Here is a 57,671-nt window from a genome sequence, read left to right on the forward strand (position 1 = left end):
AGAACCAGAAATGTCACATGCACTTAAAACAGCCTTTCAGAAAGGAATCCCTCATTCTTACGTTAGCGCGGCACAACTGCCAACAGTCTATGACGCTATTTATCGTGCTGTTCTTAGCCATAATCTACCCAATACACTCGCGCAGCATCTTGTCCGTTTACTTGCAACAAATATTGACATGAAGAGTAGTATTACACCAACAGATCAACTCGAAATATTTTATGCAACACCAGAACAAGATAATACAAAAAACGATGGTGCTCTCTCTGATTCTGCCCATGCTGACAAGAAAATCCCTGAGATCCGTTATGTAAGTGCTACTTTCGGTAACGTAACATATAAGTACTACCGTTACCAATCAGCAGATGGTAGTATTGATTATTATGATTCAGAGGGAAAGAGCTCAAAACCTTTTTTACTTCGAAAACCTGTTCCAAACGGCGTTTTGGGATCTCCTTTTGGATCGCGAAAACACCCCATATTGGGCTATGTGCGTATGCATACTGGGGTAGATTGGGTTGCCCCTGCAGGATCACCTATCATTGCTGTCGGGGATGGTGTTGTGACAAAAATAGGAACAGCCGGTGGATATGGAAACCATATAGTTATCCAACATGCAAATGGGTATGTTAGTAGTTATGCACACCAGCAAGGTTATGCGGCAAATATTAAGCTAGGAACAAAGGTTCGACAAGGACAGATCATTGGATATGTAGGATCAACAGGGCTTGCAACTGGACCACATTGTCATTTCGAAATCGTTGTAAATTCAGTAAAAGTTGATCCTATGCGCATTCGATTACCTGATAGTAAAACATTAACAAACAAGGATTTACAAACATTCCTGCATGAAAAGAATAACATTGATTCTTTGATCGCAAGCCCTACGACATAACAAAAAAATTCCCTTTGGTTCCATCCTTAAAGTGTGAAGCTAAAGTGGGGAAAAATTCTAAATGTATATTTCACCATAGTTCACGCCACAGCCAGGTACTTGCTACCTCTAGAACTGTCGCATAATACACATCTTATAGACTTTCCTGAATGGCTATATCCATTATCGATGAGATAGTGAAATATCTGATGCCCAGAAAATTTTTAATCCATACTCAAAATAGACTGTAGTATCTTACAAAAAAACGACTTATCCCCTAATAAAATTAGATACGTACTCTATGTAAATAAACAGTCTTAACATCACGGGAATAACGTAAATGCCCATTTATAAACTGAAATAGCACTGTTAAAAATAACAGATCTTTCGTATGCGAACCAATTTCATCCAAAAATCTAGCTATCTTAAAGAGATGAAAGTTTGCTTGATAGATGTTTTATCTAAAAACACGACCACCCGATGCGCAATACTATCCAGATTGAAGTGTTACGCGCTCCAATATTTGATATATTTTGCGTACCTCATAAATTTAAAACACGATTACGTGGTGTATTCAAACGCATTATTACGGTGATTTCATGTACGTAATACACAAAATATGCACATGAAATGAAAGACGTAATTAATTATCTGAATCACCACATTCATAACACTTTCTTTTTGTTGCGGATCAGATGTAAGTGACAAAATTTCAAAAAAATTTAACGTTGCTATACTTTTTATTTTTTGTTTTTATGTTATCCATACTGATGAAATTGTTTGTTTTTGTGAAGTTAGCGACATGCAGAATAGTGATTTCATAATATAATCTTCCTCTCCTCTCTTGAAAAATTATTTCGTATAACCATCTTCATAAGGACTGAGCGCATCGTCTGTGTTACATACTAGATCCTCGAATTCTGTTGAGGAAAGATAATGGTGTAAGGAGTCGTGAATTAACCATATTGTAATAAAAATATCGTTTTTTATGCAACAGTTGTTATCATTTTGATAATATGACTGATTATTATCGTTCAAAGTTGCACTCCAACAAAGTTGTCTAGCCTTATTGAAAGTATCGTTTAGAGCTTTTATAATTTGGATAGATATTAGGTTGTGGATCTAGAAAATGTAAAACAGAGCCTTAAGGGCAAGGGGATGTAGTATATAAACGCAAATTCTTTTTAGAGGGATAAAATGACACATATCGTATATAGGAATGCTAATTTTATTATTGCCGTGCTGTTTTTCACAATGCTTATTGTGGTGAGTCCTGCTTATGCTGCCAATGGTTTAGGTAATGTTGATTCTGTTTTGGAAGCCATTGTTAAGATGATGACGGGTAACACAGCAAAACTTATCGCAACCGTGTGTATCGCTGTCGTGGGTATTGGCTGGATGTCTGGTTTTATTGATTTGCGTAAAGCAGCTTACTGTATTTTGGGTATTGGTATTGCTTTTGGCGCACCTAGTCTTGTTAACAGTCTGGTAGGAGGATCATCATGAATGAAGATATTCTTTTTCTTGCATGTACACGGCCTGCTATGTTTTGTGGCGTTACAATGGAGGCAATGGCCCTTAATGTCATGGCAACGTCGACTCTTTTTGTTTTAACGGGCGGCTTTACGATAATTGGCTTTGGAGTTGGCTTGCATTTCGTTTTGCGGGAAGTAACAAAGCATGACCATAATCAGTTTCGCGTGCTATTTGCCTGGCTTAACACTCGGGGTAAACAAAAAAATCTCGCACGATGGGGAGGAGGATCTACGTCTCCACTAAGGCTCATTCGCACCTATAAGGAAATGCAATGATATGATAAATTCGATCATAAGACGAGAATCTTTACCTGAGGAGTATATTCCTTATGTGCGTTACGTTAACAAACACGTTATTGCACTAAATTCGCGTTGTTTAATGATCGTGATGGCTGTTGATGGTATCAATTTTGATACTGCTGATACTGATCAGTTGAATTCTTTACATGATCAGTTAAACACCTTATTGAAAAATGTCGCAGATGAGCGTGTTGCTGTGTATTCCCACATTATTCGTCGACGCGATATGCTTTACCCGGAGAGTCATTTTTGCTCGTCTTTTGCGGCAACACTGGATGCAAAGTATAAAACAAAAATTCTTTCTCAAGAGCTTTATCGAAATGATCTTTACATCTCACTTCTATGGAACCCTGAAGCGGATACAGCTGAACAACTTAATTCGTTTTTTCAACGTCTAACAAAAGCAAAAAAAACGCAATCAGAACCAGATGCTGAGGCTGTTCGGAAACTTGAAGAACTTGGTCAAGATCTAATACAAGGTTTAGGGTCCTACGGAGCACGTCTTTTATCTATCTATGAGCATAATGGTATCTTATTTGCAGAGCAGAGCGAATTTCTTCATCAGTTAGTAGGAGGAAGATGCGAACGCATTCCTCTAACATTTGGTACTATTGCATCAACAATTTACTCAGATCGCGTCATCTTCGGCAAAGAGATTATTGAAATTCGTCATGAAAGTAATGAGCGTTTTGTTGGTATGTTTGGATGGAAAGAATATCCATCTAAGACGCGCCCTGGTATGACTAACGGCCTACTTACGGTACCCTTTGAATTCATTTTAACACAATCTTTTGTTTTCAAAAGTAAAGCTGCTGCCAGTGTTATTATGAGTCGTAAACAGAATCAGCTGATTAACGCAGCAGATCGCGCTAGTTCGCAAATTGATGCACTAGACGCTGCGCTGGATGATTTGGAATCGAATCGTTTTGTTTTAGGAGAGCATCATCTTTCTTTAGCGGTTTTTGCTGATAATCCTCGGCATTTAGCAGAATTTCTTTCAAAGTCACGCGCATACCTAACTAATGGTGGTGCCGTTATTGCTAGAGAAGATCTTGGTTTAGAAAGTGCGTGGTGGGCGCAATTACCTGGGAATTTTCAATATCGAGCGCGTTCTGGAGCTATTACTAGTAGAAATTTTGCAGCTCTATCACCATTTCATTCATTCCCTACTGGAAAACTCCACAATAATGCCTGGGGAACGGCTGTTGCATTACTGAAAACACAAGCTTGCTCACCATATTATTTTAATTTTCACTATGGTGATCTTGGCAATACTTTTGTTTGTGGTCCATCTGGATCCGGTAAGACTGTGATTGTTAATTTTCTCCTTGCTCAATTACAAAAACATAATCCAACAATGGTCTTTTTTGATAAGGATCAGGGTGCAGAAATTTTTGTACGTGCTGGAGGAGGAAAATATAAATCTTTAAAGAATGGTATTCCTACTGGTGTTGCTCCTCTGAAAGGGATGAAATACACTGAAAAAAACAAAGTTTTCCTCCGTAATTGGATTTTAAAATTGGTAACATCTGAGGGTCAGACAGTTACAGAACAAGAGCGGCAAGATATAGCCAAAGCAGTTGATGCTTTAGAGAGTCTTCCATATGAACAACGCTCTCTTGGAGCTCTTCAGCTCTTTTTTGACAGTACATCGAAAGAAGGGATTGCCATGCGTTTACAACGCTGGATTAGAGGCAATGCTTTGGGTTGGGTTTTTGATAACGATCATGATGACCTCAGCCTGGAGGCGCAGTTCATCGGTTATGACATGACTGACTTCTTGGATAACGAGGAAATTCGACGTCCTTTGATGATGTACTTATTCAATCGTATTCTTGATCTTATCGATGGTAGACGTATTATCATTGTTGTTGATGAATTTTGGAAAGCACTTGAAGATGATTCTTTTAAGGCTTTTGCGCAGGATCGTCTTAAAACAATCCGTAAGCAAAATGGCATGATGCTTTTCGCAACACAAAGTCCAAAAGATGCTTTAAATTCAACAATCGCACATACAATCGTTGAACAATGCCCAACTCAAATATTCTTTCCAAATCAAAAAGCAAATTATAAAGATTACGTCGAAGATTTTAAGCTAACTGAGCGTGAATTTGAATTAATTCAATCAGAATTAAGCAGAGCATCTCGTCGCTTCCTTATCAAGCAAGGAAAAAATTCTATCGTTGCAGAACTTAATTTGCGCGGAATGGATGACGAGATAGCTGTGTTAAGCGGGACTACAAAAAACGTCGAAATTATGAATCAGGTCCTCAATGAATATGGAACAGACCCTGATATATGGCTCCCCATATTTTACCAAAGAAGGGAAATCTCAAATGAAACAATATAGTTTAGTAACACTGTTTATTCTATTTTTTGCCTTTGATGCAGTATCGCAAGCTACACAAGGTGCTGCACAAAATGTAGACGATTATTACGAAGCAACAGTGAATAGTCGTGCACAAACACCAAAAGGAGAAGCGCAAAACTCAGCTAGTCCTGTTGATATTTCTACCGCTGAGTTAGAAGAAAAAATTGGAGCTCTAAGAAGTAAAATAGAGACTGCTACTAAAGAAGAGCTGCCGCAACTTCAGGCTCAATTGTCTCTTCTTCAAACGCAACTTCAGATAAATACCTTGAAACTTCAATCTATTGCCATAAAAAAGAGTGAGAATAAAACGAAAGAAGAGATCGTTGAAGAAGAAGCAAGTAAACAATCTCAGGATCTCGTAGAAAAGCTAAAAGAAAGACTTAAGAAAACTAATGTCAAACTTTGATTTTACTCCATTTGAAAGTATTTCTGGATATATTATAAAGCCTCTCAGTAATGCGATGGATGCGATGGTTCATGGTTTATCTACAGCCATCGCAATGCCTTTGAATCTTGCCTCGATCATTTTCGTATTCCTGTATGGTTATACTGTTATGACTGGTCGTGTCACTCTTTCGATGCATAGTCTTCTCAATAACGTCTTAAAGATCGTCATTGTGACGACGATGGCAACGAATGCGGATACATTTAATGCCTATGTCAAAGATATTTTCTTTCGTGATTTAGCTGGGGCTATTGGGAATGCAATCAATAGTAATCCTACAGACGCTAGTGTTCTTGATTATATTTTGTTAACGGTCATTTTGCGTTATCAAGAAATTTTAGCCGCTGCTTGGTTCTTTGAAAAGATCATTGTTGGCTTCATTGGTGTCGTTATGATCGTTGCTGTCATTTTTTTCTGTATTGCAGGCTTTATTGTCCAAATGTTTGCACAAGTTGCGCTCGTTATGGTTATAGCTCTTGGCCCTCTATTCATTAGTTTATATCTATTTAATGTTACAAAAAAATTCACGGACGCATGGATTGCAACGCTGGCCAATTTCACAATATTGCAGGTTTTAGTGATTATGCTGGGAACAATTATGAGCAAAATTATCTTGAATGTTCTTAATGAACCATATACTTCAATTTACCTCCTTTTCCCGCCTGTTGTTGTGATTTCAATTGTAGGAGCCGTTCTTTTTCGTGCACTTCCTGGTCTTTCCACTGCACTTGCAAATGGTGGAGCATATTTCCATACCGCATCTGCAGGAGGACAAATCTTTAACTTAGTTACTGGTGGTCTTAAAGCTGGTGGAAATTTAACGAAAGGTATGTTTGGTGGGAAAAACGTAGCTAGTACTGCTGCTACTGCTGCCAACGCTATAACAAGAGGAACATCTGGTGGTCGTTCTTTGCCCTTTTAATGGAAAATCTTTTTTTAAAAAGACGGTCTTGTTGTTTGTGAGAACATATATTGATCGATGCATTCATCATGTGCGCGTTGCATAGGATATTGGAGTTTTAATACATCATGGAATTAAATTGTTTTGTCTCAGCACGTGCATTTTCGAAACCGTATAATACAAAAGAAGCAGTGTGCAATTTCCGAAAATATTTGTGAGTTCAGAAGTATGAAACTAAAAATAACTATTATTGTAGCTCTCATTTTGTCCCTTGCTGGTTGTGCCTCTGTGCATAAACTTAAAAAACCACCTCGGTGTGACGGTAAACGTACGCGTCCCCTCAATATAGGTAAGTGGAACTTAAATAACCAAGATATTATCTTCCAAGAAGGTGCAACGAAACCCGTTGTGGCACCTGTTATTCTCAACATGCTAGAAAGCGAAAAAAAGCAGAATAATGTAACTTGGAGTACAACCCCATCAAAAGTAGAAAACTTTGAACAACTTTATCACAAAAATGCAGAGGTAGCACGTGAATAGTGATGCATTTGACAAATATGTAAAAGAAGCACGATCTTTCGATATTGACCGTATGCACGGCATACGCGTGCGGATGAGAATTGCCATGGCGATGACTGTTCTTTTTGGACTGATGGCAATAGCCATGGCCTTCGCTGTAATAGCGTTAACACCTTTAAAAACAGTAGAACCTTTTGTTATCCGTGTTGATAATTCAACGGGAATTGTTGATACCGTCAGTGCTTTAAAAGATACACCTGCAAACTATGATGAAGCAATAACACGCTATTTTGCTAATAAGTATGTTCATGCACGTGAAGGTTTTCAATTATCAGAAGCTGAAAATAATTTTCGCATTGTTTCTCTTTTGTCATCATTGTCAGAGCAGAACCGTTTTGCAAAATGGTATTCAGGAAATAATCCAGAAAGTCCGCAAAACATTTACCATAATGCAGTTGTCAACATAACAATTAAATCAATTTCTTTTCTGAGCAAAAATCTCATTCAGGTACGTTATTATAAAACTGTACGTGAATTGAATAATGCTGAAACTGTTTCCCATTGGGTTTCTATTATCAATTTTTCTTATGTTAATGCACTTATTTCAACAGAAGATAGGTTGGTTAATCCGCTCGGTTTTCAGGTGTCAGAATATAGATCTGATCCAGAGGTGATAAAATGATTCGACTTTCAGCAAAAATCTCCGTGATGTTTCTTACACTTTCTTTTATTGCAACGGGTTTTTGTATAACAAAATCGTCCTTTGCAGAAACGGCACCTATCAGCGCTCCCAAAGATAACCGCATAAGATTTATCAATTATGATCCCTATAATGTAGTTAAAATCGTTGGATCTATTCGTTCTTCAGTTCAAGTTGAATTTTCTGACGATGAAAATATAATCTATGTAGGTATTGGGAATTCTGTTGCTTGGCAAGTCGCACCAGCTGGTCATTTTGTCTTTTTGAAACCACGTGAGGTTCAACCTACTACTAATTTGCAAATTGTAACAAGTCGCCAAGATGGAACACAGCGATCATATCAGTTTGAACTGCAAGTGCGTGAAGGAGATATTTCTGTCGGAAACGATACGTATTTTCTCGTAAAATTTCGTTACCCAGAGGATGAAGCATTACGCAAAAAATTAATTGCAGAAGCAAAAGCGAGGCAACGTGAAGAAAAGTTTGTTGACGATGTCTTAAATACCCATGAAGACTTTGGGCCGCGTAATTGGGCATATGAAGTTCAAGGCTCATCATCACTTGAACCAAGTTCTGTCTATGATAACGGAAAAACAACAACATTTACATTTTTAGGAAACATTGAGATTCCTGCTATCTACATTCTATCTCCTGATGGGCAAGAATCTCTAATTCCAAAATCAATAAAAGGAAATCGAGTTATTGTTCATGCGATATCTTCTCGATTCACTTTGCGCCGTGGAAATGAAATATTATGCGTCTTTAATAGAAGATTTTTCCCTGCAGGAATTAATCCTGAAACTGGCACAACTTCACCGTCTGTACAACGTAAAGTGAGTATAGGAAATAGTTATGAATGAGATGAACGATATAGATATTAATGATCGCGACACAATAAAGGATGGTCAAGGAAAAAAAGCTAATCAAAATATCAATAAAGCTGTTGCCTTCAGCATTCTTTGCATTATTTGTGGATATTTGATTTATTCAACGCTTTCGGCTGAAGAAAAGCAACCTGTCGAATCTTCAAAAGAAAAAGTTATTAAGCAGACAGAACTTTTTCAACCTCCAAAACCGGTACCAGAAAAGATTGAGCTAAAAGAAATGAACCTGAAATCTGGGCTGCCAACACCCAATGCAGACCGTAAAACTTTCGATCCTTCGTTACTAGAAGCAGCGCAGCGCGCTCCTGTGCTGGCTTACTCTGCAACACATAATACACAAGAGAATTCAAAAAAAGATCCTGTTTCTCTTGATGCAACCGGCAATGAAGTCGACGATGCATCGCAAAAATTCAATCATCTCCTGAAACCTACAACTCTTGACGGTATTAGTGCTTCAACCCTTGGCAATAGAAACTATGTTATTGCGATGGGAACTTCCATTCCATGTATTTTAGAAACAGCGATCAATAGTGACCAGCCGGGATTCGTTAGTTGCATCATCTCCAGAGATATTTTATCGGATAATGGCCGTGTTGTTTTACTTGATAGGGGAACCCAAATCGTTGGTGAGTATCGTTCTGGATTAAAAAGGGGGCAAGATCGTCTTTTTGTGTTATGGAACAGAGCTAAAACACCAAACGGCGTCATTATAGCACTGGCTTCACCGGCAACGGATTCTTTGGGGCGTGCTGGTGTTGATGGTGATGTTGATACTCATTGGTTGGAGAGAGTTGGATCTGCTCTTCTTGTATCAATCATACGAGATGCAACCGCTTATGCCACGAAACGTTTAGCAAAAAAAGAAGACAAAGATGAAGAAGGAAACACCGTCACCAACTCTCAGGCGGTGGCTTCGACTCCCTACCTTGCTGGCATGCTTTTAGACGGTTTCGCAAATATCGCTCCAACCTTGACAAAAGATCCAGGAGAACTAGTTAATGTTTTTGTCGCGCGTGACTTAGATTTTTCTAGTGTTTATAAATTGAAAGTAATCGATGATAAGAAGCAGATTGTTCGTCGAGCTATTTCAAGAGATTTTTATAAAAACTCGGTAGCGAATCCAAGATGACCGCAGGTGTACACAATATGACCGATGAAACTGTTGCTATCGTCTTGACGAAACTTGCACCTATCCGCAAATTTTTGGAAGATGAAAGCCTTTTTGAGATTGTGATTAATCGTCCCTATGAGATGATGGTTGAGGGTACTGAAGGATGGAAGACAATAGCAGCACCAGACTTATCATTTGATACATTAATGGGCATTGCCAAGGTTGTTGCTTCATATTCCAAACAAAATATCTCAGAAAAAAAACCGATATTGTCTGCCACTTTACCTGGTAATGAACGCATTCAGATTGTCATTCCCCCTGCTATAAAGCAAGGCACTGTCAGCATGACAATTCGTAAACCATCGTCACAAAACTTTTCGCTTGAAGATCTTGCTGATAAAGGTCTTTTTTCAATATGCGAACAAGTTTCTTTTACAGCATTGAGTAGTTACCGCGCTCGTTTAAATGAAATTAAAACAATTGAGCATTCTTTGGTTTCTACCTATTGCAACAAAGATTTTATTTCTTTTTTGAATCAAGCTGTAAAATTGCAAAAGAATATTCTTATTTCTGGCAAAACCGGTTCTGGTAAAACAACTTTATCAAAAGCATTAATCGCTAAAATTCCCAATGATGAACGTATCATCACTATTGAAGATACTCCAGAATTGGTCATACCACAACCTAATCATGTTTTTATGACCTACTCAAAAGATGGTCAAGGCCTAGCTTCTATTGGACCAAAAGAATTGCTTGAAGCCGCCTTGCGAATGCGTCCTGATCGCATTCTTTTGCAAGAATTGCGGGACGGCACAGCATTTTATTACGTTCGCAATGTCAATTCTGGGCATCCTGGTTCAATTACTACAATTCACGCATCAACAGCTCTTGCCGCATTTGAACAAATGACTCTTTTGGTTAAAGAAAGTGATGGTGGAGGAGACTTGGAGCGCAATGACATTCGCGGCCTATTGATTTCTATGATTGATATCATCATTCAGTGTAAACGAGTTGATGGAAAATTTAAAGTGACAGAAATTTATTACGATCCATTTAAACAGCGCAACATTTTTGGAGGTAATTAAACAGAAAAACTGTATCGTTTTAAAAATGTTTTTTGAAACAGAAACTAAAAATTAAGGGGGTATGGTTGAGGGGATTTTTTGTTGATTAACTAGCAGGTTGCCTACTATTTGTTATATCAAAAGGAAGTTCTCTCATGAAAAAAAATCAAAAAAACACATCAGAAATGGCTGTAAAAGAAATGCCTTCTAGTTCTCCTACTGCCTATAATTATTACTACCCCAATACTCTTACACTTATAAACGAGCATGGCATCAAAGATCGTGTACATCTTGAAAAACTGTGCGCTCACACTTCAGCACAAGCGCTCATCAATTTACGCCAGGAACCTCTCCCAGAGAAATTAGATTCTTCCTACTTAAGACATGTGCATCATCAGTTATTTAAAGATGTATTCGCATGGGCTGGACAAACGCGTGATATACCCTTCATATTTCCAGATGGTCGGGCTGCTCACATACCTACAATGCAAAAATCAGATCCTCCTGTTATCTTCGCAACCGGTTCAGAAATTCAAGAGGTTTTGAAAAGGCTAGATCAAGAACTTGAAAAAAGAAATTATCTTCAAGGCTTATCGCGTGAAGAATTTGCTCAAAGTGCTGCAACGTTATTTAGTCTTGTCAATTATGCACATCCCTTTAGAGAAGGTAATGGGCGTACGCAGCGAGCATTTTTTGAAAAAATTGCTGAAGGTGCAGGTTACGAGCTAGATTTTTCTCTTGTAACAAAAGAGCGCATGGCTACAGCCAGTATTGCAGCACTGACTGAAAATGACTTCAAACCTCTGCAACATATGTTTGAGGATATCTCTAATCCAGAAAAACAGAGTATTTTAAGAGAATTCATGGACCACATGAAAAATCTCAAGGATGACACTTTCCACAATCAAAATGTTGTTGTTGCAGAAGAAGGAAAAACTTACCAGGGAATTTGCAAAGGAGACAGCGATAATAGTTTTTTTGTTGCTACTAATGATAAAACCATCGTTGTTGAAAAAAAAGAAAATGTTACACTAGAATTTGTGAAGGGGTTAACACGTGATGCTTCTGTTTCCTTTGTTTCTTCTTCCCAACAGGCAGATTTAATACCAGCAGAAAAAATAAAGCCTCTTTCTGAAGACTCCATGACTAGGATTCTTTTAAAAAATCCTCAATTTAGAGAGAGTCTCCATCGAATCGAAGAGTTATCAAAAATTGTTTATGGTGACCCGGCAGCCGTACACAGAAAAGTGGATCTTATCCGGAGCGATCCAGATAAAATAGAAGAAATGTCCGCACAAGTTTATATGTCTCCAAAATCTGTTGCTCGTCTTTCCGGTCGGAAAATTATTTTTTTTAGCACTCCTGCACGTAAACACTCTAAAAATAAGGTTCATCTTCTTTCTTTTTCTCTTGAAAGTCATGGACGTTCTCTGAAAAATCTTCGAGAAAGCATTATTAAAAACTACACTGAAGAGAAAGAGCGTAAAAGCCAATCTGTTGCAGCACCAAGTGAAAAATTACAGTCTATCCTTAAAGAATCGATAGAAACGCAGAAAGAACTTTTAAGTAGTTCTCCTGAATTACAACAAGAAGTTGATAAATTCATGCAAGCTGTTGTATCGCGTCTTTCAAAAGACGAACTTGAAGCCGTGGAGCAGTGCCAATATGGACAACTTGCTAAAAGCCTGGGTACATCGCTGCATAGAGCACAAGAAATTACTCAAATTATTAACACTCTTAAGGAAGGATACGCACTTGCTACACCACTCAGAAGGGATATATTACGAGAGGAAATACCTTCTCAAAATGGCGATAATAAAGTAGTAAAACTACAGCATGCATCTGTTTCCAGGTCCAGGCAAGAAGATTCTTTTGTTGCTGAAGTAGTAGATTCAACTCTCGAAGAAATGCAAGATGATTTTGCGTTACAACAGTCACAAGAAATTTCTGCCAGAAGAAAAACATCTCCATTGACTGATGAGATAGAAGATGTTATTGCTCGCATGAGAGAGGTGGCAAGCATTGTTTATGGTGACCCTGATGCATTAAATGGTGTACGGGAGCAGGTTGTTCGAAATCCAAGCTTGGGTGATGAGGTCGCTCGGGTAATCGAACGTTCTCCTCAAATTGTTAAAAAGCTTGCAGGTAAGAAAAATGTTTTCGGAAAAGATTCTGCACGCAAAATTGCTGAAGATCACGTCTGTCTCCTCAGTTCTATGGTTAGTGACTACGCGGACATAGTTAGAGATATGCAGAAAGAAGCCATATTCGATTCTCATAGCAGACAGCAAGATTCATTATACCCTATTAAAAAACCAAGTAATCAATTATACGAGCTTCTTTTTACACAACCACAATATCAAGAAAAGATCTTACTTGAATCTCCTGTATTACAAGCAGAACTTGTTTCTTATATGCAGTTCATTAATGATCGTTTTTCACCAACCGAATATGAAGCAGTAAAACGCGGTGATCCTGAGAAATTTGCTAAAATGTTTGGTATATCAGACGATCAAGCAAAAAACGTCGTTAGAATAATTCACCGAACTCAAGAAGTACATCAGATGCTTCAAATATCAGAGGTCCATTCACTGCAAGTAGACGTTCACTCACCACAAGAAACGAGACATACTCAAAATCTCTCTGAAGATGGTATGAATGAGTATTATGATGAAGGAATAAGAAAACTTGCCACCTCCGCAGCAACAAATGATAATGTTCAGAAAACAGAAGAGAAGGATGTACTTATCCCAGACAGTATTGTCACACCGCTTTCAAAACGTGAAATAGATAAAAAAATTTGTGGAGATATTTGTGTTAAAGCAAATCTTGGACAAATTTGGAAATTGTCAGAAGCTGTTTACGGTCACTCAGAAGCGTTAGACGAAAAAATGATTCTAATTCATCAAGATCCAAGATGGGCTAAGCATGTCGCTCAACAGATTGAAAGCTTTCCTGGGTCTATTGCAGATCTCGCGGGGAAATGTTTTTTTGCTATGAAAACTCAGGCCCGAAAGCAGGCCGAAGATGCTATTTCTCTTCTTTGTACGGCCGTTGCAAATCACGCAGATATTGTTACAGCAGCGCACGAAAAGGTTATTGATCAACATCAAAAAGACGTAGAACAGCTTGGAAATGCTGTTCCACTGCCAAGTGACCGTTTAAACAACCTCTTTGCTTTGCAAAAACAACAACAAAGAAAAGTCTTATCTCAAGATCCTGCGTTAAAAAAAGAACTCTATAATTATATGACTTCATTCCAAAATCGTCTCTCCCAAGGTGACTATAAAGCCATTCAAAACAATGATTTTGAAGCACTTTCTGTAAATGTTGGTGTATCTATTCCGCAGGCAGAAAAAATTGCAGAGGTGTTTAAATGCACTAGAGAAGCACAAAAACAAACCATGGAACTCAAACTGAACCGACAACAGGACGGGAAACAGGTAAAGGCCATGACTCTCTAGATTGTGGAATTACATTTTTTTGGATATATGGGTGAAAGGAAAACTTTCACCCATGGGGGTGTGTTCTGGGACATGTCTTAAATTGGATATGAGCGAAAAACTGGAAGTAATACACTATGAGATATACAAAGAAACAGTTAGCCCTCATTTTAACACCAATCGCTCTGGGTTCTTTGGTATTTTTCCTGCTTCCTCAAGCATTATTGTTGATCATTGATGGAATGAGTCAAAGTGACGCATTTTGGTATCTCCATTTAGAACCACTTCTAATGCTCTCTCTAACTGCTGCTATATCATGCATTTATAGCCTGCCACAAAAACTATATCTCCGCAAAGGAATTGCTCAAGTTTCTTGGGCTGTTTTTGCTGTTGTTGCCCTTTACCATGTTGGTTCTGAACTTAAACGTTTAAGTCCTTATGTTGGCCAAAACGGTATAACATGGAGTTACGCTATACAATTCATGGACCCGATGGTCATTTTCGGCGGTATTATCGGCATTACTTTTTTGATCATGCAAACCATTGCAGCTGCTCCGCAACAAAAAAATGTAAAGCGTGTCAAAAGAGGGGTATTTGGAGATGCATCATGGATGAATTTGAAAGATGCAGCAAGAATTTTTCCAACAAATGGCCAGATCGTTGTGGGTGAACGGTACCGTGTTGATGAAGATAATGTACATGACATTCCATTTTCTCCTAAAGATAAAGCAACATGGGGAAAAGGAGGAAAAGCGCCACTGCTGACCTTTAATCTCGATTTTGGTTCAACACATATGATGTTTTTTGCTGGTTCTGGAGGTTATAAAACAACAAGTACTGTTATTCCAACCTGTTTAACATATCCGGGATCTGTTATTTGTCTTGATCCTTCAACAGAAGTGGCTCCGATCGTTAAATTTGCACGTAAAAAAATGAACAATAGAAATGTTATTGTTCTGGATCCAAACTCAATTCTAACAAAAAATTTCAACGTGCTCGATTGGCTTTTAGATGACAGTGTACCGCGTGCACAACGTGAAGCTAATATCGTTGGCTTCGCTAAACTGCTGCTCACCGATAAAAAATCGGAAAATTCTTCAGCAGAATATTTTTCAACACAAGCACATAATCTCTTAACAGCCCTCCTCGCGCATGTCATATTTTCTGAAGAGTACAAAGACAGTGAGCGCAATTTAAGAACACTGCGTGCAATCCTTTCTCAGTCAGAAACAGCTATTATTGCTCAATTACGCATTATACAAGAGACCTCCTTCTCTCCTTTCGTTCGTGAGATGGTGGGAATCTTTACAGAAATGGCCGATCAAACCTTTTCAGGGGTTTATACAACTGCATCAAAAGACACCCAATGGCTCTCTTTGTCTAATTATGCTGATCTCGTATGTGGAAATGATTTTGCATCTTCAGATATTACTAAGGGAAATGTTGATGTCTTCCTCAATCTCCCTGCCAGCATGTTAAATAGTTATCCGGGAATTGGGCGTGTCATTATTGGTGCCTTTCTTAATGCAATGGTTATGGCTGATGGGGATTACAAAAAACGTGTTCTATTTGTTTTAGATGAAATCGATTTGCTTGGTTACATGAATATTCTGGAGGAAGCACGCGATCGTGGTCGTAAATATGGCATATCCTTAATGTTATTTTACCAATCTTACGGTCAGTTAGTTAATCACTTTGGAGAATCTGGAGCACGATCGTGGTTTGAAAGTTGCTCATTTGTTAGCTATGCAGCTATCAAAGATCTGCACACTGCAAAAGATATCTCAGAACGATGTGGTCAAATGACTGTTGAGGTTAAAGGGATCAGTAGACCTCGTAGATTTGCTTTTACAAAAAACTCTTACAATATCAATTATCAACAAAGAGCGCTTATTTTGCCGCATGAGGTTATTCAAGAAATGCGCCAAGATGAACAAATTATCCTTATGCAAGGACACCCTCCTTTGCGGTGCGGACGATCAGTTTATTTTAGAAGGAAAGACATGTTAGCTTCTGCTGGACAAAACCGTTTCGCACCAAAAGCAAAATGAAGAAATAAGAGTTCACACGTGTAATATTTACCAGAAAAATATACGAGTCGTTAAATGAAGAATATATTTACGATAAGCAATGCTCCTGTATACCGTAAACCAGAAGATTCTCCTCTTACATCTTTGGATTTGAAAAGACGTCGTATGGCTATTGATACAACTATAGATCCAGCAGAATTCAGGTGGACATTCGATGTTGATTCTAAAACGATTGAAGCATTAAAAGATCTTAAATATATAACTCACATCAAAGAGAGGACTTTATCTGCGATAGAAGAAAATTACTTGCAAAGAAAAAGATTTCAAACTCCTGGTTATTGTCATTACTGCTATCCTGGAACTGAAACTCTTAAGAACCTCTATGGAATCCGAGACCTTCTCGAATTTGATGAAAGATTGACACATGAAACTGTCAAAACAATAATAAATTTTCATAAAATTGAACCTCTACCAGAGCGCTTTGATCTTGATCATTTAAAGTATATCCATCAACGCCTGTTTGCTAATGTATTTGAATGGGCTGGCTGTACCAGAGAAGAGCCTTTTACATTTTTAGATGGTACTACCGCTTACTTACCGATCATGCGTAAGGTAAATTCATCCCTTTATTTTGTGCCTAGTGATGAAATTCGATCACACTTTAGCGTTGTAGACGACCTGCTAACTAGAACGAACAATTTCAAAGATTCTTCACATGAGGAATTTGTTGCAGGAATCTCGAAAGTATTTTCTTCTACCAACAAAATACATCCCTTCCGTGAAGGAAATGGACGTACAAAACGGATATTTTGTGAAAAACTCGCTAAAGCTGCAGGTCGTAAATTGGATTTTTCTCTTGTAACAAAGGCGCAGATAGATTTTGCCAGTACACAAGCAATGGAATATAATAATTTAGAACCTCTGAAACATATGTTTGAAGATATTTCCAATCCAGATAAAAGAGCTGTTTTAAGAGAATGCAGAGAACATATGAAATCTCTTGATGTTGATATAGCGGATAGCGATTATTATCCCGTTGCAGCAGAAGAGGGAAAAACCTATAGGGGATACCATGAAGCTACCTACTCAAATAGCCTTGCTATCAAAACACACAATGGTGTGGTTATTTGTGAAAAAAATAAACTTGCACCAAAATTTTCTAGGACATTGAAGTATAATGATTTTGTCTCTTTTACATATCAAAAAAGTAACAATATCCTAATTCCCAAAGAAGAATTACCCCCTCTTACACCAGAAAGAATAAGCAAGGCGGTATTTAAAAATCTCCATTTTCAAGAATCCCTTAACCGAGTGAGGAAATACTCAGCGATTGTTTACGGTGACCCCAAAATATTGGATGATAAAATAAGATTAATAAATTTATGTCCGGTAGAAAAGAGACAGAACCTTGGTGAACTGATATCTAAACAAATTGCATATAGTCCTCAATCTATTGCAAAATTGGCAGGCAAAAAATACTTTTTCATAAAAAATTCAACGCACATAAAAGCTGAGAATTTGTTGATACTCTCGGTGCACAAATACTTGTGTATGCCCACTCTATTGAGTATACTCCAAAAAATATCATTCAAGATTATCAAAATGAGCAAAAACGCAAGCAACGTCATATCGAAAAACCAAATGAACGCTTGCAAGAGCTCCTGTATTCACCAGCAGAACAACAAAGGAGGATTCTGCTTCAGTCACCTGAATTAGGACAAAAGCTTAGTACTTACATACAGATATTGAATCAACGATTTTCACCAAGCGAACATAGGGCTATCCAGAATAATGATCATGAGGGACTTGCTCGAAGTATTGGTACCTCTTTTAGGCAAGCTGAAAAAATTACGGAAACAGTCAAACTCGTCAAGGAGGCATGTAAGCAAACTCACATAATCAACCTTAGCTAAAAGAAAGCGCTCTCTGCGGTTATACTTCACTAAAAATTGCAAAATTGTGCCCCTTAAGAAGGAGGAGAAAAACCTATCAAAATCTTTCACCCCCAAATGAAATTCTTCATTTCATTACCAAATTGAAAATAAAGAAGCCTATGAGGACGTAAGGGAGAAGCGCAAGGGAGAAGCGCAACAATAGAATCAGTATAGTATTCTTTGATATTAAGGAGGAAAAATTATGATACGAGATAGTGTCAAGTCTTCAATTCCAGAAAATCATTATAAAGAATCTGTCTTGCCCATTGATTCTTCTGCTGTTAAGAAAGCAGGTCTCTCTCCTAATGAATTTGATGGATTTTCCCATAGCACTCAACAACAAAACAACAATGTTGTATCACAAAAAGCTTTATCTCTTAATTATTTTTATCCTAATACTAATATACTGAAAAATAAGTACAAAATAAAAAGTTCTGTGCTTCTCAAAGAAAAATATTTACACGATGCAAAACAAGCAGCAACCGATCTCCGGTTCGAACCATTACCCAAAAATTTTGATTCTTCTTATCTAAAATATATCCATAAACGTTTATTTGGAAATGCATTTGAGTGGGCAGGATATACACGTGATGTATCCTTTGCATTCGCAGACAATACTGTTGCTCAGATGTCATTAATGTATAAGCGTGATTTCTCTGCACCTTTTGCAACTAGTGAAGAAATCCACACTGGTTTGCAAAATTTAGATAAAGAGATCGCCGATAAAAATAATTTAAAGGATTTATCACGTGAAGAATTTATCTCATATGCTGCACCGCTATTTGCCCGTCTAAACTATCTGCATCCCTTCAGAGAAGGTAATGGACATGCTCAGAGAATGTTCTTTGAGAGATTAGCTAAAGCTGCAGGTCACAATTTAGATTTTTCTCTTGCAACAAAAGCTCGAATGGATTTTTCCTGTTCTCAAGCAATGAAGCACAATAATTTGGAACCAATGCAACATATGTTTGAGGATGTTTCTAATCCCCATAAAAGACTTCTCCTTAGAGAATTTTTGGATAGCAAAGAAGCATTTCGAAACCGTAATTCTGACGATTATTGTATTGTTGTGGCAAAGGAAGGTGAACCCATTGCGGGAATCTACGAAAATTCTAGAGTACAAGGATTCACCATTAATACGAGCGATACTTTAGTTGTTTGTCCCAAAAGAAATCTTCCTAAAGAGTATTTAGAAAAATTGCAGCCTGGAGATTACACAACTTTTGTAATTGAAGAAGCTCCTAAAATACTTATCCCAGCAAAGAGAATGAAACTTCTGACAGCTGAAAAGCTATCTCAAATGGTTTCTGAAGATCTTCTCACTAAATCAAGTCGCAAGGTAATTGAGATGTTATCAAAAACTGTTTATGGTAAATCAAACATCTTGGAAGAAAAAATGGATTTGGTAGAGCAACAGCCGCATTTAGGAGAAGTGATAGCTACAGGTATTAGGAACGATCCCGAATCTATTTCAAAACTTTCAGGTGCAGAATGTGCTCTTTTCGGATATACTTTTTTCAAAAGTGAAACACGCCAACTTGCTGAAAAGGATATCCCTGCTCTCTGCGATGCTATTAAATCTCATGCGGATACTATTAAACTCCTTCGCTCAGAGATCTCTCAAAGCTATCAAGCAGAGCGATACCGCGAAGGACAACCTGTCTTTGAACCGGAAAAGAGTCTGCGAAAACTCCTTTCTTTGCCAAAAGAACAAAGAGAAAACCTTTTATCGCTTTTTCCTGAATTACGCAAAGAAGTTTATTATTACATGAAAGCCATCAATAACCGTCTTTCACCAAAAGACCATGAAGCCATCGCCGAAAATAACCACGCGATGTTTGCTAAAAATACTGACTTGCCCCTCGATAAAGCAAAAGAAGTTATAGATATAGTCAAATCTGTTAAAGAAGTATATGAGCAAGCCCGAATAGCGCAAATTGACCAATCAAAATCGAGAGATCTGGCTGTGGTTCATCACTGATATGGCGAAGTTGTATCATGTCTACCTATATTAAAAGAAATGATATTCAAGTCCTTACTTATAAAGAATGTTTTTCTATACTGTACCATAAAAAGGTTAAGAATGGGGAACGTGAAGATGCTGGTTGTGCTTTTTTGAACATTCATCACTTTGAGTTTGTTGTTTGTTGTTTGTTGTTTGTTGTTTGTTGTTTGTTGTTTGTTGTTTTATCAAAGAAAAATACAATATCTCGGTATCCTTGTACGAATCCGCTTTTCTCTCTTTGGTCGCAGCCGTATCGCTCATCCGGTACTTTCACAAAGATTTGCACTTATTAAGAGTTGTTTTTTATTTTCTCAGTGTCGTTGTACCTAATCGTAGCAGACAATTTTTTCCTAAAATAAGGAAGGTTTTATGCTTTCTGGGAGAAGTTACAGCAATTGCAAATAGAAAAATCTAACTATATCTATAAATGGAGGTCTTATGCCTAAAAAAATTGTCCCTCCTGCATTACAGGAATTAAAAAAACGCCGTGGAGCAATTGATGCCTCTATAGCTCCCAGTGACTTTGAGAAAGTTTCTCCTCATCCTAGAACACTTGCAGCACTAAAAGATCTTCAAAAGATGGTTCGTCAAAAAGGAGAAATATATTCAGAGATGGAAAAGCACATCCTGAAAAACACCTCAGATCAAAATATTGTTGATTTTTATTACTATCCGGGTACTCGAATACTTAAAAATAAATATGGGATAAGAAATCCTGAAGAGTTTCAAGAAAGATATTCTCAAGATTTAGCTAAAGCGATTGAGGCGTTACAGAGCGATCCTTTGCCAAAGAATCTTGATTTTTCTTATTTAAAGTATATCCATCAATCTATGTTCAAAAATACCTTTGAGTGGGCTGGATGTACACGCGAGGCTCCTTATACATTTTCAGACGGTATTACTGCTCATTCAGCAGAAATATCTGAAAAAAATATTCCTTTCAATGTTGCGCCAAGTGATGAAATTCAAAAAAGAATTGAAGACCTGAACAAAGAGTTTGCTAAATTAAATCATTCTCAAGACCTATCATACAATGATTTCATAACATTTTCTGCAAAAATATTTTGTTCCATTAGCTATGCGCATCCTTTCAAAAAAGGTAACGAATCTGTACAAAAAGTATTTTTTGAAAAGATTTTTCAATCTGCAGGCTATAGCATCGACTTTTCTATTTTAACAAAAGCTCGAGTGGATTTTGCTAATAAACAAGCAATAGAGTGCGGCAATGTGCAGCCGTTACACCATATGTTTGAGGATATTTCTTCTCCAGACAACAAGCTCCTTTTAAGCGAATGCATAAACTACTTAAAAACTGTTGAGGGTGTTAATACTGACAAATATCGTATTATTGTAAGGCAAAAAGGCCTAATTTACGAAGGAATCTACATAGGTGCTGGATGTGAAGGTGGTTTCATTCAAACAAAAGAGGATGATATCGTAATTTTCAAGAAAGAAGAAATCTCACCAGAATTACTGAGGTCACTAACGAAAGGAAATTCCTTATCTTTCACAGCTCCAGTGACTAACGATGTACTTATTCCAGGAGAAAATTTAAGTCCTCTCTCACAAAGTGAAATATCTCAAAAAGTTTTAACATACGAATATATTCAAAAAAGCCTTGAACAAATAAAAGATTCATCAAAACGTGTTTACGGTAATCCCGATGCGCTAGATAGCACAATAGATATGATCAAAAAGAATCCAAGCTTAGGCAAAGAAATTTCTCAAAAAATTAAAAACTCTCCTGAATCTTTTGCCAAAATAGCGGGTCAAGAAATTTTTTCTTTCCAAAATAAAACACGCAGAAACGCTGAATCTCATATTCCTTATCTTGCTTACAGAATTAAAGAATGCTCAAATCTCTTCCAATATGCTACTGCAGGCATAGTTAAAGAACATCGAGAAGAACAAAATCGCAGGAGGGGCAGCGTCTCAATGCCAGATAAAGATTTGCAAAATCTTTATTCTTTACCAAAAACAGGACAGATCGAATTTTTACGTCAATATCCTGAAGTAAGAGAAAAACTCCATAATTACGTACAAGCATTTCATGCTCGTCTTTCACCATCTGAACGTCAAGCAATAAAGGATGCTGATTATCAAAAACTTGCTGAAAATATTGGTACATCAGTCCAACAATCCAAAAAGATTGCAGCAATATTTGAATCTACCCAAAAAGCATATAAACAAGACCAAATACTCAAGCTAACCACGCGAAAACCTGCACATGAAATAAAACAGACCTCTTCTTGTGTTATTAGTTAACAACAAAGACTCCTTTTTTGAGCTAGATTTTTTGGGAAATGACCATAAAAACGTTAGCTTCTACCTTTAAAAAACATTCTATTACGCGAAATAGTCAGTAGAGATATATCTTCGTAAAATAGAAAATGTACCCAGCGAAGAACAAAGGAGATATTTATGAAGAAAAATGACTTCAAGCTTTTTGGGTTTGGGGAATTACAAAAACACAGTAATCCGACTATAGATCCCGAAGAATCTGAAAGGTACTATGTGCCCCTTCTCAAGAGGCTAGCAAATTGAAGACACTTGAAATCTTATCCCGTATTCAGGCAGAAATCGCCCCTACCGCAAACAAAGAAATATCACCACAAGAAACACCCCGCGCCTACAATGACAGCAATTATCTCTATCCTGACGAAGAAACGCTAAAAAATAGATATGGCATTACGGATTTCGTGAATTTTAACAAAAGGTTAGCACATGATTCCGCTAAAGCAATCGTTGATTTTCGTAAAAATAGCACACAACCAGAACGCTTTGACCTTAATTACTTAAAACATATTCATAAACGCATATTTAGTAATGTGTTTGAGTGGGCTGGCCAAACGCGCGAAACACCTTTTATATTTTTGGATGGCACTTACTTGCCTACATGCCGAACATGCGCAAAGGATGTTCACTTTCCTATTTCGTGCCTAGTGACAAAATTCAAACCTGTTTTCAATTCATCGAAGATGCCCTTATTCAGGAGAATAATCTGAAAACTTTCTCAGATAAGGAGTTTGTTTTAGCTATATCAGAAATATTTGCTTCTATTAATCAGATCCATGCTTTTAGAGAAGGTAATGGGCGTGTACAGCGTATGTTTTGTGAAAAAATCGCTGAAGCTTCAGGACGCACATTAGATTTTTCCCTTGCAACAAAAGCTCGAATGGAATTCGTTAGTGCTCAAATAATGGAATATAATAACATTGAACCAATGGTACATCTGTTTGAAGATATTTCCAATCCAGATAAAAGGGTTCTTTTAAGAGAATTTATAGACTTTATGAAGCCTACATGTGATATTCCTAACAGCAACTGCTACCTTGTTGCAGCAGAAGAAGGTAAAACTTATATGGGACAATATAGGGGTGCGGGCCTAGAAAGCTTTACTATTAAAACCTACAACAGCACCGTCATTTGCAAAAAGGAAGAAATTGCACCAGAATTATTAAAAACGCTGAAATATGATGACCCTATCACTTTTACAGCTAAAACAAATAGCAATATATTGATTCCAGCAGAAAATTTACAACCTCTTACCCAAAGTGAAATACGCGAACAGGCATCAAAAATATTTGCGTTCAAGAAAACCTCGATAAAGTAAGATCATTTTCAAAAATCGTTTATGGTAACCCAAAAACACTGGATGAAAAGATAAGTCTTATCGAAGAATGTTCAATCGATAAACGTTCTCATTTAAGCAAAACAATATCTAAACAGATTGCAGATTCTCCTCAAAGTATTTCAAAGCTTGCAGGTAGAAAGTATTTTTTTATAAAAGATTCAATGCGTCAAAATGCAGAAAGATGTACGGCTGCTCTCAGTGCCGCAGTTAGTAATTACGTAGATATCTTTGAACATGTTGAAGGACAAATTATCCATGCACATCAAAAAGATCAAGAGCGCAAAAGGAATTGCGTCATGATGCCAAGTAAAAAATTACAAACATTCCTTTCTCTACCCAAAAAACAAATGAAAAAGTCCTTATCTGAAACTTCCGAATTGGAGAAAGAGCTTGGTAACTATACATGTGCACTTCATGCTCGTCTTTCTCCAAATGAACATACAGCAATAAAAAATAGTGATTATGTGAAGCTCTCTGAAAGTATCGGGACATCTGTTAAGCAAGCCAAGAAAATTGCAACAACTGTTAAGCTTATCCGAAATGTGCAAAAGCAGGTTAAAAAACCCGAAATTAACCCATCAAAAGAATTTACTATGGCGGCATTATTTTAAATCGCATAAAAACAATAAAAAATACTTTGACCTACACACAATGTTGTTTTAGAATGTCTGTCAGCGGGGATGAACATAACGATTAAGATGCCATTATGTGCAAGGGAAGGGCTTTTAGAGTTCATTTGGCAAAATAAGAGCGCTAGCAACACCTACAAAAAGCCTTTTTGATGATATAAGAGTGGTTGATCAAGAGTAAAAGGAGAGGTCTTTATGGAAGATGAAAGATTAGAGCTTGGACATTTTGTGGGCCCGTTTGCAAAATCAATGATACAGCTTAACAGGGAACCTTTCCCAAAACGTTTTGACTCGTCTTATCTGCAGCATATTCATAAATGTTTGTTTGAGAATATACTGGAAACAGCGGGACAGTTTCGTGATCTTACTATGCTTCCTTTCCAGAAGTTGCATGCCTTCTATGGACAAAAGATACCAGGAAAGGCCTCATTGTTTCAGAATATGGATTTTACCACAGAACGGGACAAGCTTAACCAATTGGATGAGCTTATAGCTTCTAAGAATAATTTTCAAGGTTTGTCACGTGAAGAGTTCGTCAAACATGCAGTAAATGTATTTTCTCAACTGCACTCTATACGTCCTTTTGTACACGGTAATGATATTGTAGGAAGAATATTTCTTGTGAGACTTTCTAGAGCTGCAGGTCACACATTGGATTTTTCTCTTGTTACAAGTAAAGCTCTAGAAGCTGCTCTTAAACAAATAACAGAGCATGGTGATACACAGCTGCTGCACGACATGTTTGAAAACATCTCCAATCCAGATAAAAAAGTTCTTCTAAAAGAGTGCATAGATCATCTGGATTCGACTGGCGTTGAAAACGTCAAAAAGCTTAATCTTGTTCTAGCAAAAGAAGGAGTTACTTATCGGGGAATATTTCGAGGTGCTGGAAAGGAAGGTTGTTTTATTCAAGGAAAGGACCTTGATGGAAAACTTAGTAATTGTGTGGTTATTTGCAAAAAAGAACAAGTTGCACCAAACTTATTAAGAACACTGAAAAATGGTGATCATGTCTCCTTTACAACCCCAATGACCTTTGACACGCTCATTCCAAAAGAGAATGTAAAAGATCTTACAGAGGATGAGATCTGCAAAAAAACTCTGGAAGCTTCGCAAATTCAGAGCAGCGTAAAGCAAATCCAAAAATTTTCAAAAATTGTTTACGGCAATGAGCGAGTATTGGATCCTTACCTAAAAGGGGTAGAGAATGATGTTAATGCGGGGAAGGAAGTTGCTCAGAAAATTAAGGATAATCCTAAATCTATTGCAAAACTTGCGGGTTATAAATTTTTGTGCTTCAAAAGCTCAAGGCGTAGGGCTGCCGAAAGGTGTGTTGATTCTCTTGCTAAATCGGTTAGTGATCATGCCGAAGCTTTGCAATGTGCTAGAAGAAAAGTGATCCTTGAACACGAAGACGAGCAGAGGCGTAAAGGATGCGATGTTGCAATGCCAAGTAAAAAATTGCAAGATCTCGTTTCTTTACCAGAGGGAGAACGGGTCAAGATCTTATCTCAAGCTCCTGATTTGAAAAAAGAGCTTTTTGATTATGTCGATGCAATTCGTTACCGTCTTTCACAAGATGAGCATAAGGCAATAAAAGAGAGCAGCTATGTAGAGCTTGCTAAAAGTGTCGGCACATCAGTTAGACGTGCTGAAGATATTGCAACCGTAGCTAAACATTTTGGGGAAGTAAAAGACAAAGCAATATTCCAATTGGCAGTTGCAAAGGCTCGTGGTATTGGTCAGGGTGCATCCTTACAACAATAGAAAGCATCTTCGTTCTTCTGTGCAGTCCGCGCTTAGGAAATTTATTGGATTAATAAGGTCATTTTTTTGAGTTTTTTTTGACGTAGATACTCAATAGTTTCAGTAACGTGTCTGCTGCTATCGGTAGGATTTTTTTCATAGAAAGAGTAAATCAAGAGGAATTCGTCAAGGCGAGATGGAAGTGTTTGTCCAATCAAACAAGGAGACTCCTCCCCTGCTTTTAAAATGGCTGTGACACTACCTTTGAGTATTGACGTAGCCATCAGAGAGTTCGGGAGGATGAGTGTATTTATACCGAAATGATCAAAGTAGCAAAATGATCTCTGATGTATGATTTATGAAAATGAAAAAAATTAAAGCATATTCTCCTACTCCAAGTCACCTTAACTACCTGTACCCTGGTACTGAAACATTAAGAAATAAATATGGCATAACGAACCATACAGAGTATGAGACAAGGTGTGCACATGACACAGCCCAAGCAGCAGTTAATTTATGCTACGAGCCCTTGCCAGAAAAATTTAATTATTCTTATCTGAAGTACATCCACAAACGCTTATTTGAAAAGACATTCGAATGGGCTGGATATCCACGCAATTTCCCCTTTACATTTTCAGATGGTAGCATTGCTTATATGCCAAGCATGAGAAAAGAGGATTCAGAATTTTGTTTTGTATCTGGAGATAGAATTCAAGAAAGCTTTGAACTTGTGGATAACAAAATTTCTGAGATGAATAATTTAAAAGGCTTGTCACGTCAAGATTTCATTAGAAATGCTGCAGCAATATTTGCAGCTATCAACGATATACATCCTTTCCGAGAAGGAAATGGACGCACACAACGAGCATTTTTTGAACGATTGGGTGAAGCAGCTAATCACAAGTTAGACTTCTCTCTCGTAACAAGAGCCCGAATGAATTTTGCTAGCATCCAAGCAATGAAGCATTACAATATGCAACCATTGCAACATATATTTGAAGATATTTCTAATCCAGACAAAAAGCTCATTTTAAGAGAGTTCATAGATGACATGAAGGCCTGCAATTTCGATGTTGATGAGCATCGTGTCATTGCAGCGCAAGAAGGAGAAACTTATAATGGGATATATAGAAAAACTGGCCTGGAAGGTTGCTATATTCAAATAGGTAATGATATGGTTATATGTAAAAAGGAGGAAATCTCTCCAGAATTGTTAAGAACATTAAAAAGTGGTGATCATATCTCCTTCACAGCACCAATAGGCTATGACACACTCATTCCAAAGGAAGAGTTTAGACCGCTCACACAAAATGAGATATATATAAAAGCCTCTGAAAACCGAAAAGTTCAAATGATCTTTCAACGAGTCCAACAATCATCGAAGATTGTCTATGGCAATCCTAACGTATTGATGTACAAAATAAATCAGATAAAGAACAATCCAAGTTTGGGTAACTCTGTTGCCCAACAAATTGAGAGATCTCCTGAATCTGTTGCAAAGCTTGCAGGTAGAAAATGTTTCTGGATTAAAAATCAAACACGTAAAAATGCTGAACGCCACATTCCTCTTTTATGTACTATGATTAAAAATTATGTGTACGCCCTTGAAAATATTCACAAAAAAATAACTCAAGACCAACTAAGAGAGCAAAAACGCGAAAAATACAGTGTTGCAATGCCGAGTAAAGAATTACGAGAGCTCTTTTCCTTATCAAAAGAACAACAAAAGGACGCTCTGTCCCGTACTCCGGATCTAGAAAAAAACTTAAAAATTATATGCGCATACTCAATGCTCGCCTTTCACTCAAGGAGCGTGAAATGATCAGGAATGGTAATTATAAAGAACTCTCTGAAAGTATTGGTACATCCGTTAAGCACGCGAAGAAAATTGCAGAAACAGTTAGGAACACTCAAAATGCACATAAACAAACTCAAATCTTCAGAAGAAAACAATCAAGATTAATGATGATCGCCAGCTAAAATGCAGGACTGTGCTATTTTAACGAGCATAAATAGGAAAATTTTTCTTCCTTTACTTACAGATGATTTAGTCTTTTTTTCAACAATAGAATGAATAAGCAGTTATTTTATTTTGAGGAGAGAAATGTTTATTACCCAAGAAGATCACCTTACTCTGTATCCGAGCTAGATCTCGAGGAATTTATAAATATACAAGCAAAATAAATACCAATTTATGAGGGAATGGTAAGCCATTGATAATGGCGAATTATTCTACACCTCTCAAACGAGAGGAATCACAAAAAAGCTTCCGAGGCACATGATTCTACCAGCAAACCTGACATGCCTGAAGAGATAAATTCTTCCTCTAAACACCTTATATCCTTGCAGATCTCAATGAACATAGGGAAGAAAAAAGCACAAAACTAGAACACCAAGATTTATTAACAATAAGACTCAACAACTATAGCTACCCTGATAGCTCTGTGCTAAAAAAATAAATATGGAATAACAGATCCTGAAAAATTTCACGTAAAATGCATACATGATTCGGCACAAGAAACGATCAACTTACTGCAAGAACCCTCACAGAAAAGATTCGATTCTTCCTACATAAAATACATTCATAAATGCTTATTTGGAAACACATTCGAATAGGCTTGATGTACCCATAATGGACCTTTTACATTTCCAAATGGTAGTGTAGCTTAAGCACCAATAATGCACAAACTGGATTTTCCTCTTGTCTTTGCAACTTATAACAGAGTTAGCACTGGTCTACAAAATTTAAACCAGAGACTTTTTGCAAAGAATAATTTAAAATCTATCATGCGAAGAATTTATCAAAGATGCCGCAGAATTATTTTCTTAATCTTAATTACATACACCTCTTTAGAGAAGGAAATGGACCTGTACAACGGTTATTTTTCTACAAGCTTGTAGAAGAAGCCAATCATAAACTAGATTTTTTTCTTGTAACAAATAAACGCATGACCTCCACCTGCATTGCAGCGATGGGCTGTGATGACTTCAAACCAACACAACATATGTTCGAAGATATTTCCAATCCGTATAAAATAGATCTCTTTAAAAAATGCATAATACATATTGACAAATATTGTCTCATTGCAGCAAAGGAAGGCCTAACTTATACTGGAATTTACAGAGGGACTGGATGGGAAGGTTTTTTTATTAAAACCGATGATAATATAGTCGCTTGTAAAAGAGAGGAAATCACACCAGAATTGCTAAAAACTTTGAAAAAGGGAGATCCTATCACATTTACAGCGCTACCAATTCACAACATACTCATTCCAAAAGAATGAACTGCCGCCTCTCACAAAAAAAGCAATCTCTGAAAAAATTTTAAATAACAGTGATGTTAGAAAAAATCTGAGTAAAATTCAGGAGTTATCGAAGATTATTTATGGCAATGCAGAAATATTGGATGAAAAAATGAAGCTTATTCAAGAAGACCACAATTTAGCTTTAAACATTGCTCAACAAATTAAAAAATCTCCTACATTTATCTCAGATCTTACAGGAAAGACGCCTCTTTTTATAAAAGATCAAACACGCAAAGATGCTGAACAAAACATTACTTCTCTTTGTTATGCAATTGGAGATCATGCATCTACCCTCAAGCATGTTGAGAATAAAATCACCCAAGAACATCTTGGAACCAAATGTGCAAAAAGCATACTGTCTCAACACCTGATAAAATCTGCAAAAACTCTTTTCACTACAAAAAGAACAACAGGAAACAATCTTATCTTCATCGCCTTCTCTACGATAGGAACTCGATGCCTATCAAAGGCACTCAACAATCGTCTTTCAGTCAATGAAAAACAGGCAATAGAACAAGATAATTACATGGAACTCGCTAACAGCATCGGCACATCAATTAAGAATGCTAAGAAAATTGCCCAAATAATGAAGCTTGCAAAGGAAGCGCAAAAGCAAGCTGGAATATCTAAAATTGATCGGTCAAAAGCGATGGCTGTAAAATACTAAAAATCACAAATTAATATCATTGCAATAAATGAGTAAGCAGCAATAGAAAAAACCCTTTACGTGTAAGAGATATTCTCATAACGTATCTATTAATTGGACATAATGATAAAATTGCGATAAAATACGGCAAAGGTGTGTTGAATATGTTCTTTTTATGTTTCAATGTCAGTAATGGTTTTGGTTCTTTGATGCTCTCTTTTCCTCTTCATATGTTGTTTTTGGTTATGAACAATGTGGGAGAAGAATTGCTTGATCTGACCTTGTGTCTTGTTTTTTCTATGGCATTTACTTTTTGTCTGCTTAGTGAGTCTCTTTTGAGAAAAATATCCAATCGTGTTTTAAATACCTTCTCTGATGTTCTGGTTTCTCGTTGTACTATTTATAAGATAGAATTTTTAAACCCTGTAATCATCTTTAGCACTGTCATGAGTTTTATTCCCCATTGTCTTATGCACTTAGATATCAATTACCTCAAGCGTAAGTATGTGCGAGTGACTCTTATGCATATCGGAGTTCTTCAATATGAAACGGAATTAAACTACCAAAAAGAAAAGCTATTTTTCTTTTTAAGAGATTTGTGAGCGCATTAAATCTCAATTTAACGAAAGGGAGGTCACTTATGGTAAATAATCATGGTACTGATGCTGTAGAACAAGGCGGTATATTGATCCCAGAAAAAAGATTCATACCCCTCACGCCCAATGAATTATCTCAGGAATGTACAAAACGTCCCTCTATTCAATCAAGTCGCGCGGAGATTCAAAGGTTAGCACGGCTTGTTTATACTGATCCAGAAAAATTTGAACAAATGCTAGATGAGGCACAAAGTGACCAACATACATTTAAATACCTCTCCAGATTAATCACAAAACAGCCTAAAAGTGTTACAAAACTTTTAGGGAAAAAGTCCTTGTTAAGGAAAAATAAGGAGCGTAAAAATGCTGAACGACACGCCAGTCTTCTTGCATTTTCTTTAAAACAACATGCAGAGCTCCTCAAAAATACTAAAGAACAAGCCATTGCTGAACATCGGCAAAGGTATGAGGTATCAAAAACATCTTGTGTTGAGTCTCCAAACGACAGCTTAGGTCATTTATTTTCTTTACCAAAAAAGCAACAGATAGATGCCTTGTCTAAGTCTCCTCATCTAGCGCAAGAACTTTATAATTATAAACAAGCACTCGATAATCGTCTCTCAACGAGTGAGCGTAACGCCATCATGCTTGGTGACTACGAAAAGCTTTCTGAAAGCTTGGGTGTATCCATTGAACAGGCAAAAGAGGTTAGGACCACCTTCAAGCTCACTATGGATGCATTTAATCGTTTTGAAAAATCTAAAACTCGTCGATCAAAAAAGTTAAATACATATTTAGCAAAAAATCTGAAAAACACTACCTCCTCTGAACCCCATATCGATTCTATTAAATTCGATGCCGATGTCGAAGAAAAAGTGGATGTATTGATCCCGCGAACGAGATCACGTCCCTCCACAACGGATGACATGTCTCAACAATCTGGAAAAGATTACTATATTCAGGCAAATCTTAAAGAAATTCAGCACTTGGCAAAAATTGTTTATGCTGATCCAACAAAATTAGACAAAATAATAAGCGTAAATCAAAATAATTCACGCTCTCTTAAGTCTCTTTCTTGGTCCATTCACAAAAAGCCTCAAGACATTTCTCAGCTTGCAGGGAGAAAATTTTTCTTCATAAAAGATAAAACACGTAGAAATGCTGAAAAATATGTCCCTATTCTCTCAATGGCTGTTGGACGTCACGCAAGAATCCTTGACTATATTAAAGAAAATCCTTCTCTTCTACATCAGGGAAAACGAAGAACGAATGACATGTCTCAACAACCTGCAAGAGATTACTATATTCAGACAAATCTTAGGAAAATTCAGCGATTGGCAAAAATTGTTTATGCTGATCCAACAGGATTAAACAAAATAATAAACGTGAATGGAGACGATTCATGCTCTCTTAGGTCTCTTTCTGGATTCATTCAAAAAAACCCTCAAAATATTTCTAAGCTTGCAGGGAAAAAATCTTTCTTCACAAAAAATGAAATACGTAGAAACGCTGAAAAATGTGTTCCTATTCTCGCAGAGGCCGTTAAACATCACGCAATAATCCTTGAGCATATTAAACTTCTAAATCAGGAAAAACAAAGAGATGCAGAGCGCGTTGTTCACTTCCCAAGCAAAAATTTAACCACCTTATTTTTTTGCCACAAGAAAAACAGAGAGAAGCTTTATCCCTGAACCCTAGGCTAGCAGAAGAACTCAACGACTACGCGAAAACATTCAACGCTCAGCTTTCAGAAAGTGAACGTAAAGCAATCATGAATAACGATCATGAAGAAGTTTCCAGAAGTCTTAATGTATCTGTTGAAAGAGCGAGAGAGGTTGTAAAAATATTTAAGCTTACCACAGATGCGTGTTCCGAGGCTAAACAACTCCAAATTATTAGAGAAAAAAAATTAATTGAAAGCCTACGAACTGCTCAGGATGATGAAAGAACTGTTCAATGCTGTTTTTGGTAATAATCTGAAAGCATCATATGGGAGATCTCCACAGCTTCAACTTGGTTAAGAGGGAGTCCTTTTTCTATGGATTATCATACCATTATGGATGAGTAGTATCTTGTTAATAAAAATAACAGGTGTGGTGTTCCCTCTTTTTCTGACAATCAGAGGCCCCGGATAATGAAGTGGCATTCTTCCTCGGTGTCTTGCAGAGATTTTGGTGCCATAAAGACATGTCTACTTCATTGCGTATGATTATTTGGAATAATGGATCAGAATGCGTTGAAATTTTCTTTTCTGCATGAAGAGTTTGAGATACATGGCAGTATATTAACCACTAGTGGAGCAAGGCATTTTACGTAGGTGAACTGAATTGAAAATTTGTAGATGCCCTGAATCGCCAATAATAAAAAGTGCACATAAAACCATAGTAAAAGGAGGAAATTCTTTATACCAAAAGATAGCCATGTTAATGGGTAAAAAGAAGTTCAAGAAGTATTAATTCCAGATGTAAAATGGTAATTTCTATCTAGCAGAGTAGATTAGCTTAGTGGTTTCAGGAAATCTTTCCACTCAAGCAAGCCTTGGTAACTTGAGATATTATCAAGACTTATCCGTCATAATCCGATAACGATATACAATGAGTATTAAAAGAAAAGATTCCTCTTTTTTAAGAAAGTCTTCTGAGGAAATTTGAAAATCTCGTTCATCTTTTGTTAGGTTTGCGGGCAAACGGCATGCTTTTATAAAAGATCGAACATGTGTCTAAAGTGAGCATTTTACTCCTGCTCCTAGTGTCACAGTTTAAAGAGCATGTCAGCATTATCAAATGTGCTAAAAGAAAAGTTACTTTGCTACATAAAAGATGGCAAAAATCCTTGGAACTTACCGTTGAAGTTCCAAAAAATTTGGAAAATTTTCTTTCCTCTCCGAGAAAAATAAGTGAACATTTCACACCAACATCTAAAAGAAAAATAGCTGCATTGGAGTAACCAACCCTTGCCTCTTTCTCGCCAAATAGTCATCGGATAATTGAGAACGAAAGTTATGCAAATCTTTCTAAAAATTTTGATATCTCCATCAAAAAGAAAAAATTACGACTATTGTTCAATCTACACAAATCCGGAAACCTGTGGTGTAACCATTAATATTATCCTTTTATTTACCAAGATCATCCTAGCACTATTACATAAATATAAGTAAATTTAATTACTTAAGGAGTAAAAAATTTATGGGAAATGATAAAGAACTATTGATCCCAAGAGCAAGATTAGAATCCCTCACAGAAAGTAGTCTCTACAGAAGAATTTTAGCAGATCATTACACTCAAGAAAGTTTGAAAACAATTCAGCAATTGTCAGAGGTTGTTTATGGTGATCCCACAATATTAGACACCCAAATAGGTATGAGAGGAAGGGATAAAACCCTATTCAAACAGCTTGCTCAAAAAATTAACTTATACCCCGAATCTATTGCTCCACTTGCAGGATCACGGTGCTTTTTCATAAATAATCCAGAGCGTGTGAATTCCAGAACTTCTATCCCTCTTCTCTGTTCTGCAATTGAGAAGCATGCAGAAATTATCCAAGCTGTTGAAGAAAAAATCATGATACAACATCAAAGAGATCGAGAGCGCCTAGCGCATTCTGTTAAAGCTCCAACAGGAGATCTCAAAAATTTTCTTCTTTCATCACCAGAGCAACAAAAAGAAGCTTTACTGAAAAATCCTGAATTAGAAAAAAGTCTTAACCATTACATGAAAGAACTTGATGCTCGTCTTTCAGTGAATGAATATACTGCAATCAAAAATAAAAATTATGGTGAACTTGCCCAAAGTACATGTGTATCAATTGAGCAAGCACAAAAGATCGCAAACATAGTTCATCTTACTCAAAAAGCACGACAGCAAGCTCAAAATTTTAAGATAGGTCAAGCAGAAGACATCTCCAAAAGTTTAGGAACAAGTAAAATGAGTGAAAAAATTGCTACACGCAGCATATTCAAATAACTTGAAGATATTAAGTAAACGAGCCCAAAATTGATTCAGAAAGATAATGGTTATAATCGGTTAAATTTGTAGATATTCACTTTTTTAAATTACATAAAAGGAGAGAAAATATTTAAAATTTTTAGCAGATAAAAATTCTTTGATCTTCCCCATCGAGATTTGACGTGCAATAATATTTTCAAATATACAAAGGTATTACTAGTTCTTTTTTTAGTTTCTATTACTTTTTTGTTCTGTAATATTTATTGAGGATTATAGCTCTCTAATGAACTCAAGGGAGAGTATTACAATAAAAAGTTGTTTGTATTCTTGAAACCATTCTCGATGTTCCTGTGTTTTTATTATGCTTTTTATGAAAAATGTACCCAAGTTCCTCTATGGGGAAAGTATAAAACAATACGAAATTATACTCTAAAATACGCAAATTCCATGATTACCATCAGCATACTAACCAAGATATATTTCTTTTTCACTTATTTAACCCAACATAACTCACTCATACGAATCAAATATGCAAAAGAGAATTCCATTTGAAAAAGAAATGATAACAAACTTTGGAGATGTGGCCTAGAGTGGTGATGGAGCGCTCTCCCTTTTTCACATGGGATCACTGAAAGGCACACCTAGGGAAGTGTAAGGTTTGGTCTAAAACATCATGCAACTTGAGAGAGGTGCTTTTCTTTACAAGCACCTCGCATTTTTTTATGATAATTAAGGATAGAAATTGGTACTGATACAGTCGACAAATTCAGGCAAGGGGTGATTCTATGGCACGACATAAAAATTTCGGTGTGTTTGTACTTAAAAGCCCCAGAAAAGTATTAATTCCAAGTATACAGTCGTCACCCCTCGCAGCACGCAGGCTATATTATATGATTGCAGAAGATTATCGTGTTAAAACAAGTATCAGCGAAATCCAACAACTATCAAAAATTGTGTATGATAATCCAACAGCCGTCAGCGAAAAAATTGGCGAACAAAATGGAGATGTAGCTTTTTTAAAAAATTTTTCTAAAAAATTCAATAAGAACCCTAAATTTGTTGCAAATTTCGCGGGGTCTTGTTATTTTTTTATGAAAGATCAGAGACGTAAAGACGCTGAAAAGTGTCTTCCTTTCCTAAAGAAAAAAATTGAACAGCATGCGCGCATTGTTGAACATATTCGCGAGCAGATTATTCAAAAACAAGAACAGGAGAAAGAACGCGTAAAGCGTCCTGTCGAAGTACCAGACCGTGATTTGAAAAATCTCATTTCCTTGTCGCAGAAAAAACAGATGGAGAGATTATCTAAGAGTTCTAGGTTAAGACTAGAGCTTCGTGACTATATGGGAGAAATTAATCAACGTCTTTCATTTAGCGAACGTCAAGCAATAGCAAGAGGTGATCATGAATATATTTCTAAAAGTTTTGGTGTATCCCCTAAACAAGCAAAAAAAATTGTGAAGATAGTCACACTTACCAAAGAAGCACACCGACGATCTCAAGATGTCACAATTAACCTGGCAAAACAAGCAATTCTGAATTCAAGAAAATTCCAAACAAATGAACCAATGAATGAAAATATCATCATACATCATATTTGAGGATTCAAATGGGTTATCTTCTGATGAAAAATTAATTAAAAGAGGTAATAGCCATCATCATAAATAAAAAATGATATCATCCCTTTTTCTCATGAACGGCATATCTCAATTCAAGAAGACGCTTAAAGCTTGCCCTTAGACTGACCAAAATAATGTAAAACATGTTTTGATGGTTTGTAAATATGTGATTTTTATGTGATAGCTGGTCGTATCTTTCCATTTATTTGAGTCTTTTAAGATTAGTTAAAAAAACTCAACGCATTATGCCTTTTTGAAGATACTGCAGAGAAATTATAAATTCTCTTTACCAATGAATTATTGTGCATAAAAAATACCATATCCATAAAGGTAAGATATTTAATTTCCTTCCTTATCTCTGATAACAAGGAAATGCAATTCAAAACAGACAAAACGGATATATAATTTTTATTATTTTTCATATTGACTTTTATAAAAAAATTCCTATAGCAGAAGGTATTATTGAGGAGAAATTTTTCAGCTTGTATTTGGGAGGCATTTTTAAAAATGCAAGCTGTTCTTTTTCAGTCAGAACGATTTGCGTGATCTGAATCAGGAGGATTTGCACAATACGGTGGGGGTGCTGGTTATCGTTGAAGGGATTGCTTCGCGTTAGTCGAAGGGATTTTTTCGCGTTACGAGGGGATTTGGGTTCGTATGTGCGTGGGATCACAATGATCGAATAGAAACCCGGAATGGAGTCAACTAATCTAAAGAAATGGGAGGCTATTGCAATGAAGCGTAGTGAAGTAAAAACACTGAAAAAGGAAGAAGCGTCCGGAGAGACATTAGGTGCAAGGGACGCGCAATCTGCTTTTGATAGGGATCTTGTCGCTGGTGAGCATGGTGAACAAGCACACTCGCTTCAAACAGCAGACGGTACGCTGCAATACACAGGGACACGAGGACCGTCTGGGCCTGCAGGGGAGACTTTATCCCAAGGCGAACCTAACTTGGGTGTAGAGTCCCTTCCTTCCTCAGAAGCGGAGGAGTCGTTTTCTTTGAATCCGTTTTTTTCGGATGATGAGTCTACCGGAGAATTCCAGGGGTCTCGGCAGGATTTTTCCTCTTCAAACTTCGGAGAAGGGGGGATATCTTCAGCCGTGGAAACGACGCATTTTCAAAGTGTTCAAATGAGGGGGATTGCAGAAGAATCTAAAGCGGTAAGGAAGTCGTTAAAGTACACAAGGAGTGTAGAAGCCTCTTTTGATGTAGTGAGTTTCTCTTCCGATAGAAGTATCGAAAGATTACAGCAACCTCGAGACATACTCATCCCATCTACAGAACAGACAACTCTCTCAGAAAGTGAGATAGCACGCAGAGTTGCGGACGATGACCACATAAAAGCAAGTTATGAACAAATTGAGCGACTCTCGAAAATTGTTTATGGTAATGAAGCTGTTCTCCAGAGAGAAATTTCTCGAACTGGAGGAGACCCAACATTAATTCATCGTCTCTCTGAAGATGTTAAGAACAATCCTGCGAGTATCTCTAGACTTGCAGGATCTCAATTTACACGCTTAGCAGATGCCACACGTTTACCGTCTCTTGTTATGAAAACCATGGGACGTACAGAGGCTGAAGAACATGTTCCTTTCCTTTCTTTCATACTTCGCAACCACGCGAAAATAGTTGAATTCACCAGAGACAGGATAGTTGCAGAGCATCGTGATATGCAGAAACGTCGGGAGAACCCTGTTGAAGCACCAAGCAAAGAGTTATCGAGGCTCTTCCTTTTCTCAAAAGGACAGCAAATAGGTGTTTTGTCTGAACTTCCTGAATTACGAGATGCGGTCTGTTGTTATGCAGCAGTACTTAATGCCGCTCTTTCGAAGGATGAACAAAAAGCTATCCAGGATAATGACATTAGGAAATTGGCTGAAAGCCTTAACTTGTCTTTTGAAAGAGCAGGGAAAATTGCAGAGACTTTTAACCTAGTTAAAGATATACAAGAGAGCGCTCAACAAATTGAAATCAATGCAGCAAGAGGCGCTGTTGTGGAGTTTAGGAAGCAGCACAGCAGTAGAGCCGTAATGCCTTCCTTTTGAGGATCTGAAAACATTAACTAAAACTTCTGTACTCGGAATTTATCAGGAAAACATAATCCTTGTTAGTTTGGGTTATAGGGTTTTGTTATCTTAAACACCATAAGGAGAGTGTCAGAGAATTTTCTTCCTATGGTGTTGTTGTGGTGTGTCTCGGTGAACTAGATACTGAGGTTGTCATGCTAGCTGACAGAAGATAGCAAAGGGATTTTGTTGTGAAACTCGTAGATTCTTTACATTTTTAGCATAATCATTGGTATTTTTATTCAAGAAATTGCAGTTTGCACCACAAAAACAAAAGATTTTATAGAAAGCCTTAGAGATATTGGAATTTTGTCAATAACTGAACTTAAAAAAACGGTATTCTCTCCATAAATAAGTAACATATGTGGCGTTATTTACACAAAATGATATTTTAGACATTTTTTGTTTTGATTTTTTCTGAAAAATTCTCATAATATCCCCCCGTGATAGGAAAGATATGCGTGATTTGTCTGTGACATTGCGTGGTGAGGGGGGTTCTATCCGAAGAGGATTTTCCGTATTGCAAACAATCTTGCTATCATAGAGATTGTTTTACTCTGTAAGCGGGCTGGGAATTTAGGGAGCTCACATAGAGATTTGTCGGAAAATTTCTAAACAAGAGCATAAATCTAAATCTACGAGGTTGGCTATTATGGAAAAAAATGTACATGGTGCAACATCCGCTCAAGTGAGTGCTGCAAGTGAAAATTATACTGCAGAGGGACAGAGGGCCACGAATCAGGAAATTCTGATTCATGGATCAAGAAAATGTGTCAAATCTTTCTCGCCAGAAGAAATGATTACAATGATCCGTGATGACTACTATGTTCAAGAAAGCTGTAAAGAAATCAGGCGGTTATCGAAGATTGTTTATGGCGATAAATCTGTGTTGGATGGAGTAATGGAGCAAGCTGTGGAATTTCCTCTGTCGATGTATGATTTTCTTGAAAAAATGAAAAATGATCCTGTATCCGTTTCTAAGCTTGCAGGAATTAAAACTTCGTTCTTCAAAAACAAAAAACGTGAAGCTGCCGAACAAAATATTTCTTCTCTGGAGTTTATGGTTGAAAATCATATAAAGGTTATCGGGTATGCTAAAGAAAGAATTATCGATGACTATCAGAAGGCATATGAACGCGGTAAGATCTCCGTTCCTGAACCAAGTAAGAATTTAATGAAGCTCTTTTTCTTATCACCAACACAACAAAGGGAATCTTTGTCTCAATCTCCTGAGATGAAATCAGAGCTTGATGATTATGTGAAACTCCTCGATCGGCGTCTCTCCCCAAATGATCATAAGGCTATCCAAGAGAATCGTCTTACGGACCTTGCTGAAAGTGTTGATGTATCTCCTAAGCAAGCAGAAAAAATTGCAGAAATAGTTAAGCTTGCGAAAAGCGCGCAACAGCAAGTTCAACAACCTCAAACTAAACAGCAACAGATGGTGCGTTCATTATAGCTATACTTAAAAAAAACACGAGCGAAAGAATCACTAGGCTTTCGCTCATTTGTTTGCGAATGTAGCTATTTTCACAAAGTTAATCGCGATAATATAACTTTAAATATATTAGAGATGCGGCCCCATTAATTCTAGCAACAATTGCTATCTTTTTTAAGTTGTCCCTTTCATCTTCGATACGCTTTATTCTTTGCAAATGACGAAAATGATACGTTGTTTTTACTGTGTATCTTGATTTTTTTTCAAAACATCCATTGCCTAAATTATTAAATATTTTACACCTTTGCATAGTAGCTTTTTATACTTCTAAAGCAACTTTAATATCATGCCCCTCTAATCACATTGGGCATAAAATCAATATCCTTTTACATAAGCCAATAAAAGATAATACAAAGCCACACATCCAAAAAAATAGCACCATAGCCAGCTTATAACGAGTATTATTCTTTCACTCACCTGCAATATTGCAGCTTTTTAAAGCCTTTAAAACAAAAAATATCCATTGAATAGCATCATGGATATATTTCACAGATACAGTAAAATTTTCCAAAGATATAATAAGATCTCAAGAAACAATAAACCACCATGGGTAAATAATACCCTATTCATGCAGATGCTACTCCCTTGTCTTTTAAGTAATAAAGCTCCAGAAAATAAAAAAATAGGTTTTTTACTGTTTAAACCTAATTTAGCTGACATTCCTAAAAAATTAAGCAACACCAAAATGCCTGTGCTATCGTAAGATATTGGTTGGAACAACAAAGTATTTTTACGTTAAGGCCCTTTACGACATGGATGGCCAATCTATTTAAAATTAAAGATGAAAGCAATGTTAGTCATCACTGAAAGCGCCGCTCTGCTCTACGCAAGATAGATCAAACCTAAAGATAGGTGAGCGCATCGCGTTATAATGATGAAACAAAATCAACTTAATAAGGCAGAGGGAGGCCTTTATGACAAAAAATACCTCTACATCTTACACACCATCTTATAGCTTTAAAAAAGCACAACACTACTGTGCAATACCCAGTTCTATCACCACCCCCTACACATTTATGAAGAGACAGCTCTCCTCTAAAATTTTTAAATCGCTTGGTGCATCTGCAAACTACACTGCATAATAAGGGGAACTATTATTATGGAAAATATAAACAAACAATTTCAAAATTATAGCTACCCTGATACTTCTGTCCTAAAGAATAAATACGGAGCAGTAGATTTTCTACAATTTGAAGAATTATGTGCGCATGGTGTGGCAAAGGCAATGATCAATTTACAAAATGAACCTTTGCCAGAGAAATTTGATTCCTCCTATTTAAAATATATTCACAAACGCTTATTTGGAAACACATTTGAATGGGCAGGACATACACGTGATATCCCCTTTAAATTTTCAGATGGCTCCGTTGCTTGGGCACCCGCAATGCACAAAGCAGACTCACCCCTTGCCTTTGCAATTAACGATGACATTCAAGAAGGTTTGCAAGTTGTAGATTATGCAATTAATGAAAGAAATAATTTAAGAGGTTTATCACACAAAGAATTCGTTGAAGAAGCTACGGAAATATTTACCACTCTGAACTATATACACCCTTTTAGAGAAGGTAATGGACGTACACAACGAGTATTTTGTGAAAAACTCGCCCAAGCGGCTGGGCATAAACTAGATTTTTCTCTCGTAACAAACAAACGTATGACCGATGTCAGTATTGCAGCAATGAGAAATAATTTAGAGCCCATGCAACATATGCTAGAAGATATCTCTAATCCAGATAAAAGTCGTCTCTTAAGAGAATTTATAGATCATACAAAAAGCCTCAAATACGGTAGTGTTGATTACCGTTATGTTTCTGTAGCAGAAGAAAATACAACCATCATGGGAAACTTCATAATTGCTAAAAATGAATGTTTTGTTATTGATACAGGAGATTCCTTAGTTATTTGCCCAAAAGCAGACATACCTAAAGATCAATTAGAAGGATTACAACCTGGTGATTTTATGGTCTTTACATCCCCAAAAGCTCCAGAAATTCTGATCCCAGACAAAAAGATGGGCCCTCTCCCAAAAGGAGAACTATCTGAAATGACTGCAAAAGATGACTGCGTTCAAGAAAATATTAGACAAATTAAAGAATTATCAAAAATCATCTATAATAATCCGACAATATTAGACGAAAAAATAAACCAGATCCGACAAAATCCAAGCTTAGCTAAAGAGCTTGCCCAAAAAATTGAAAATGATCCCGAATCTATTTCTAAATTTGCAGGAAAAAAGCATCTAATCTTTAAAAATCAAGCACGAAAAGATGCTGAAAGACATGTTTCTTCTCTTAGCACTGTAATTGAAAACCATCCAGACATCCTTAAACATACCGAAACTAAAATCACTCAAGACTACCAGAAAGAGCAAGAGCGCAAAGACAAAGCTATTGAAGCACCTGATAAGGACTTAAAAAATTTCTTTTCCTTATCACAGGAAAAACAGAAAGACACCTTATCTCAATTTCCTAAACTAAGGCAAAAATTCAGTGATTATGCAAAAAAAATCAGTGATCGTCTTTCACCAAAAGAACACAAAGCGATCAGAGACAACGACCACCAACAACTTTCTAAAACTGTTGGTGTCTGCATTGAAAAAGCTAAGGAAATTGCAGAAGTAGTTAAACTCACCAAGGACATCCAAAAACAAATTCAAACACTCAAACTCGATCAATCCAAACAAATGGCTATGGCCCACTAATGGTCCACTAAAAGTCATGCAGCCACGTTATTTTAATGAATACACATGAGCGAAAAGACAAAAATCTCTAGCTCATGTTCAAGCTGTTATTTTTTGCCAAAATCTGATGCCGGAGAAAAACTATGAATAAGACATGGCAAGATATGTAATGATATAGTTTTAACTTATTTCAAACGGCAATCGTTTTAAATCACCAGGACTCTTTGCATTTGTTAGTCTGTTATTACCAACCACCAATGAAAATAATTGTTAAACTCAGAGTGACTATTTTGTGAATTTGCTGCATTTTTTAATGCCCATTCATATAGTCTTTAAGAGCACTCTTCTTCGCATACTTTTTTATGAAAATGCAAAAGGAACCATAATGCTGCAAACAATAAGAAGGAAAACACCCACCGGTAATATCAACGAATGATCACGCCATTTGCAAATTTTAGCGTATATCTGCACATTTTTTCTTATTGAATAATTTGTTAAGCTGAGAGCCAAACGCCATAATTAAGATGGTGAAACTTCAATATCAAAATAATCTTAAAGCATAAACCACTATTCTATACAAAAGCAACTTATGTAACAATTTGATAACGTACGCTGCAGAAAAAACTAAACCTATGCCCCGTCCTCCATATGTTGTTCTTAATTTTGATCACGTCCATTTGCCTATACATGAGCAAAAGCCGTTCTTCTATTCCCAATCCATATGCTTATAATGAGACCTATCATCTTAGCAAACTTTCATTACACCCTTTAACTGACTAATTTTGAATTCTTGGTTTTTTTTCTGCATATCTCTTCCTACTGAAGCTATCGCTGCGATCATTTCTGCTTGTTCGTTAGAAACACCAACAGACGCAGCTAACCTCGTATAATCACCGGACTCAATAGCTGCATGTTCACTTTTTGAAAGACGAGCATTGAGCGCCCGCATATAAACATTTAATTCTTTTCTAACAGAAGTATCTTCGAACAGGATCTTTTCCTGCTGCCTTTCGGATGAGGAAAATAAATCTCGCAAACGTTCGCTTGGTATTTCAACAGCGGTTCCCATACGTTCTTGTTCTTTTTGATATTTCTTAATACTCCTCTCTCGTACACATTTTATAATTTCTCCATGGTTTGCGATTGAATTAACGAGACAAGAAACCGCCCGTTCGGCATTTCTACGTGCACCATTCCTCAGACATAGATATCTTTTTCCGGCAAGTCGAGCAAAACTCTCAGGATTTCTCTTAATTTGTTGAGTAAGCTTCTGAGCTAAATCTTGATTTAGTTGAATGTCTTTTATTTTTTCGTCTAATATTGCTGGATTGGTATAGATGGTCTGCGATAATTTTCTTATCTCCCTAATACTCTTTTGAACTAAATCATCTTTTGCAATCATTTCAGACAGTTCTCTTTCCTGGAGAGGCCCAATATTTTTTTCTGGGATCAAAATTTCTGGAGCTTCACGCGGTGTAAAGATCATAAGATCGCCATGACGTAAATCTTGCAATTGATATTTTTGGAGTTCTTTCACAGGGCAAATGACCAAGGTATTCCCCGTATTAATGAGGAACATTTCCTCTTTGATACCTGCAAAAGTCCCTGTAACTCTTATACCTTCTCTTGCTACAACAATATGACGATTTTCAACACCGCTTTTTTTAAAAGTTGCATGCCTAAAGAAATTTTCTAAAGTAAGTCTTTTTTTGGGATTAGAAATATCCTCGAACATGTGCCGCATTGGTGATAGATTGTCATAGTCCATTGCTTCAGCACAAACATCCTTCATGCGTCTTTTTGTTACAAGAGAAAAACTTAATTCATGGCCCGTGGCTGCCGCTAATCTTTCGAAGAATAATTGCTGCGTACGAATATTCCCATCTCTAAAAGGATGCACCCAATTAAGAAAAGCAAACAGCATTGTAACATCCTTAACAAATTCTTTGCGCGACAAACCTCTCAAATTATTCCTTTCGAGGAGTGTCTTATCAAAATTCTTCAAATGCCTTTCAATTTCATCACTCGACGCGAAATGAGAATACGCTCCCGATTTTTTCATTTCTGGCATATAAGCAACGGTGCCATCTCGAAATTTAAAAGGTGCATCGCGAGTACACCCAGCCCACTCAAATACCTCTCTAAATAAACGTTTATGAAGATATTTAAGATAAGAAGAATTAAAATGCTCTGGATATGGTTCTCGTTGCAATAAAACCATTTCTGTTGCGATACCATGTGCACATCTCGCCTCAAGTTGCTCAGAACTTGCTATTTTATATCTATTCTTTAATACATTGGTACCAAAATAGAGATAATTTCCATGAAATGCTTTTCCTGTTGGCATGTGCCGTCTCCTCACCACTAAATCTAGTGCGCAAATTATGCAACACTTTGAATGTTCCAGAAGAGAAGTCGTCCGTCCCCTCCGAATGCACAAAAGATTAGCATCCAAATCTGGATACCTCATGACCTCTTTGCGGTTTTTTTGTTGTAACTTTTCGAAACGCAGGATATGAGGTCACTTTTTACCACAAAAGATTCCTCAAACTTTTTTTCTTACATTGAACACGTACAGAGGCCACGCCCTTAAAAAAAACTCCTTATGCTATTACCATTCCCCACGAAGCACATCAGCTTCCTCAGTGGCAGCTGAGACCCTGTCTCCATATTGAAAATTTAAACTCACGCTGTAACTTTACCGTATCAGTAATAACCCATCTCAGTTAGACCATTAAATATTACGATAAAGCGGATATCCTTCCCCCGTGGGTTAATATATTTTCTGCCAAAATAAAACGAAAAACGTATAGAAACATTATTGTTTCTGCCTAGTCTTAGCCTGCTTAACTCTGAAAAAAGGTATCACGCATATTAATTAACCTTATCAATAAAAAATATTTTTCCTAAACAATTTAATTATCTAGAAAAAAATTTCTGTACTTTACAAAACTTTCCCAGAATACTTTATCTCTTTGTAGTTTTTCGCATTTATAAATATGGCAAAATAATGATTATGTAGAAAAATGAGAAAAACTTGCGATAAATTTTAGGACACAATCCTATATCTTTTATGATTCGATTATAAAGATTTGAACGTTCGATCATACAAGAAACATGACGAAAGACTGAAATTAAAATAATTTCAGATTGTAGAGCATGTGCCAATAAAATTTCCTCCATGAAAAGGCATTATGAACGAGCTTTCAGAGTGTAAAGAATCTTTTGCAAATAGTCAAACCATTGTGGATTAATATTTTTCATTAATGAAGGTGAATATATGTAATATCCTTCATTCCCTTGCAATCGATCGGCCTAAAGCAACGAAAGATAGTCTCTTTACACATCCTTTATATTGTTATAAGGGGGGGAGAATTTTTGCCGTTGTTTGAAAGGCTTGTTCATTCTGAGAAAAGTATAGACCCTGAATTCTACGAATGTGCGGTGTTATATTGATAGAACAAGAACCGATGCAATGAAGATAAAGGGAGGAGCCTTTATGATAGAAAATAATTCTACGCCTTTTTACCTTGAAGAAGGAATTTTAGAGCGTTTTGCTCTAATGGTTGGTCTATGTCCACTCAACGGAAAATAGAATTTATCTGAAGGAAAATTTTCGTTTTCTCTTTAGATGTTCGGATTACTTCTGTCACTCTTTAGAGTTGTGTTTGGTAGTATGGAGGAGACTGTCATGAAAGAAAAACCAAATCCCCAAAGTTATTTCTATCCTCGTTCTGAAGTTCTAAAGAACAAGTATGGGATAAAAGATGCCGCTGAACTTAAAAAAATATGTCTAAAGAACGCGCTAGAGGCATCTGCTGATTTGCGAAATGAGCCACTTCCAGAAGAGATTAATTCCTTTTATCTTCTATATCTCCATAGACGCCTCTTTGAGAAAACATTTGGATGGGCTGGTCATACGCGTGATGCGGCGTTTGCATTTCCGGATGGCACTTTTGCCCAGATGCTAGAGATGAAGTCGGATACGGGTTTTCATTTTGCGCACGGTCTAGAGATTAAAAGAGGTTTATATAACTTTGATAAAACCCTTCGTGAAAAAGATTATCTAAAAAACCTGTCACACGGAGAATTTGTTCGAGAAGTAACGCCACTATTTGTTTCTCTTGACTGGATACGCCCATTTAAAGAAGGAAATAGACAGACACAAAAGTTGTTCTTTGAAAAACTAGCTAACGCTGCAGGTTATACATTAGACTTTTCTCTTGTGACAAATCAGCGTTTCAAGAATGCTTGTATTGAAGCAATGGAACGCGATAATCTGGAACCGATGCGGCATATGTTTAAGGATATTTCTCAACCCCAAAAGATGGCTCTCTCAAGGGAGGTCTTTTCTGACGCGGGTGCTGTTAAGAAAAAACATTTTGAAACTCCAAATATTGTCGCGGCGAAAGATGGTGCAACTGTTGAGGGAGTTTTTGTAAATGCTAGAGAAAACACACTCACCATTAATATGAAAAATGATCCGGTTACTAGTCCTTCAAACAAAATAGAGGTTGGTAAAATAGATGCATTGCGCGCTGATGATCACAAGTGTTTTACACCTCTAGACACATCAGAAATATTGATACCTGGAATAACCATGAGGCCCCTTACACCAAATAGATTATCCACGATGCTTAAGGACGATCCCCATGTCCAAAAGAGCCTTGAGGATATTCAAAGGTTATCGCATGTTGTTTATGGTAATCCAGCGAAACTAGATAAAGAGATGGCCATGATCCTTGATAATCCAAAATTTTCTTTAATACTTGCTGAAAAAATTCAAGATGATCCCGCGTCGATCGCTAAGCTTGCAGGTGCAAAGCACATTTTATGGAAGAATGATTTGCGTAAAAATGCTGAAAATCATGCTCGTTTTCTCAGTGACGCGATTGTAAAACACGGAGAAATCGTCTCACATATACAAGATAATGTCCTTAAGGAGTATCAACAAGAACAGGAACGCCAAAGATACCCTGTTGTAAAGCCGAGTGAATCACTGCAAAGGTATCTTTCTTTACCTCTAAAATACCGGAAAGAACTCCTTTCTTATCCTGGTATGAAAAGAGAGCTTAATGATTTTGTTAAGGCGCTTAATAACCGCCTTCCACAGAGTGCACATAAAGCCATTGAAGAAGGCAACCATGCGGAGTTTGCAAAAGCTATTGATGTGCCCTTTGATCAAGCACAGAAAATAGCAGAAATTGTTACAGCCGCTAAGGACGTACATAAGTACGTTCAAGTACCCGCTGTTAATCGGGCACAAAACGCCGTCATTAGCCATGCTTCGTTAACATGATAAATTGCTATTCTGATGCATAGGGAAAAGCAGTAAAAAAAGCTTTTTCTTGCAAGGATGCTGTTGTTTTTATAGAAACTGGATGTAGTAAAATAACTTCAAAAGGAAATTATAGATGTGAATGTGGTGATGCACATTCACATCTATGTTGTGGTTTATTTTTTTAAGATATAAGTCTAGGCTTTCTTCAATAGCGACTTCTTCGCTTTTTTGTGGCTCCCTTTCTTTTTGAACTTATATGAGTAAAAGAAGAGAGTTTCTGACCCAAAACGATCCCGATTTAGATCCCAATTTTTCTCATAGCACTCGTTTTGTATTTGAGCACATAAAAAGAATAGCCTGTGTTCTAAAGTCATTGCGATGTTGCTCTCTCTTTAGCATAAACTAAGCACTAACCTTCTCATGCAGATATTTACACTAACCTTTTCGCACAGATATTCACACGGATATGATATAAGGGCGGCATGGTATTATGTGCAAAATTCATAAGCCTTGCGAAAATCTTCAGAATTATTATGGATATTGCTCCTACCCATCCGTGGCGCAGCGTCATGGCCTCTTTATACCTTCTGATAAAATATATATAAACACTCTTTTTATAAAAAAACATCATGTATTATTTCTCCAAAAATATTTTAAAAAAAGATAAATAACTGTAAATAAATAAATAACTGTAAATAAATACTTTTTTTGCTAAAACTGATGTATATGGTACTTCATATTTTTATTAATCAAGAAACAGTGTCTTTACATCTTCTTTATCTTATCATAGATAGGAAGAAGGTTGGTTTCCGTTTAGGAGCTTATCCGCTTCACGAAAAATGTAAATCTTGCTGTTTTGTGAGTGAACGGTATTGCGTTGGTCAAACGGAAACTACGGGAAGAGTTTTTATGACGGAGGATCGTTCTATATCCTTAGCGCTGAATGCAATCATGAACGTGTTGTTGAGAACTCAACTCTGATTATTGAGAATTCACGCGCTTAAAATAAAGCTTTTCTAATACTCGAAACATAAAAACACTCTCTGTAGGTTGTTTTTGATAGTAAGGGGGGGAGTTGTCGTAAAGAGTAAGGAGGAATAAGTTATCATGCCTGCAGCAAAATCACTTTCTCGAAACTATTTTTATCATGGAACTCGAGTTCTCAAGAATAAATATCAGACAAAGAACGCTGAACAACTTGAAAAAAGAATGGCTCGTGATGTAGCAAATGCAATACTTGCTCTACAAAAAGAAGAATTGCCAGAGCGTTTTGATGCCTCTTATATCAAACATATTCATAGATGCCTATTTGGAAAGACATTCGAGTGGGCTGGATGTACTCGTGATATGCTTTTTAAATTTCAGGATGGCACCAGTGCCCTTATGTCGAAAATGGGCTTAAATCCAGATTTCTCTTTTGTAGATGGCGAAAAAATTCAAGAACAGCTTCTATCTTTTGGGGAAATTATTGCTGGTAAAAATAATCTAAAAGGTTTGTCACGCGAGGAATTTGTTCGAGAAGTAACACAATTCTTTGCTTCTCTTAATTGGATACATCCTTTTAGCGAAGGTAATGGGCGCGTACAGCGATTGTTTTTTGAAAAATTAGCTGAAAATGCAGGACATGAGCTAGACTTTTCTCTTGTAACAAACAAACGTATGACCAGTGTTTGTGCTGAAGCAATGGAGAATTCTAATCTAGAGCCGATGGAACATATGTTTGAAGATATTTCTGATCCCAAGAGAAGATCACTTTTAAAGAACTTTATGCATCACGCGACAATTTTCAAAGAAGGAATACTTGATACTCGTTGCATTGTCGTTGCCAAAGAAGGGGTCTCTATTTCTGGAAGTGTTCTTGATATCACGAGGGATAATTTTGTCATTAACTCAAATGATACCCTAATTATTTGTGCAACAAAAGATTTGGAAAGAGGTACATTAAAAACATTAAAGAAAGGAGATTTTGTAAGTCTTACTCCCTCACAAACTCCAGGAGTGTTGATTCCAGAGAGAAGAATGGGACCTCTCTCACAATCAGAACTTTCAAGCATGATTTCTCAAAATTCTAGTGTCCAGGAATGTCTTCAAAACATCAAACGGTTATCGAAAATTATTTATGGTAATCCAGAAGCAGTAAATGGAACGATGAATTTGGTCCTGCGTAGTCCACATTACGCTCAACAGATTTCTGAAAGAATTCAGAATGATCCTAAATCTATTGCCAAACTTGCGGGAAGAAAATTCCTATGCTGGAAGAGTCGTACACGTAAAGCAGCCGAAAGACACGTTGTTCTTCTCTCCGTAGCAGTTGAAACTCATGGAAAAATTGTCACACGTGCACGCAACGAAAGTATGGAAGAGCACCAACAAAAACAAATGCGCGCAGGTCATGCTGTTGCCCTCCCCTCTAGGTATTTAAGTGAGTTTTTCTCTTTATCTCCACAACAAAGAGAAAATGCCCTTTCTCAGGATCCTGGACTAAAAGAGGATTTTGAAGATTATGTGCGATCACTCAACCAACGCCTCTCCCCAAATGACCGTAAAGCTATTAGGGAAGAAGATTGCATGGCGCTTTCCAGAACTCTTGATGTATCTGTTGTACAAGCTCAAAAAATTGTAGAATTAGTTAAAATCACCGACGGAATAAAACAAGAATTAGAACATAGTGCATCGAAGTACTTAACTATGAAAAACAGTGCATCGAAGTACTTAACTATGAAAAACAGTGCATATGCGCGAGATCCAGAGCAAGTATATGGCAACCTATCGTACACGTCTGCGCAAAGTCAAGAGCAAGTATATGGCAACCTATCGTACACGTCTGCGCAAAGTCAAGAGCAAGTATATGGCAACCTATCGTACACGTCTGCGCAAAGTCAAGAGCAAGTATATGGCAACCTATCGTACACGTCTGCGCAAAATCAAAATCCTGCACACGATAGCGTATACGGTAGCATACAGTCCGTGAAAGATTTGCAGCAGCAAGATCCAGAACACAACTATGCTGAGATAGATTTTACGAAAAGCACAAACAGGCCAGTTCAGAGGTCTGACTCTAGTAAAACACCGTACTCGACTGTGAAAAAAAGTCGCTCAAATAACAGAACACAGTCACCTTGTATATGAGCAAGAAACAAAGGAAGTTTTTTCAGCTGTACTGCTTATTTTAATAAAATTTTTGTACAATCAAGAAGCTAAAAAGAGGAGTTATAAGTGCAAACATGGTAATACATATGAAGATGTAATCTAAATTTGTTTTAAGAGTGTTTTCGCGTTTTTATACTCCTCTTCCCTCTTGATTTACTGGTGATTGACTATCAATAAAAAGAGAGGGGGTGCCTCTTATTGAACATAGTTCTTATTGTGTGCCTTCATTGCCCTCACAGTGTTTTCCCTTTTACTGAGGTGCAGGTTTTCTTCGTGTGGAACAGTAATCTGTGTTTAGAGCTTTCCTGATATTATTTGAAGTTTTCCTAATATTCTTCACCCGTTGCCTCATGCGAAATATGAAGCTGAATGTATACTCTCTCTCAGGGGCAGATTAAAGACAACATTGTATAGCATGCAAAGACTGTAAATCCTGTAATAACTTTTAGGATCATTGTGAGTATGATTCCCTTAATTTACCCAAAAAAAACTATGATCTCTTTACATTCTTAAAAATTATGCACGAGAGCATTTTTTATCAAAGAACATATAGATCATCCCTAAAATAGCAAAAAAACAACAGTATTCTGCATGTTATTTTTTCTTGTTATAAAAATGACAAATTTTTATCTTACTTGTAAGGGCCATTGGAAAAAGAATTGAGTTTGAAAAGTTGATTTACTCTTGTTAAAATGTGAGAGTCCGCAGCGTTATAATGGCAAGGAAACTTTAAAGCAAAAGCGGTTCTGTATTTTCTGCATTAAGAAAAACTGATAGCACTAAGCAATGGCAGCACTTAAATTTGCCACCGGCTTTACGCACTTAGCAGGAAGTAAGGCTTTTCCTTAAATACTCAAAAGATTGAGACTCTATTTGCGAGTTATTTCGATAGTTAAGGAGAAAGTTATCATGACTATAGGGAAACCGATCTCTCAGCACTATGTTTATCCTGATACTCAAATATTAAAAAATAAATATAATCTAATGGATGCCGCACAACTTGAAGAAAAATGTGCACAAAATATAGCAGAAGCAACCATCGCTCTGAGGAAAGAATCCTTTCCAGAGCGTTTTGATTCTTCTTATATCAAGCATATCCATAAGTGCATGTTTGAAAAAACATTTGAATGGGCTGGGCATACACGTGATAAACCATTCATATTTATGGATGGCTCCTCTGCCTACATGCCGGAAATGAGTCTGAGTGAAAATGTTCACTATGCAGATGGTAAGGAATTTAGAAAGCTTTTTCGGGAATTTGATAACACGCTTGCTGAAAAAAATAATTTAAGGGGTTTGTCGCGCACAGAATTTATTCGTCATGCGGCACCACTTTTTGCCTCTCTCAACTATATACACCCCTTCAGAGATGGTAATGAACATGTACAACGATTATTTTTTGAGAGGCTCTCTCAATTTGCGGGGCATGAGCTAAATTTTTCTCTCGTAACAAGGGAGCGCATGATTGATGCCTGTTCTGGAGCGATGGAGCGTAATAATCTAACGTTAGTGCGACATATGTTCGAGGATATATCCAATCCCCACAAAAGAGAGATCCTACAAAATTTTATGAAGCATGCAGAATCCTTCCAAAAAGAAGGCTTTGATACCCGCAACGTTGTCGTAGCATTAGAAGATTTTCCTGTTTTTGGGGTTTTTGCAGGTGTCAGAGATGATATTGTTGCTGTTAGTACAAAAGATATGCTCGTTATTTGTGAGACAAAAGATTTCGATGAAGAACAACAATTAAAGACCCTCTCTAAGGGTGATTTCGTGAGTTTTTCCTCAAAACAATCTCCCGAAATTCTAATTCCTGAAAAAAAGATGGGTTTCCTCCCGAAAAATGAACTTTTCCAAATGATTGAGAAACATATCTTAATTCGAGAAAGCACTCAACTTATCCAGAGATTATCACAAACTGTCTACAATAATCCTAATATACTAGACGACAAACTGAGCCAAATTAATAAGGACCAAAGCTTTGCTGCAACTCTCTCTCAACAAATCGAAACCAATCCTAGATCTATTGCTGAGCTTGCGGGAGCTAAATACCTTTTCGTGAAGAACAATACACGTAAGAATGCTGAAAATTGCGCTCTTGCTCTTGCAACCGTAGTTAGGGAGCATGGAGAAATTGCCACATATGTGTGTGAACAAAGTGTTGAAAACTATCAGCAAGAAAGAGAGCGCAAAGGAGTTTCTATTGACGTCCCAAACGCACGATTACAGAATGTCCTTTCATTGTCCAAATCTGCAAAACTTCAAAAAGAAGCCTTTCTTCTCGACCCTGATCTAAAAAAAGAATTCGAATGTTATGAGAAAGCACTCAACAAGCGTCTCTCTAGAAAAGAACACAAAGCCATTGAAGAAAAAGACTTTTTGGAACTTGCTAAAACTGTTGGCGTCTCTATTAAACAAGCTCAGAAAATTGCAAGAATTGTTGACCTTACCAAAGCAACGCAGAGACATGTCCAAGAACTTGATGCTGAATCGTCAAAAAAGCTAATTACTGCTGTAGTAAAACAACGTAAAAGGGCTGCATCATTTTGATATGCAATCGTAAATAACGGGAAAAAATATTTGCTATCATTTTAGTAAAGTTTACTACAGTGATAAGCTGGAAGATTTTGAGCCATATGAGGTGCAGTTTTCTCTTTAGTGGTGATTTCGTTAAGTTTTTTCTGTAGTTTTTGCATATAATGTAAGTATTTTTTGTATAAGGTTGTATTCTAGAACTCATCGGTTATCAGGGTTACTTTGAATATCATCGCAAATGAGATTCTTTCATTTGCCTGTGATTTTCGTCTATCCGTAATATTGTGGCTTCTTCGTACTTTTCAGAAATTGAAGCATGAAGAGGAAGTCTCTTCATGGTTGTTACAGAATTGTTAAAAGAACACATCAAAGCACTAAAAAATTAGAAAATCATTATGGATAATAATATTTCCTTTATTTCTAGCAAAAAAACCTTGTCAGCAGCGAGATAACGCTTCAAAAACCCTATTTTGTTAACCTTAATAAGAAATTCTATAGCACCATCGAGAATGGCATATACATATGTTTTTTTACCTCAATTTGTACTCTTGAAATATATCAAAAGTGGGTCTACTTATTGCGAAAAGTAATATGCTTTCGTATGAAAGGAGATAATATCGGCCCTTTCTTCGTTTTTTGGAAATTACGCTTGCCATAACTTAAAGGATTTCTTCATTTTACAGGATAGGTTTTTTGAGAAATTTCTTAAGCGTAGCACTAAGGAGGATATGAAAATAGTTTGAGAAGTTCATCCCTACTATTTAAATCTTTCTCATTGAGAATGAGTCGGATTCACGTCTGAAATGTCTGAAAATCTGAACGCTTTTGTGATCTTTATAATACTAAGGAGGAATTTATCATGATGAATAATGATGATAGTCACACCCGCGACACTAGTCCCAAACCTGACAATTATACTTATCCTAACTCGAATACATTAAAGAATAAATATGGGTTAACGGATATGGCTCAGTTTGAGCAAAAAGCTGCACATGATACCACGAAAGAAATTATTAATCTCCGGCTAGAGCTCCTCCCAGAAAATCTTGATTCCTCTTATCTCAAATACATTCATAAACGCTTGTTTAGGAATACATTTGAATGGGCCGGACATACCCGTAATGTTCCTTTTATATTTTCAGACGGCTCCTCAGCTTCCATGTCAGAAATGGTAAGATCAGATGCTCGACATATTTGTTTTGCATCAGCTAATGAAATTACGCAAGGCTTAAAAAATGTAGATAAAATTCTTCTTGATGGGGATAATTTTAGAGGTCTATCGCGCAGAGAATTTGTCAATGAAGCATCAGGACTCTTTGCTGCTGTTAATTACCTACACCCCTTCAGAGAAGGAAATGGACGCACTCAGCGAATGTTTTTTGAAACCCTCGCCAAAATTGCAGGCCATGAGCTAGATTTTTCTCTTGTAACAAAAAAACGCATGACTGATGTCTGCATTGCAGCAATGGGACAAATGAACCCAATGCCGATGCGACGTATGTTTGAGGATATTTCTCATCCTCAAAAGAGGGCTATCTTGAAAGAATTTCTGGACATCGCGAAAGAGCGTGGAATCGATGTTGATAATCGTTATGTTATTGTAGCAGAAGAAGGCATGAGCATCATGGGAACCTTTGTAACTTCTGGAGACAAGGGGTTTACCGTTGATACTGGTAACGCTTTTGTTATTTGTATGAAAGAGGATGCTATTGCAGAAAATCTAGACAATGTACAAGTTGGTGAATATGTAAGCTTTACGGCTGCAAATGCCCCAGAGATTCTGATACCCGAAAAGAAAATGGGCCCTCTTCCACACAAAAAACTACTTCAAGGGGTATCCCAAGATCCCTATATTCAGGAAAATCTTTCTAAAATCAGAGAATTATCAAAAATTGTTTATGGCAATCCGGAAATACTGAATGAAGAGATGGAGAAAATCCAAAGAAATCCAACCCTTGCTAAAAATTTAGCGCAACAAATTAAGAACGATCCTGAATCTATTGCAGGACTTGCAGGAAAGCGACTCCTATTATTGAAGGATAGTACTCGTAGGAATGCTGAATACAATGTTGTTGTTCTTATTGCTGCAGTCGAAAATCATGCAAATATTTCTGGATATGTACAAGAAAAGATCATTCATGATTATCAAAAAGAAGCAGAGCGCAAAGAAAATTGTGTTGAAGTGCCAGATAAAAATTTATGGAAGCTCCTCTCTTTGTCAGGAGAACAACGAAAGGAACTCCTTCTTCGAAATCCTGATCTGAAAAAAGAATTAAATCAGTATACACAAAAAATTAGCACCCGTCTTTCACCAGAAGAGCACAAAGCTGTTGATAGAAATGACTCTGCAGAATTTGCTAGAACTGTTGGTATCTCCGTTGAAAAAGCTCAAAAAGCTATAGAAGTAGTTAAGCTTGTCAAGGAAGTGCATGCACAAGCTCAAAAACTCGGCCTAGAGCAGTCAAAACATATGGCTCTGGTTAGCTAGGGTTACAAAAGCTTACTGTTTAAAAACTATGCCCCAAAAATGATGAAGTCATTTTTGATAGGGCTGGATGTAGTTAAGTGCGAAATATTGTAGAACATAGTTTGGATTTACTTCAACTGGTATTTACTTCACATTCTTCAGTGTTTCTCCCTTCATTCATTGTTGTTAATCATCAATAGAAGGGAGAGCCTTTTTGTTTGAAATTGCTTTGTATCTCTTTACTGTTCTCTCAGCACTTACTTTACAATTTATTGTGCGCATTATATTTAGCGTAAAGTTGTTGTTCGTCTTTTGACATTATAGTATCGATCTTAATTATATATCGATCTTAATTATATTAAGCGTGAAGCTAAAAACTTAAATCTCCACACAAGCTAACTAAAGAAAACATTAAACTACGTGCCTGACACTTATGGAGTTATGATTATTTTTTAGCATAATTGAAAATTGTTTTTGTCGACGATCTTATGATAATCATTGTCTTTATTTTCTCCCCAAATATAAAACATACTCAAACAGGTTTCTTTTAAAGACTCCCATAAATAAATTTTCAAAAGTAACTTTTTAAAAGGCAGATAAATTCACCGCGGATAAATATTCTTTTCTTAAATAAGACAATAATTTTTAGAAAAACTGCGACCTAAAAAGAGCATAAATAAGAATTTTTTTCTTTTAATCTTGACATTTAAAAAAAATCCTACCGAGTATCCCTCGGAAAATGGTCACTGTCTAATTACATGATATATTAATAGGGCACCTAGAGTGAACGGGTCGTTCTCATTTGGCTGCCACGAGGGGAATTATTTTTCTCTAATGAAAATTGAAATAAGAACTACGAATATACGGGTTTGTCACGGGTTTTTCTTTGTGCAACAGAAATAAAATTAAGAAAAAGGGCAAGGATTCTTTATTAATAGAAGTTTCTGTATCTCTCTTACATTGAAAAATCGCAACAATGCTGCAGCGTAATTTGTTCTGTTATTGAATTTTGTATGTTTCAAAAGATTGAGCTTTTTTCTACAAATATTTGAATCCTTAGACATTTTATGCGTTGTTCTGCATGCTAAGGAAGCAGCTTCATGCTAGATAAATTAGATTATGTTCACTAAACCTATCCAAGAACCCTGTGTGTTAAAAAATAAATATGGAATAACTGACTTTGAACAATTGGAACAACGGATTACACATGATGCGGCAAAAGCTGTGGTTTCTTTGTGATTAGAGTTCCCACTAGAAAGCTGTGCCTCCTTTTATTTGGAGTATATTCATAAACGTTATTTACAAATGCATTTAAATGGGCTTGATATATATTAAGCTCATCCAGAACCTAGAAAAACACACTCACAGAGTTTAAGGTTGAAGAATCAAGGGAACTTCGTCATCGCTAGTGAAAATTTTAGAGGGTTAATCATTTGAAGAATGTGAATAGGAGCAGTGGAAGAGCTTTTGCTTATATTGAAGTGTTCCTTTAATAAAAAATCTTTCGATGCGTCCCCTATTCCTCTTTACGATATAAATGAGCGCTCTATTTTAAAGGAAAGAGAATGTTAGCCACTTCGCTTCAAAAGTGATGTAGAGTTGAAACTCACTCCGAAAGTAGTGTTAAATTGAAAAAGACTTATGGATGTATAGCATCAAAATAATGAAACAAAAATACACATACATTAATCAAAAAAGGAGGTCTCTATGACAACAAACAATCCTACATCTCTTACAGAAGAAGAGTTGCAAAAAC

38 protein-coding genes (2 of these 38 only partly in view) are annotated in these 57,671 nt (G+C 36.7%); 36 read left to right on the forward strand and 2 right to left on the reverse strand.

Annotation, left to right across the window (positions count from 1 at the left end):
- From PU02_RS00970 to PU02_RS01065, 19 genes are all read left to right on the forward strand, one after another.
- Positions 1–895 carry the end of a M23 family metallopeptidase gene (locus PU02_RS00970; RefSeq protein WP_053943682.1) on the forward strand. 1,055 nt of this gene lie to the left of the window's left edge, so the window shows 895 of its 1,950 coding nt (coding positions 1,056–1,950); its start codon lies off the left edge, out of view; it ends in the stop codon at positions 893–895.
- Positions 896–2,071: 1,176 nt separating this feature from the next.
- The gene (locus tag PU02_RS00975; RefSeq protein ID WP_053943683.1) at positions 2,072–2,380 is read left to right on the forward strand and encodes a TrbC/VirB2 family protein; all 309 of its coding nucleotides are present in this window, start codon (positions 2,072–2,074) and stop codon (positions 2,378–2,380) included.
- On the forward strand, positions 2,377–2,685 hold the full coding sequence (locus tag PU02_RS00980) for a VirB3 family type IV secretion system protein (protein ID WP_053943684.1): 309 nt from the start codon (positions 2,377–2,379) through the stop codon (positions 2,683–2,685). Before PU02_RS00975 ends, PU02_RS00980 begins: the two co-directional genes overlap by 4 nt.
- Position 2,686: 1 nt before the next feature.
- Positions 2,687–5,059, forward strand: a complete 2,373-nt coding sequence (locus PU02_RS00985; protein ID WP_053943685.1) for a VirB4 family type IV secretion/conjugal transfer ATPase — start codon at positions 2,687–2,689, stop codon at positions 5,057–5,059.
- Positions 5,046–5,486, forward strand: a complete 441-nt coding sequence (locus PU02_RS00990) for a hypothetical protein (RefSeq protein WP_053943686.1) — start codon at positions 5,046–5,048, stop codon at positions 5,484–5,486. Before PU02_RS00985 ends, PU02_RS00990 begins: the two co-directional genes overlap by 14 nt.
- Positions 5,473–6,447, forward strand: a complete 975-nt coding sequence (locus PU02_RS00995; protein WP_053943687.1) for a TrbL/VirB6 family protein — start codon at positions 5,473–5,475, stop codon at positions 6,445–6,447. The genes PU02_RS00990 and PU02_RS00995 overlap by 14 nt, the downstream gene beginning before the upstream one ends.
- A 207-nt stretch (positions 6,448–6,654) precedes the next feature.
- A complete protein-coding gene (locus PU02_RS01000; protein WP_053943688.1) occupies positions 6,655–6,966 on the forward strand; it encodes a hypothetical protein in 312 nt (103 codons plus the stop codon).
- Entirely contained in the window at positions 6,959–7,627 is a 669-nt protein-coding gene (locus tag PU02_RS01005) for a VirB8 family type IV secretion system protein (protein ID WP_053943689.1), read from the forward strand. The genes PU02_RS01000 and PU02_RS01005 overlap by 8 nt, the downstream gene beginning before the upstream one ends.
- Positions 7,628–7,653: 26 nt before the next feature.
- Positions 7,654–8,505, forward strand: a complete 852-nt coding sequence (gene virB9, locus PU02_RS01010; protein WP_414947432.1) for a P-type conjugative transfer protein VirB9 — start codon at positions 7,654–7,656, stop codon at positions 8,503–8,505.
- Complete coding sequence (virB10, locus tag PU02_RS01015; protein ID WP_053943691.1) at positions 8,498–9,658, forward strand: type IV secretion system protein VirB10; 1,161 nt, start codon at positions 8,498–8,500, stop codon at positions 9,656–9,658. The genes virB9 and virB10 overlap by 8 nt, the downstream gene beginning before the upstream one ends.
- A complete protein-coding gene (gene virB11 / locus PU02_RS01020; RefSeq protein ID WP_053943692.1) occupies positions 9,655–10,725 on the forward strand; it encodes a P-type DNA transfer ATPase VirB11 in 1,071 nt (356 codons plus the stop codon). The genes virB10 and virB11 overlap by 4 nt, the downstream gene beginning before the upstream one ends.
- Positions 10,726–10,859: 134 nt before the next feature.
- Positions 10,860–14,168 carry a BID domain-containing T4SS effector gene (locus tag PU02_RS01025; protein ID WP_053943693.1) on the forward strand — a complete coding sequence of 1,103 codons (3,309 nt, stop codon included), beginning with the start codon at positions 10,860–10,862 and terminating at the stop codon, positions 14,166–14,168.
- Positions 14,169–14,284: 116 nt separating this feature from the next.
- Positions 14,285–16,198: a Ti-type conjugative transfer system protein TraG gene (gene traG, locus PU02_RS01030; RefSeq protein ID WP_053943694.1), complete on the forward strand. Its 1,914-nt coding sequence runs from the start codon at positions 14,285–14,287 to the stop codon at positions 16,196–16,198.
- A 54-nt stretch (positions 16,199–16,252) separates the two neighbouring features.
- Entirely contained in the window at positions 16,253–17,893 is a 1,641-nt protein-coding gene (locus tag PU02_RS01035; protein ID WP_082311387.1) for a BID domain-containing T4SS effector, read from the forward strand.
- Positions 17,894–18,313: 420 nt separating this feature from the next.
- Entirely contained in the window at positions 18,314–20,092 is a 1,779-nt protein-coding gene (locus PU02_RS01040; RefSeq protein WP_053943695.1) for a BID domain-containing T4SS effector, read from the forward strand.
- Positions 20,093–20,695: 603 nt separating this feature from the next.
- Positions 20,696–22,381, forward strand: a complete 1,686-nt coding sequence (locus tag PU02_RS01050) for a BID domain-containing T4SS effector (protein WP_158404010.1) — start codon at positions 20,696–20,698, stop codon at positions 22,379–22,381.
- 631 nt (positions 22,382–23,012) lie between these two features.
- On the forward strand, positions 23,013–23,729 hold the full coding sequence (locus tag PU02_RS06645) for a Fic family protein (protein ID WP_082311388.1): 717 nt from the start codon (positions 23,013–23,015) through the stop codon (positions 23,727–23,729).
- Between the two features lie 14 nt (positions 23,730–23,743).
- Complete coding sequence (locus tag PU02_RS06650) at positions 23,744–24,361, forward strand: BID domain-containing T4SS effector (protein ID WP_236824033.1); 618 nt, start codon at positions 23,744–23,746, stop codon at positions 24,359–24,361.
- Positions 24,362–24,574: 213 nt separating this feature from the next.
- A complete protein-coding gene (locus PU02_RS01065; protein WP_053943700.1) occupies positions 24,575–26,146 on the forward strand; it encodes a BID domain-containing T4SS effector in 1,572 nt (523 codons plus the stop codon).
- A gap of 41 nt (positions 26,147–26,187) precedes the next feature.
- Here PU02_RS01065 and PU02_RS01070 read toward each other — a convergent pair whose 3' ends face one another.
- Positions 26,188–26,409: a hypothetical protein gene (locus PU02_RS01070; protein ID WP_053943701.1), complete on the reverse strand. Its 222-nt coding sequence runs from the start codon at positions 26,407–26,409 to the stop codon at positions 26,188–26,190.
- Between the two features lie 80 nt (positions 26,410–26,489).
- Here PU02_RS01070 and PU02_RS01075 point away from each other — a divergent pair, with 80 nt between their 5' ends.
- The 12 genes from PU02_RS01075 to PU02_RS01135 all read left to right on the forward strand — a co-directional run bounded on the left by PU02_RS01075 (position 26,490) and on the right by PU02_RS01135 (position 42,503).
- Positions 26,490–27,947 carry a BID domain-containing T4SS effector gene (locus PU02_RS01075; RefSeq protein ID WP_053943702.1) on the forward strand — a complete coding sequence of 486 codons (1,458 nt, stop codon included), beginning with the start codon at positions 26,490–26,492 and terminating at the stop codon, positions 27,945–27,947.
- A complete protein-coding gene (locus tag PU02_RS06800; RefSeq protein ID WP_158404011.1) occupies positions 27,944–28,105 on the forward strand; it encodes a hypothetical protein in 162 nt (53 codons plus the stop codon). Before PU02_RS01075 ends, PU02_RS06800 begins: the two co-directional genes overlap by 4 nt.
- 827 nt (positions 28,106–28,932) lie before the next feature.
- On the forward strand, positions 28,933–29,409 hold the full coding sequence (locus PU02_RS06655; RefSeq protein WP_053943703.1) for a hypothetical protein: 477 nt from the start codon (positions 28,933–28,935) through the stop codon (positions 29,407–29,409).
- Between the two features lie 25 nt (positions 29,410–29,434).
- Positions 29,435–30,097, forward strand: coding sequence for a BID domain-containing T4SS effector (locus tag PU02_RS06660; protein WP_257719833.1), 663 nt, complete (start codon positions 29,435–29,437; stop codon positions 30,095–30,097).
- Positions 30,098–30,240: 143 nt separating this feature from the next.
- Positions 30,241–30,678, forward strand: a complete 438-nt coding sequence (locus PU02_RS01090; protein WP_053943705.1) for a hypothetical protein — start codon at positions 30,241–30,243, stop codon at positions 30,676–30,678.
- Between the two features lie 38 nt (positions 30,679–30,716).
- Positions 30,717–32,363 carry a BID domain-containing T4SS effector gene (locus PU02_RS01095; protein WP_053943706.1) on the forward strand — a complete coding sequence of 549 codons (1,647 nt, stop codon included), beginning with the start codon at positions 30,717–30,719 and terminating at the stop codon, positions 32,361–32,363.
- Positions 32,364–32,443: 80 nt separating this feature from the next.
- Positions 32,444–32,644 (forward strand): hypothetical protein, encoded by a 201-nt coding sequence (locus PU02_RS06805; RefSeq protein ID WP_158404012.1) that lies wholly within the window; start codon positions 32,444–32,446, stop codon positions 32,642–32,644.
- Positions 32,645–33,857: 1,213 nt separating this feature from the next.
- The gene (locus PU02_RS01105) at positions 33,858–34,634 is read left to right on the forward strand and encodes a BID domain-containing T4SS effector (protein WP_053943708.1); all 777 of its coding nucleotides are present in this window, start codon (positions 33,858–33,860) and stop codon (positions 34,632–34,634) included.
- Between the two features lie 872 nt (positions 34,635–35,506).
- A complete protein-coding gene (locus tag PU02_RS01110) occupies positions 35,507–36,217 on the forward strand; it encodes a BID domain-containing T4SS effector (RefSeq protein WP_158404013.1) in 711 nt (236 codons plus the stop codon).
- A gap of 752 nt (positions 36,218–36,969) precedes the next feature.
- The gene (locus PU02_RS01115) at positions 36,970–38,283 is read left to right on the forward strand and encodes a BID domain-containing T4SS effector (protein ID WP_158404014.1); all 1,314 of its coding nucleotides are present in this window, start codon (positions 36,970–36,972) and stop codon (positions 38,281–38,283) included.
- A gap of 673 nt (positions 38,284–38,956) precedes the next feature.
- Positions 38,957–39,763 carry a BID domain-containing T4SS effector gene (locus tag PU02_RS01120; RefSeq protein WP_053943711.1) on the forward strand — a complete coding sequence of 269 codons (807 nt, stop codon included), beginning with the start codon at positions 38,957–38,959 and terminating at the stop codon, positions 39,761–39,763.
- 1,138 nt (positions 39,764–40,901) lie between these two features.
- A complete protein-coding gene (locus PU02_RS01135) occupies positions 40,902–42,503 on the forward strand; it encodes a BID domain-containing T4SS effector (RefSeq protein WP_053943714.1) in 1,602 nt (533 codons plus the stop codon).
- A gap of 724 nt (positions 42,504–43,227) precedes the next feature.
- On the opposite strand, the gene PU02_RS01140 is transcribed toward PU02_RS01135, so the two are convergent.
- The gene (locus tag PU02_RS01140) at positions 43,228–44,829 is read right to left on the reverse strand and encodes a BID domain-containing T4SS effector (RefSeq protein WP_053943715.1); all 1,602 of its coding nucleotides are present in this window, start codon (positions 44,827–44,829) and stop codon (positions 43,228–43,230) included.
- Between the two features lie 1,344 nt (positions 44,830–46,173).
- Here PU02_RS01140 and PU02_RS01145 point away from each other — a divergent pair.
- The 5 genes from PU02_RS01145 to PU02_RS01170 form a co-directional block, all read left to right on the forward strand.
- Positions 46,174–47,781, forward strand: coding sequence for a BID domain-containing T4SS effector (locus tag PU02_RS01145; RefSeq protein WP_158404015.1), 1,608 nt, complete (start codon positions 46,174–46,176; stop codon positions 47,779–47,781).
- A 1,089-nt stretch (positions 47,782–48,870) separates the two neighbouring features.
- Entirely contained in the window at positions 48,871–50,892 is a 2,022-nt protein-coding gene (locus tag PU02_RS01155) for a BID domain-containing T4SS effector (protein ID WP_053943718.1), read from the forward strand.
- Positions 50,893–51,822: 930 nt separating this feature from the next.
- Positions 51,823–53,463, forward strand: coding sequence for a BID domain-containing T4SS effector (locus PU02_RS01160; RefSeq protein ID WP_053943719.1), 1,641 nt, complete (start codon positions 51,823–51,825; stop codon positions 53,461–53,463).
- 844 nt (positions 53,464–54,307) lie between these two features.
- Positions 54,308–55,936, forward strand: coding sequence for a BID domain-containing T4SS effector (locus tag PU02_RS01165; protein ID WP_053943720.1), 1,629 nt, complete (start codon positions 54,308–54,310; stop codon positions 55,934–55,936).
- Positions 55,937–57,622: 1,686 nt separating this feature from the next.
- Positions 57,623–57,671, forward strand: partial view of an antitoxin VbhA family protein gene (locus PU02_RS01170; RefSeq protein ID WP_053943721.1) — the start only. The gene runs 149 nt beyond the window's last position; 49 of the gene's 198 nt are visible here — the first part of the coding sequence; it begins with the start codon at positions 57,623–57,625; its stop codon lies beyond the right edge, outside the window.

Origin of the sequence: Bartonella ancashensis (genome assembly GCF_001281405.1) — a bacterium.
In the GTDB taxonomy this organism is placed as follows: domain Bacteria; phylum Pseudomonadota; class Alphaproteobacteria; order Rhizobiales; family Rhizobiaceae; genus Bartonella; species Bartonella ancashensis.

Excerpts from the sequence above, each read along its gene's own strand:
- PU02_RS00975 (WP_053943683.1), top strand. The coding sequence starts at position 2,072 with ATGACACATATCGTATATAGGAATGCTAATTTTATTATTGCCGTGCTG.
- PU02_RS00980 (WP_053943684.1), top strand. The coding sequence starts at position 2,377 with ATGAATGAAGATATTCTTTTTCTTGCATGTACACGGCCTGCTATGTTT.
- PU02_RS00985 (WP_053943685.1), top strand. The coding sequence starts at position 2,687 with ATGATAAATTCGATCATAAGACGAGAATCTTTACCTGAGGAGTATATT.
- PU02_RS00990 (WP_053943686.1), top strand. The coding sequence starts at position 5,046 with ATGAAACAATATAGTTTAGTAACACTGTTTATTCTATTTTTTGCCTTT.
- PU02_RS00995 (WP_053943687.1), top strand. The coding sequence starts at position 5,473 with ATGTCAAACTTTGATTTTACTCCATTTGAAAGTATTTCTGGATATATT.
- PU02_RS01000 (WP_053943688.1), top strand. The coding sequence starts at position 6,655 with ATGAAACTAAAAATAACTATTATTGTAGCTCTCATTTTGTCCCTTGCT.
- virB9 (WP_414947432.1), top strand. The coding sequence starts at position 7,654 with ATGTTTCTTACACTTTCTTTTATTGCAACGGGTTTTTGTATAACAAAA.
- virB10 (WP_053943691.1), top strand. The coding sequence starts at position 8,498 with ATGAATGAGATGAACGATATAGATATTAATGATCGCGACACAATAAAG.
- virB11 (WP_053943692.1), top strand. The coding sequence starts at position 9,655 with ATGACCGCAGGTGTACACAATATGACCGATGAAACTGTTGCTATCGTC.
- PU02_RS01025 (WP_053943693.1), top strand. The coding sequence starts at position 10,860 with ATGAAAAAAAATCAAAAAAACACATCAGAAATGGCTGTAAAAGAAATG.
- traG (WP_053943694.1), top strand. The coding sequence starts at position 14,285 with ATGAGATATACAAAGAAACAGTTAGCCCTCATTTTAACACCAATCGCT.
- PU02_RS01035 (WP_082311387.1), top strand. The coding sequence starts at position 16,253 with ATGAAGAATATATTTACGATAAGCAATGCTCCTGTATACCGTAAACCA.
- PU02_RS01040 (WP_053943695.1), top strand. The coding sequence starts at position 18,314 with ATGATACGAGATAGTGTCAAGTCTTCAATTCCAGAAAATCATTATAAA.
- PU02_RS01050 (WP_158404010.1), top strand. The coding sequence starts at position 20,696 with ATGGTTCGTCAAAAAGGAGAAATATATTCAGAGATGGAAAAGCACATC.
- PU02_RS06645 (WP_082311388.1), top strand. The coding sequence starts at position 23,013 with ATGCCGAACATGCGCAAAGGATGTTCACTTTCCTATTTCGTGCCTAGT.
- PU02_RS01065 (WP_053943700.1), top strand. The coding sequence starts at position 24,575 with ATGGAAGATGAAAGATTAGAGCTTGGACATTTTGTGGGCCCGTTTGCA.
- PU02_RS01070 (WP_053943701.1), bottom strand. The coding sequence starts at position 26,409 with ATGGCTACGTCAATACTCAAAGGTAGTGTCACAGCCATTTTAAAAGCA.
- PU02_RS01075 (WP_053943702.1), top strand. The coding sequence starts at position 26,490 with ATGAAAAAAATTAAAGCATATTCTCCTACTCCAAGTCACCTTAACTAC.
- PU02_RS06800 (WP_158404011.1), top strand. The coding sequence starts at position 27,944 with ATGATCAGGAATGGTAATTATAAAGAACTCTCTGAAAGTATTGGTACA.
- PU02_RS06655 (WP_053943703.1), top strand. The coding sequence starts at position 28,933 with ATGCCGCAGAATTATTTTCTTAATCTTAATTACATACACCTCTTTAGA.
- PU02_RS01090 (WP_053943705.1), top strand. The coding sequence starts at position 30,241 with ATGTTCTTTTTATGTTTCAATGTCAGTAATGGTTTTGGTTCTTTGATG.
- PU02_RS01095 (WP_053943706.1), top strand. The coding sequence starts at position 30,717 with ATGGTAAATAATCATGGTACTGATGCTGTAGAACAAGGCGGTATATTG.
- PU02_RS06805 (WP_158404012.1), top strand. The coding sequence starts at position 32,444 with ATGAATAACGATCATGAAGAAGTTTCCAGAAGTCTTAATGTATCTGTT.
- PU02_RS01105 (WP_053943708.1), top strand. The coding sequence starts at position 33,858 with ATGGGAAATGATAAAGAACTATTGATCCCAAGAGCAAGATTAGAATCC.
- PU02_RS01110 (WP_158404013.1), top strand. The coding sequence starts at position 35,507 with ATGATTGCAGAAGATTATCGTGTTAAAACAAGTATCAGCGAAATCCAA.
- PU02_RS01115 (WP_158404014.1), top strand. The coding sequence starts at position 36,970 with ATGAAGCGTAGTGAAGTAAAAACACTGAAAAAGGAAGAAGCGTCCGGA.
- PU02_RS01120 (WP_053943711.1), top strand. The coding sequence starts at position 38,957 with ATGGAAAAAAATGTACATGGTGCAACATCCGCTCAAGTGAGTGCTGCA.
- PU02_RS01135 (WP_053943714.1), top strand. The coding sequence starts at position 40,902 with ATGGAAAATATAAACAAACAATTTCAAAATTATAGCTACCCTGATACT.
- PU02_RS01140 (WP_053943715.1), bottom strand. The coding sequence starts at position 44,829 with ATGCCAACAGGAAAAGCATTTCATGGAAATTATCTCTATTTTGGTACC.
- PU02_RS01145 (WP_158404015.1), top strand. The coding sequence starts at position 46,174 with ATGAAAGAAAAACCAAATCCCCAAAGTTATTTCTATCCTCGTTCTGAA.
- PU02_RS01155 (WP_053943718.1), top strand. The coding sequence starts at position 48,871 with ATGCCTGCAGCAAAATCACTTTCTCGAAACTATTTTTATCATGGAACT.
- PU02_RS01160 (WP_053943719.1), top strand. The coding sequence starts at position 51,823 with ATGACTATAGGGAAACCGATCTCTCAGCACTATGTTTATCCTGATACT.
- PU02_RS01165 (WP_053943720.1), top strand. The coding sequence starts at position 54,308 with ATGATGAATAATGATGATAGTCACACCCGCGACACTAGTCCCAAACCT.